General features: G+C 55.2%; 53 protein-coding genes and 1 tRNA gene (2 of these 54 running past the window's edge). 26 read left to right on the top strand and 28 right to left on the bottom strand.

The annotated features are described in order from the left end of the window. The 3 genes in view from DY252_RS19430 to DY252_RS19420 are tightly spaced (each overlapping or abutting the next) and all read right to left on the bottom strand, a layout consistent with a single transcriptional unit that may run on beyond the window. Nucleotides 1–1,540, bottom strand: partial view of a DUF4159 domain-containing protein gene (locus tag DY252_RS19430; protein WP_064788801.1) — the 5' portion only. Its footprint begins 1,172 nt before the window's first position; the window shows 1,540 of its 2,712 coding nt (coding positions 1–1,540); it begins with the start codon at nucleotides 1,538–1,540; the stop codon falls past the left edge of the window. Next, on the bottom strand, nucleotides 1,537–2,490 hold the full coding sequence (locus DY252_RS19425; protein WP_064788802.1) for a DUF58 domain-containing protein: 954 nt from the start codon (nucleotides 2,488–2,490) through the stop codon (nucleotides 1,537–1,539). The genes DY252_RS19430 and DY252_RS19425 overlap by 4 nt, the downstream gene beginning before the upstream one ends. Next, a complete protein-coding gene (locus tag DY252_RS19420; RefSeq protein WP_063089141.1) occupies nucleotides 2,491–3,531 on the bottom strand; it encodes an AAA family ATPase in 1,041 nt (346 codons plus the stop codon). A gap of 113 nt (nucleotides 3,532–3,644) precedes the next feature. On the opposite strand from DY252_RS19420, the gene DY252_RS19415 reads away from it, so the two are divergent. From DY252_RS19415 to DY252_RS19395, 5 genes are read left to right on the top strand one after another with little or no spacing between them, the layout of a single operon-like run. Beyond that, nucleotides 3,645–4,226: a DUF1285 domain-containing protein gene (locus DY252_RS19415; RefSeq protein WP_063089140.1), complete on the top strand. Its 582-nt coding sequence runs from the start codon at nucleotides 3,645–3,647 to the stop codon at nucleotides 4,224–4,226. Next, complete coding sequence (locus DY252_RS19410; RefSeq protein ID WP_064788803.1) at nucleotides 4,223–4,867, top strand: CoA pyrophosphatase; 645 nt, start codon at nucleotides 4,223–4,225, stop codon at nucleotides 4,865–4,867. The genes DY252_RS19415 and DY252_RS19410 overlap by 4 nt, the downstream gene beginning before the upstream one ends. Before the next feature lie 23 nt (nucleotides 4,868–4,890). Beyond that, entirely contained in the window at nucleotides 4,891–5,178 is a 288-nt protein-coding gene (locus DY252_RS19405) for a hypothetical protein (protein ID WP_008889887.1), read from the top strand. Nucleotides 5,179–5,208: 30 nt separating this feature from the next. Beyond that, nucleotides 5,209–6,567, top strand: coding sequence for a CCA tRNA nucleotidyltransferase (locus tag DY252_RS19400; protein WP_231959704.1), 1,359 nt, complete (start codon nucleotides 5,209–5,211; stop codon nucleotides 6,565–6,567). Next, nucleotides 6,564–7,223: a DUF459 domain-containing protein gene (locus DY252_RS19395; RefSeq protein WP_064788804.1), complete on the top strand. Its 660-nt coding sequence runs from the start codon at nucleotides 6,564–6,566 to the stop codon at nucleotides 7,221–7,223. Before DY252_RS19400 ends, DY252_RS19395 begins: the two co-directional genes overlap by 4 nt. Nucleotides 7,224–7,238: 15 nt before the next feature. On the opposite strand, the gene DY252_RS19390 is transcribed toward DY252_RS19395, so the two are convergent. From DY252_RS19390 to DY252_RS22210, 5 genes are all read right to left on the bottom strand, one after another. Next, on the bottom strand, nucleotides 7,239–7,592 hold the full coding sequence (locus tag DY252_RS19390; protein ID WP_064788805.1) for a hypothetical protein: 354 nt from the start codon (nucleotides 7,590–7,592) through the stop codon (nucleotides 7,239–7,241). A gap of 128 nt (nucleotides 7,593–7,720) precedes the next feature. Next, nucleotides 7,721–9,520 (bottom strand): EAL domain-containing protein, encoded by a 1,800-nt coding sequence (locus DY252_RS19385; RefSeq protein WP_231959705.1) that lies wholly within the window; start codon nucleotides 9,518–9,520, stop codon nucleotides 7,721–7,723. 258 nt (nucleotides 9,521–9,778) lie between these two features. After that, nucleotides 9,779–10,729 (bottom strand): site-specific tyrosine recombinase XerD, encoded by a 951-nt coding sequence (gene xerD / locus DY252_RS19380; RefSeq protein WP_064788806.1) that lies wholly within the window; start codon nucleotides 10,727–10,729, stop codon nucleotides 9,779–9,781. Nucleotides 10,730–10,756: 27 nt separating this feature from the next. Beyond that, entirely contained in the window at nucleotides 10,757–12,823 is a 2,067-nt protein-coding gene (locus DY252_RS19375; protein WP_064788807.1) for a hypothetical protein, read from the bottom strand. Nucleotide 12,824: 1 nt separating this feature from the next. Continuing rightward, complete coding sequence (locus tag DY252_RS22210; protein ID WP_165374927.1) at nucleotides 12,825–12,962, bottom strand: hypothetical protein; 138 nt, start codon at nucleotides 12,960–12,962, stop codon at nucleotides 12,825–12,827. A 387-nt stretch (nucleotides 12,963–13,349) separates the two neighbouring features. On the opposite strand from DY252_RS22210, the gene DY252_RS19370 reads away from it, so the two are divergent. The 6 genes from DY252_RS19370 (at nucleotide 13,350) to DY252_RS19345 (ending at nucleotide 19,467) form a co-directional block, all read left to right on the top strand. Next, the gene (locus DY252_RS19370; RefSeq protein ID WP_231959706.1) at nucleotides 13,350–13,961 is read left to right on the top strand and encodes a shikimate kinase; all 612 of its coding nucleotides are present in this window, start codon (nucleotides 13,350–13,352) and stop codon (nucleotides 13,959–13,961) included. Between the two features lie 4 nt (nucleotides 13,962–13,965). Continuing rightward, the gene (aroB, locus tag DY252_RS19365) at nucleotides 13,966–15,081 is read left to right on the top strand and encodes a 3-dehydroquinate synthase (protein ID WP_064788809.1); all 1,116 of its coding nucleotides are present in this window, start codon (nucleotides 13,966–13,968) and stop codon (nucleotides 15,079–15,081) included. 179 nt (nucleotides 15,082–15,260) lie between these two features. Continuing rightward, nucleotides 15,261–16,535 carry an HlyC/CorC family transporter gene (locus DY252_RS19360; RefSeq protein ID WP_008889896.1) on the top strand — a complete coding sequence of 425 codons (1,275 nt, stop codon included), beginning with the start codon at nucleotides 15,261–15,263 and terminating at the stop codon, nucleotides 16,533–16,535. Between the two features lie 252 nt (nucleotides 16,536–16,787). Next, nucleotides 16,788–17,237 (top strand): CBS domain-containing protein, encoded by a 450-nt coding sequence (locus DY252_RS19355; RefSeq protein ID WP_008889897.1) that lies wholly within the window; start codon nucleotides 16,788–16,790, stop codon nucleotides 17,235–17,237. A 212-nt stretch (nucleotides 17,238–17,449) separates the two neighbouring features. Beyond that, nucleotides 17,450–18,019 (top strand): DUF2889 domain-containing protein, encoded by a 570-nt coding sequence (locus tag DY252_RS19350; RefSeq protein ID WP_064788810.1) that lies wholly within the window; start codon nucleotides 17,450–17,452, stop codon nucleotides 18,017–18,019. A gap of 197 nt (nucleotides 18,020–18,216) precedes the next feature. Then, nucleotides 18,217–19,467 carry a transporter substrate-binding domain-containing protein gene (locus DY252_RS19345; RefSeq protein ID WP_245960862.1) on the top strand — a complete coding sequence of 417 codons (1,251 nt, stop codon included), beginning with the start codon at nucleotides 18,217–18,219 and terminating at the stop codon, nucleotides 19,465–19,467. Nucleotides 19,468–19,503: 36 nt separating this feature from the next. Here the strand turns inward: DY252_RS19345 and DY252_RS19340 are convergent, their stop codons facing one another. From DY252_RS19340 to DY252_RS19330, 3 genes are all read right to left on the bottom strand, one after another. Further along, nucleotides 19,504–20,115 carry a c-type cytochrome gene (locus DY252_RS19340; protein WP_064788812.1) on the bottom strand — a complete coding sequence of 204 codons (612 nt, stop codon included), beginning with the start codon at nucleotides 20,113–20,115 and terminating at the stop codon, nucleotides 19,504–19,506. After that, nucleotides 20,115–21,368 (bottom strand): PQQ-dependent sugar dehydrogenase, encoded by a 1,254-nt coding sequence (locus tag DY252_RS19335; protein WP_064788813.1) that lies wholly within the window; start codon nucleotides 21,366–21,368, stop codon nucleotides 20,115–20,117. The genes DY252_RS19340 and DY252_RS19335 overlap by 1 nt, the downstream gene beginning before the upstream one ends. Before the next feature lie 140 nt (nucleotides 21,369–21,508). Further along, complete coding sequence (locus DY252_RS19330; RefSeq protein WP_064788814.1) at nucleotides 21,509–21,805, bottom strand: BolA family protein; 297 nt, start codon at nucleotides 21,803–21,805, stop codon at nucleotides 21,509–21,511. Between the two features lie 160 nt (nucleotides 21,806–21,965). Here DY252_RS19330 and DY252_RS19325 point away from each other — a divergent pair, with 160 nt between their 5' ends. The 5 genes from DY252_RS19325 (at nucleotide 21,966) to DY252_RS19305 (ending at nucleotide 28,870) form a co-directional block, all read left to right on the top strand. Then, nucleotides 21,966–22,616 carry a DnaJ domain-containing protein gene (locus DY252_RS19325; protein WP_008889903.1) on the top strand — a complete coding sequence of 217 codons (651 nt, stop codon included), beginning with the start codon at nucleotides 21,966–21,968 and terminating at the stop codon, nucleotides 22,614–22,616. 212 nt (nucleotides 22,617–22,828) lie between these two features. Further along, the gene (gene cobS, locus DY252_RS19320) at nucleotides 22,829–23,836 is read left to right on the top strand and encodes a cobaltochelatase subunit CobS (protein ID WP_008889904.1); all 1,008 of its coding nucleotides are present in this window, start codon (nucleotides 22,829–22,831) and stop codon (nucleotides 23,834–23,836) included. Nucleotides 23,837–23,887: 51 nt separating this feature from the next. After that, on the top strand, nucleotides 23,888–25,813 hold the full coding sequence (gene cobT, locus DY252_RS19315) for a cobaltochelatase subunit CobT (protein ID WP_064781123.1): 1,926 nt from the start codon (nucleotides 23,888–23,890) through the stop codon (nucleotides 25,811–25,813). 19 nt (nucleotides 25,814–25,832) lie between these two features. Next, entirely contained in the window at nucleotides 25,833–26,672 is an 840-nt protein-coding gene (gene gluQRS / locus DY252_RS19310; RefSeq protein ID WP_064788815.1) for a tRNA glutamyl-Q(34) synthetase GluQRS, read from the top strand. Between the two features lie 131 nt (nucleotides 26,673–26,803). Further along, nucleotides 26,804–28,870 (top strand): putative bifunctional diguanylate cyclase/phosphodiesterase, encoded by a 2,067-nt coding sequence (locus DY252_RS19305; RefSeq protein WP_231959708.1) that lies wholly within the window; start codon nucleotides 26,804–26,806, stop codon nucleotides 28,868–28,870. An 88-nt stretch (nucleotides 28,871–28,958) separates the two neighbouring features. Here the strand turns inward: DY252_RS19305 and DY252_RS19300 are convergent, their stop codons facing one another. Continuing rightward, nucleotides 28,959–29,147, bottom strand: a complete 189-nt coding sequence (locus DY252_RS19300; RefSeq protein WP_008889908.1) for a hypothetical protein — start codon at nucleotides 29,145–29,147, stop codon at nucleotides 28,959–28,961. 448 nt (nucleotides 29,148–29,595) lie between these two features. Here DY252_RS19300 and rpmB point away from each other — a divergent pair, with 448 nt between their 5' ends. Together rpmB and DY252_RS19290 are read left to right on the top strand one after the other, a co-directional pair. Beyond that, the gene (gene rpmB / locus DY252_RS19295) at nucleotides 29,596–29,889 is read left to right on the top strand and encodes a 50S ribosomal protein L28 (RefSeq protein ID WP_008889909.1); all 294 of its coding nucleotides are present in this window, start codon (nucleotides 29,596–29,598) and stop codon (nucleotides 29,887–29,889) included. Between the two features lie 353 nt (nucleotides 29,890–30,242). Continuing rightward, nucleotides 30,243–30,809 (top strand): HNH endonuclease, encoded by a 567-nt coding sequence (locus DY252_RS19290; protein ID WP_008889910.1) that lies wholly within the window; start codon nucleotides 30,243–30,245, stop codon nucleotides 30,807–30,809. 102 nt (nucleotides 30,810–30,911) lie between these two features. Here the strand turns inward: DY252_RS19290 and DY252_RS19285 are convergent, their stop codons facing one another. From DY252_RS19285 to DY252_RS19270, 4 genes are all read right to left on the bottom strand, one after another. Further along, nucleotides 30,912–33,092 carry a TonB-dependent receptor gene (locus DY252_RS19285; RefSeq protein ID WP_064788817.1) on the bottom strand — a complete coding sequence of 727 codons (2,181 nt, stop codon included), beginning with the start codon at nucleotides 33,090–33,092 and terminating at the stop codon, nucleotides 30,912–30,914. A 147-nt stretch (nucleotides 33,093–33,239) separates the two neighbouring features. Then, entirely contained in the window at nucleotides 33,240–34,127 is an 888-nt protein-coding gene (locus DY252_RS19280) for a helix-turn-helix transcriptional regulator (RefSeq protein ID WP_064788818.1), read from the bottom strand. Between the two features lie 233 nt (nucleotides 34,128–34,360). Then, entirely contained in the window at nucleotides 34,361–34,867 is a 507-nt protein-coding gene (locus tag DY252_RS19275) for a disulfide bond formation protein B (RefSeq protein WP_064788819.1), read from the bottom strand. A gap of 43 nt (nucleotides 34,868–34,910) precedes the next feature. After that, nucleotides 34,911–35,498 carry a YqaA family protein gene (locus DY252_RS19270; protein WP_064788820.1) on the bottom strand — a complete coding sequence of 196 codons (588 nt, stop codon included), beginning with the start codon at nucleotides 35,496–35,498 and terminating at the stop codon, nucleotides 34,911–34,913. A 216-nt stretch (nucleotides 35,499–35,714) separates the two neighbouring features. Between DY252_RS19270 and DY252_RS19265 the strand changes: the two genes are divergently transcribed. After that, nucleotides 35,715–35,800: transfer RNA gene (locus DY252_RS19265), tRNA-Leu, on the top strand. A gap of 151 nt (nucleotides 35,801–35,951) precedes the next feature. Here DY252_RS19265 and DY252_RS19260 read toward each other — a convergent pair. Further along, a complete protein-coding gene (locus tag DY252_RS19260; protein WP_064788821.1) occupies nucleotides 35,952–36,992 on the bottom strand; it encodes a LacI family DNA-binding transcriptional regulator in 1,041 nt (346 codons plus the stop codon). 184 nt (nucleotides 36,993–37,176) lie between these two features. Between DY252_RS19260 and DY252_RS19255 the strand changes: the two genes are divergently transcribed. The 7 genes from DY252_RS19255 to DY252_RS19225 all read left to right on the top strand — a co-directional run bounded on the left by DY252_RS19255 (nucleotide 37,177) and on the right by DY252_RS19225 (nucleotide 44,788). Beyond that, nucleotides 37,177–38,199 (top strand): ABC transporter permease, encoded by a 1,023-nt coding sequence (locus tag DY252_RS19255; protein WP_008889916.1) that lies wholly within the window; start codon nucleotides 37,177–37,179, stop codon nucleotides 38,197–38,199. Between the two features lie 59 nt (nucleotides 38,200–38,258). Next, nucleotides 38,259–39,269, top strand: a complete 1,011-nt coding sequence (locus tag DY252_RS19250) for a substrate-binding domain-containing protein (RefSeq protein WP_008889917.1) — start codon at nucleotides 38,259–38,261, stop codon at nucleotides 39,267–39,269. Nucleotides 39,270–39,368: 99 nt separating this feature from the next. Then, on the top strand, nucleotides 39,369–40,916 hold the full coding sequence (locus DY252_RS19245) for a sugar ABC transporter ATP-binding protein (protein ID WP_064788822.1): 1,548 nt from the start codon (nucleotides 39,369–39,371) through the stop codon (nucleotides 40,914–40,916). Continuing rightward, complete coding sequence (locus tag DY252_RS19240) at nucleotides 40,913–41,977, top strand: ABC transporter permease (RefSeq protein WP_008889919.1); 1,065 nt, start codon at nucleotides 40,913–40,915, stop codon at nucleotides 41,975–41,977. Before DY252_RS19245 ends, DY252_RS19240 begins: the two co-directional genes overlap by 4 nt. A 10-nt stretch (nucleotides 41,978–41,987) precedes the next feature. Continuing rightward, nucleotides 41,988–42,989, top strand: coding sequence for a dihydroxyacetone kinase subunit DhaK (locus tag DY252_RS19235; RefSeq protein WP_008889920.1), 1,002 nt, complete (start codon nucleotides 41,988–41,990; stop codon nucleotides 42,987–42,989). 9 nt (nucleotides 42,990–42,998) lie between these two features. Next, the gene (locus DY252_RS19230) at nucleotides 42,999–43,637 is read left to right on the top strand and encodes a dihydroxyacetone kinase subunit L (RefSeq protein WP_245960861.1); all 639 of its coding nucleotides are present in this window, start codon (nucleotides 42,999–43,001) and stop codon (nucleotides 43,635–43,637) included. Between the two features lie 101 nt (nucleotides 43,638–43,738). Then, the gene (locus DY252_RS19225; RefSeq protein WP_064788823.1) at nucleotides 43,739–44,788 is read left to right on the top strand and encodes an aldo/keto reductase; all 1,050 of its coding nucleotides are present in this window, start codon (nucleotides 43,739–43,741) and stop codon (nucleotides 44,786–44,788) included. Nucleotides 44,789–44,868: 80 nt separating this feature from the next. Here the strand turns inward: DY252_RS19225 and DY252_RS19220 are convergent, their stop codons facing one another. From DY252_RS19220 to DY252_RS19170, 11 genes are all read right to left on the bottom strand, one after another. After that, nucleotides 44,869–46,023 (bottom strand): iron-containing alcohol dehydrogenase, encoded by a 1,155-nt coding sequence (locus DY252_RS19220; protein WP_064788824.1) that lies wholly within the window; start codon nucleotides 46,021–46,023, stop codon nucleotides 44,869–44,871. A gap of 21 nt (nucleotides 46,024–46,044) precedes the next feature. After that, nucleotides 46,045–47,520, bottom strand: coding sequence for an NAD-dependent succinate-semialdehyde dehydrogenase (locus tag DY252_RS19215; protein ID WP_165374926.1), 1,476 nt, complete (start codon nucleotides 47,518–47,520; stop codon nucleotides 46,045–46,047). Between the two features lie 18 nt (nucleotides 47,521–47,538). After that, nucleotides 47,539–48,693: an iron-containing alcohol dehydrogenase gene (locus DY252_RS19210; RefSeq protein WP_064788870.1), complete on the bottom strand. Its 1,155-nt coding sequence runs from the start codon at nucleotides 48,691–48,693 to the stop codon at nucleotides 47,539–47,541. Between the two features lie 47 nt (nucleotides 48,694–48,740). Continuing rightward, nucleotides 48,741–49,403 carry an ABC transporter ATP-binding protein gene (locus DY252_RS19205; RefSeq protein ID WP_008889927.1) on the bottom strand — a complete coding sequence of 221 codons (663 nt, stop codon included), beginning with the start codon at nucleotides 49,401–49,403 and terminating at the stop codon, nucleotides 48,741–48,743. After that, nucleotides 49,400–50,176 carry an ABC transporter ATP-binding protein gene (locus DY252_RS19200; RefSeq protein WP_063089115.1) on the bottom strand — a complete coding sequence of 259 codons (777 nt, stop codon included), beginning with the start codon at nucleotides 50,174–50,176 and terminating at the stop codon, nucleotides 49,400–49,402. The genes DY252_RS19205 and DY252_RS19200 overlap by 4 nt, the downstream gene beginning before the upstream one ends. After that, the gene (locus tag DY252_RS19195) at nucleotides 50,173–51,120 is read right to left on the bottom strand and encodes a branched-chain amino acid ABC transporter permease (protein WP_064788825.1); all 948 of its coding nucleotides are present in this window, start codon (nucleotides 51,118–51,120) and stop codon (nucleotides 50,173–50,175) included. The genes DY252_RS19200 and DY252_RS19195 overlap by 4 nt, the downstream gene beginning before the upstream one ends. Nucleotide 51,121: 1 nt before the next feature. Continuing rightward, nucleotides 51,122–52,021: a branched-chain amino acid ABC transporter permease gene (locus DY252_RS19190; protein WP_008889930.1), complete on the bottom strand. Its 900-nt coding sequence runs from the start codon at nucleotides 52,019–52,021 to the stop codon at nucleotides 51,122–51,124. 94 nt (nucleotides 52,022–52,115) lie between these two features. After that, nucleotides 52,116–53,429, bottom strand: coding sequence for an ABC transporter substrate-binding protein (locus tag DY252_RS19185; RefSeq protein ID WP_064788826.1), 1,314 nt, complete (start codon nucleotides 53,427–53,429; stop codon nucleotides 52,116–52,118). 21 nt (nucleotides 53,430–53,450) lie between these two features. Then, nucleotides 53,451–54,788 carry an ABC transporter substrate-binding protein gene (locus DY252_RS19180; RefSeq protein ID WP_064788827.1) on the bottom strand — a complete coding sequence of 446 codons (1,338 nt, stop codon included), beginning with the start codon at nucleotides 54,786–54,788 and terminating at the stop codon, nucleotides 53,451–53,453. Between the two features lie 244 nt (nucleotides 54,789–55,032). Then, nucleotides 55,033–56,403 carry a sigma-54-dependent transcriptional regulator gene (locus DY252_RS19175; protein ID WP_064788828.1) on the bottom strand — a complete coding sequence of 457 codons (1,371 nt, stop codon included), beginning with the start codon at nucleotides 56,401–56,403 and terminating at the stop codon, nucleotides 55,033–55,035. Continuing rightward, nucleotides 56,372–57,671 carry the 3' portion of a sensor histidine kinase gene (locus DY252_RS19170; RefSeq protein WP_064788829.1) on the bottom strand. 455 nt of this gene lie beyond the right edge of the window, so only the last 1,300 of its 1,755 coding nucleotides appear in the window; its start codon lies off the right edge, out of view; its stop codon occupies nucleotides 56,372–56,374. Before DY252_RS19170 ends, DY252_RS19175 begins: the two co-directional genes overlap by 32 nt.

Here is a 57,671-nt window from a genome sequence, read left to right as displayed (position 1 = left end):
GCTCGACAAACAGGCCCGACATCGGAAGGTTCGACCAATCTGCCCAAGGCGTCACATGGAAAAGCACAATACGCCCGGCATTACGCGGTGTGCTGGTGATCAGGGGCGTCCCATCGGTCAGACGTGCCCAAGTCTTGTTGACAATGTCGGGGTCGGGTTCGGCCAGCAATTGTCGGGTGACCGTGATGTCGTCAGGCACTTCGACCCCTTGGAACGGGCTGTTATCCGGAAAGTCGAGCAACCTTTTGGGCTTTTCCCAAGACATTGACCCACCAAAGTCCCGGTTGCCCAGTCTGAGTGTGACGGGCAGGAATTCGTTGCCGATCTGCGATGAACTGTCGCCCGCAAACCGCACCAGCATGCCGCCTTCATTGACCCAGCGTTCCAGCGCGTCAAACTGGCTGCCCAGACCTGAAATCGGACCAGCGGAGACCAGAACATCGACCTTGTCTTCAAGCAACGTTCCAAGCGGCGCATAGGTCACATCGGCATAGGGCGAAAGCGCCCGATCAAGGAAGAAATACTGATCAGACAAAACCCCTGGACCATCGCCGGAACTGACCACGACGCCAACCCGGCGTTGTTGCCAGCGCGCACCGGTCTGAAATACCGATGCGGCACTTTCCATCCCCTCAATGCCAACGGATTGAATGGCATTGGAAATGTCGCGCGGCAACAGAATGGCGACATCGCTTAGATCGCTGTCCGGCGTGATTTCCACCGTGTGACGCAGGATCACATTGCCGCGTTCGCCGCGGGCCAGAAGATTAATCTCGCGCGGTTGGTCATCGCGATTATGGGCCAATGTTGCCAACATGCGGGTACCTGACCGGCTAAGCGACCGGATCGCGATACGGTCGGTGATGGTTGGTGAAATCGTTGTGATTGGCGCGATATCAAGCAGTTCGGATGCGATTTTGGCCTTGCCGGGGCTGTCCATCTCGCTGGTTAGCCACAAGATGCTGCCGACAGCCCGGTTCATTTCCGGGCGTTCGGAAATCAAATCCGAAAGGGCGGCATAATCCGATGGCCAAGGACGTGGCTGCAAGCGATCAAACAGGTTTTTGGTATCGTTGGGCGATACCGGCCCGACAATGTCTGGAAGTTTCCATGTGGTCGCACCTGCGGCCTCGGGCGCGGTTTGGGCAATATAGACCGTTTGCAACTCGAACCGGGCCTGATTGGCGATCTGTTGCAATGCCGTGCGGTATTGCCGCCAGTTTGCTGCACTGTCCCAGCCATTATCGGCAATAATCAAAATCGCGCCATCGTTGGCGGCAAAATCATTGCGGTTCATCACCGGGCGGGCAGCGGCAATGATCAGAAGCGTCAGGATCAAACAGCGCAGAATGGTTTGCCAGATCGGCGAACGCTGAATATCGCGGCGTTTGCTTTTAAGGCCGCGCAAAATGCGCGCAGCCGGGAAGATAACGGTCTTGGGTGACCGTGGTGCCGATCTGATCAAAAGCCAGACAATCGGCAATGCCAGCAACCCGGCCAGCATCGCAGGATACAGGAATGTGATGGCCGACAGGCTCATGACATCTCCTGCGTGTTATGGCGATGCAGGTTAGGACGACCGCGCCCGTTCGATCCGCTTTGATTTTGCCGTTCGCTCAGATGCTGATACAGGGCCAGCAATGTCGGGCTGGCACTTTCGGATGTGACATGGCGGTCATAAAGCCAGTCATTCTGGCGCGCGGCATCGCGGACCAGTGCCCGCCATTTCTGTGCACGAAGTTTATAGCCCTCCGTGAGGTCTTCGAACTTTTCGCTGCGAAAGATCATCTGATCATCGGTATCAAACAGATCAACCCGCCCCTGAAACGGTGGGGCGATTTCCGCAGGATCAAGAATTTGCACCAGCGCACCGTCATTTTGATACTGGCCCAAACGCCGTACCGTGCGTGCCGATTGCTCGCTTTGATCCGAAAATTCAAGGAAGTCGCCAAGGATCAGCACCGAATGTTTGCGGCCGGGGTGAATGTTTGTCGCCTGGCCTGCGATGCTTTGCGGACTTGCCAGCATCGCGTGACCCAGTTTTTCAAGATGCTCTGCCGATGTGATGCGCGTACGTTCGCCATCAAAGGTGCCAACGGTTTCGCCGTTGCGGATCAAAAGGTCGGCCAACGCGACGGAAATGATCAGGGTGCGTTCGGCCTTTGACGGCAGCTTGTCACTTGATGCCCAATAGGTCGACGGCGAAAGTACCGGCCAGATCCAGTAATTATGGCTGGCCTGCCATTCTGTCTGGCGGATGAAGGTATGTTCGCTGCGCGCAGACCGCCGCCAGTCAATCTGGTTGGTTGGATCTCCGGGGACATAGGGGCGGAATTGCCAGAAATCACTGCCCGGTCCGACCTTGCGATTGCCATGCAGGCCGCTGCGCAGACTGACGGCCGTTCGGCGTGACTCATCAATCAGCTGTGGCAGTTTCGCCGCAAGGGCGCGGGCGGCGGCAACATGATCCTGCACGGGGGCGGTGACCAATTAGTTTTTCTCCTGCAGGTGGGCAAGCGCATCGGTAATCAGCCCCTTGGCGGTAAAGCCTTCGGCGCGTGCGCCGTAGGTCAGGCCAAAACGATGACGCAAAACAGGAACAGCAAGTTCTTCGATATCCTCGATCGATGGGGCAAAGCGCCCAAACAGCATCGCGCGTGCCCGACAAGCCAGTGACAAGGCCTGTGCCGCACGTGTACCGGGGCCCCAGGCGACGTTTTCACGAATATCGGCAAGCGATGTGCTTTCCGGGCGGCATTCGCGACACAGGGCAATGATGGTATCAAGAACGCGGTCCGGCATTGGCAGGCGGCGGACAAAGTCCTGTGCCTCAACCAGATCATCGGTTTGAAGAACCTGTCGTGGGCGGGCCGGATACCGGCCGGTGGTCTCGGTTACGATCTTGCGTTCTTCATCGGCATCGGGATATCCGAGCCGGACTTCAAGCAGGAAACGGTCAAGCTGTGCTTCGGGTAGGGGATAGGTGCCTTCCTGCTCCAACGGGTTCTGGGTCGCCAGAACATGGAACGGTTCGGGCAGTTTGTGGCTGTAACCGGCAACCGAAACCTCGCGTTCCTGCATCGCCTGCAACAGGGCGGACTGGGTGCGCGGGCTGGCACGGTTGATTTCATCAGCCAAAAGCAACTGGCAGAATACCGGTCCCTTGATAAAGCGAAACGCGCGTTTGCCGTCCGCCCCTTCTTCAAGAACTTCGGAACCCAGAATATCGGCAGGCATAAGATCGGGTGTGAACTGAACACGCTTGTCAAGCAGGCCAAGAACCTTGCCCAGCGTGTGCGCCAGAAGCGACTTGCCAAGGCCCGGCGCACCGACCATCAGCACATGTCCACCGGATAAAATGCCGATAAGTGTTTGCTCTACGGCATCATTCTGCCCAAATATAATACTGGAAATCATTTTGCGGGCTTCGGCCAACCGTGCGACACACTCGTCTAGACGGGCTGCATCGCGTTCAAGACTGCTTTCCTGGGAGAAACCCATTTCTTCGGGGAATTGTGGCGCGTTTGTCATGGCGGTTGACTGTGCTTCCTATGTTGCAGTGCAGGCGTTGGCAGGCCAGAGAACGCAGATGAAATCGCATAAGCATAACGGGAAAACGTCTGGTTCAGGATCAACTCTACAGCATGAATGAAAACCAAAAAACCATCGATCTCGCCGAGAAGTTGTGGACGCGCTTGCGCGGGCAGAAGCCCGACACCGGGCGGCACCCACAAATCTGTGGCGATATCCCTATGTCTATAGGTCGGGATGGAACCTGGTTCTATCAAGGTGGTCCGATTGGCCGAATTGAGCTGGTTAAGCTTTTTTCTTCCGTGTTGCAGCGTGATGAGGAAGGCGGGCACTGGTTGGTGACCCCGGCCGAGATGGCCCGGATCGAGGTCGAGGACGTCGCCTTTATCGCAGTTGAAATGCAAAACGAAGGCGAAGGCAAAGATCAGAACATCCGTTTTCGGACCAATATCGACCAGTGGGTGGAACTTGATGATGATCATCCCCTGCGCGTCGAACACGACCCCGAAACCGATGAACCATCGCCTTATGTCGGGTTGGAGCGCGGCCTTGAAGCGCGCCTGAACCGGGCGGTGTTCTATCAATTGGTCGAATTGGCCGAAGAAATTAGTGACCCTGACCACAACATGATACGTATCGGTGTTTACAGTCATGGGAAGTTTTTTGAGATCGGTCGGATGGAGGCCACGGAATGACACCCGATGACATCGTTGCCGCCTTGCGCGCGCCAGCTGGCGATGTTTTGCAGCGCCGTGGCGACCATGCGGTGGACTTTCCGGGTTCGAAATCGCGCGCACGGGCATTTGCTGACGGGGAACTGATTTCGCGTCCGGCAGCCGTTCTGGTGCCGCTGGTCAAACGCGATGCGGGTTTGCATGTGATCCTGACAAGGCGTACTGATCACCTCAGCGACCATGCAGGTCAGATTAGTTTTCCCGGCGGGCGGCAGGAAGAATTCGATGCGACCCTTGAAGAAACCGCGCTCCGCGAGACGGAGGAAGAAATTGGTCTTGCCCGCCGTCACATCGATCTGGTGGGTCGGATTGATGATTATTACACCGTGACCGGCTATCAGGTGACCCCGGTTGTCGGTCTGATTACACCGCCATTTGATCTTAAGCCCGATGACCACGAAGTGGCCGAAGTGTTTGAAGTGCCGCTCAGTTTCATTCTTGATCCACGAAATCAGAAACTGCAAACCGTAACGTTCGAGGGCACCCGCAGGCGGTATTTTGCGATTCCGTATCGCGAATATTACATTTGGGGCGCGACCGCTGGGATGCTGGTCAACTTCTCTGAAGTCATCCGGGCCAATGCGCCATCGCTTAACCGTTAATCCGAATATTAGGACAGAGCTTTATGTTGCGACAAATCATCCAGATCGGTCTTCCTCTGATCCTGCCCTTTGTGATTTACGGGCTGTGGCTGAAATGGGCCCGTGCCAAGGCCATCCGTGAAGGTCATGACATCATCCCGCCATGGAACAAGGGGCCGTGGCTGATGCTGTTTGGTTTGGGCGTGTTGCTGACCGCTGCAATCCTGATTTTCACTGCACTTGGGACTGGTGCGCCGCCCGATTCCATTTATCATGCGCCGGTATTGCGTGACGGCGTGGTCGAGCCGGGCTATTTCGAACCCAAGGAATAGAACAGCCCAGCCACCGTCGTGGCACTTGTTATGACAGGTGGCAACAAGGCAACGATGACAGCACTCGAAGTAACCGGCAGATTGCGGCCATACGGGATCATGGTCGCCGATGATACCGCCCGCGTGTTTGATGCCATTGCGCAGCAAGGTGGCTGTGCGCGCTTTGTTGGCGGCGTCGTGCGCGATGCGTTGCTTAAACGTGATCTGGTCGATGTCGATATCGCCTGTGATCTCGCACCTGAGGAAACGCAGGCCGCGCTGGAAAAGGCGGGTATCCGGGTCATCCCCACTGGCCTTAAGCACGGAACTGTCACGGCAATTACCGATGCCGGGGCGTATGAAATTACGACGCTTCGTGTCGATGTCCTGACCGATGGCCGCCATGCGGAGGTCGCCTTTACCGACAGCTGGCTTGAAGATGCCAAGCGCCGTGATTTTACCTTCAACGCCATTTACTGCGACCTTGATGGCACGATCTATGACCCGTTTGATGGCGAAACCGATTTGCGCGACGGGCGCGTGCGGTTCATCGGGGTGGCCGAAAACCGGATTGCCGAGGATTTCCTGCGCATCTTGCGGTTTTTCCGCTTTCAGGCGTGGTTTGGACGCCCGCCGATTGATCCCGTCGGGGCGGAAGCCTGTCGCAAGGCGGTAAACGGTCTTCATGATATTTCGGTCGAACGTATTCGCGACGAGATGTTCAAGCTTCTGCGCTCGCGCAGTCCTGCTGGTACGATCAACGACATGATCGGTTTTGGCATTTTACCTGCCATTCTGCCCAAACTGATCCACACCGATTGCCTGCGCATCATGCAGTGGCTTGATAGCACCGCCCTTGCCGATCCGGCGATCCAGCCTGATCCGCTGCGCCGCCTTGCGGCACTGTTTGCGCCGGGGGGCGATAGACGCAACAGCGATGATGACGAAGACAATCTGGCCGCAGCCGAACGCTTTGCGCGCGATTTGCGACTGTCGAACGAGGAAACCGACCGTTTTGCCGAAATGGTCGCGCATGCGCCGCTGATTGATCCGAAATTGCGGCCGGAAATCGTGCGCCGCGATCTTTACCGGATGGGGGCCGCCGCATTTCGTGATGCGGTGCTCTTGGCGTGGAGTGCGCGCGCCGCGGTGCCACCACGTTGCACACGCGCAGAAAATGACGAATGGAAAGCCCTGATTGAGGCCGCAGCAAACTGGCAACCGGTGAAATTGCCGATACAAGGCCGTGATATTCTGAAAGCTGGCCTTGCACCTGCAGGGCCGCGTGTCGGGGCGCTTTTAAGACAGGCCGAGGAATACTGGATCGATCGCGACTTCCAACCCGGTCGGGATGAATTGATGGACTATATTGCCCGCCAGATCACGGCAGGCGATGAGGAGAACGAATGACGACAGGCGCAATTGGACATCGGATTTGCTGTTTTGGTGACAGTCTGGTTCATGGTGTTCGCGACGGTGAAAAGGGCGGCTGGCCGATGCGTTTGGCGCGGCGTCTTCTGGACGAGGCCGGGCGTGACGTCACGATCTATAACCTTGGTATTCGCGCTGAAACGTCCGAGGGGCTCAAGGCCCGCTGGCAGGATGAAGCCAACCTTCGCATGGTTGAAGAATTCCCGACGGTCCTGATTTTCAGTTTTGGGGTGAATGACGCCAACCACGCCGAAGACCGGGGCGAGGAAACCACCATGCGGGTGTCCCCGGCAAAGTCGGCCACCAATGCCGCCGAGATTATCGGGGCGGCTTCCAAATTGGCACCGACCCTTTGGGTCGGGCCGCAGGCCGTGATTAACGGCAGCAAATCCAGCCAGGAAATCAACCAGCGCCTCGAAGGCCTGAACCAGATTTATCTCGAAACGGCGCGCGGGTTTGATGTGCCCTATCTCGATCTGCTTGCCACGACGCTTGTAGACGATACTTGGCAACGCGCATTACGGCGCGGCGATGGCTATCACCCCGACAAGTTCGGCTATGACCGGCTGGCAGATTTGATCTGGGAATGGGGTGCTGTGCAAAAGACTATCGGTCTTTCGGCGTCAGACGACTAAGGGGCGGACAAGCGATCAGGTCAGAATATCGAAATACTGGCCACGTCCGCCGGCACCGGCGGTCAGATTATTCAACGGATCGCCAGATGCACTGTATGTCGGTGATGAGATCTTTTCGACATAGCTGTCTGAAATTGTTTTCTGTTCGCCGTCTTTCAGGAACTGCTTTTGTTCATTGCGGTCGCGCTGATAGGACTGAACAGCGCGCTCGATCTCCTGATCCGATGTCAGGACAGAGGCGCGTGTCCCATCGATAATCCGGTTTTGCTCGGCAAAACGTTGCTCATCGCCACGTTGCTGGGCGATGGGGCTGGTCTGGCGGACGGGATTGGACAGCGAAAGATCAGAAAAAGGCGCGATATTTACCATTGACGGAACTGCTCGTTTGAACCGATTGGTGTTTTTAATTCGGCCGGAATATTACTCAGAGTGACTCGGATTTGAAGCCCTAATTTGCGCTTCAGAGCGACAAAAATGACAAGTCTTTGAAAAAGCGATCAAAGAAGTTTTGGTTCGCTGGCGTTGTTGCTGTCCGGGTCGTAAATACCCGCCGCGAATCGGCGTGGACTGGTCTTTGCTAGCGCCTTGAGTTTCGCCGCTTCGACCGAAATATGATCAAGGGTGATGTCGGTGCGTTCTGCCGGAATCCGGATCAGTGCGGCACTGACACTCATTAGATCAAACCGTGCGGGTTGGCCATCGCGTCCCTTGCCCGTCAGGTATCCACTTTCACGCGTTTCCGGGTCATAGAAGCTTTTGATCTGGGCATCAAACATGGCCTGAACCCGTTGGACAGCCGCGACCGCATCCTCAAAATCAATCGATTGCACATAGGCAAAGAAATCATCACCGCCGATATGGCCAACAAACCAGTCATTCTGGCTCAGGACCTTGCCCAGGATATCCTTGAAAAGCAGGATCGCGCGGTCACCCTGGCGGAACCCGTATTGGTCATTGAACGGTTTGAAATTGTCGAAATCGAAATAGACGGCAAAACGTCGTCGGCGCGGCTCCGCCAGGGCACGGGCGGCATAGCGATAAATCGCACTATTGCCCGGCAGGCGTGTCAGCGGGTTTTCATCGCGCGCATTTAGCGTATTTCGTTCATTGACCGCCCGCAAAAGCGCACTTTGATCCAGAACCCCCAGATACTGGTCGTTTTCCGTCAGGATCACCCCGTCCAGCGCTTCGGTCGCGACAAAGGTTTCCAGAAGCTCCGACAGGCTGGTGCGGATATCGGCAACCGGGCAGCGGCGTAAAAAGCGTTTGATATTTGCCCGGTTGGCCGGGTTTTGCAGCAATTCACGGCCAAACGGCGTGTAGATAAACGCCTTGAATTCTGAATCCCGGACAATGCCCAATGGCTTTCCATCATGGTCGACCACCGGCACCAGCGAGATATCCGGATTTTGTTGGAAGTAACTCAGGATATCGACCGGATTGATATCAATCGGCAGGGCCGGTGTTTCCAGCAGGTAGGATCTGACAACATCATCATCGCGATCCGACTGGCGGCGCGAATCTGCGGCAATGTCGGCTGCTGACGACACAATATCGGTCTGTTCAGGAATATCGAGTGACGGTCGCGCGATAAAGAAACCCTGCACTAGATCACAGCCCAAACGCCGACAACACAGGAACTCCTCACGGGTTTCCACACCTTCGGCGACGACCTGTGCCGCAATCATGTGGGCGAACGCCGTGATTTGCGTGACAAACAGTTCCTTGCGGCGGTCACGGTCGATGCCATCGATAAAGAACCGGTCGATCTTGATGATGTCTGGTTCGCATTCATAAAGGGCGCGCAACTGGGCAAAGCCGCTGCCGTAATCATCAATGGCAATTTTGAAGCCCTGACTGCGGTACCGCACCAGAATGTCTTTGAGGTATCCGGCATTGCTGATGTCGTGGCGTTCGGAAATCTCAAGGAAGATGGTATCGCGTTCAAGTCCGGCTTCGCTCAGCAGGGCGGCAGTCTGACCGGGTTGGTAATCCTCGGTCTTAACGACGCGATTGTCGAAATTGTAAAAAAGCTTGAGCCGCTTGGCGCCGGGAAAGCGCGCGAATTTCTCAATCGCCTTGGCGCGCAGCATCATATCGACACTGTGCAGGTTGCCAGTATCCCATGCGGTATCAAACAGCGCCTGAATAGATGTAAATCCGGCTTCTTCCCAGCGCCGCAAAAGCGCCTCATAGCCGAAAACATGACCGGTGTGCGGACTAACAATGGGCTGGAAGGCGAAGTCGACTTTTTCGACGACCTGCTGCCAGTTACGGAGCATGACCGGTTGGGTCATGGGTCGGTCGGATATCCACTGTTCATCTGCATCAAAGGTCAAATGCAGTACCCCGATCTTCAAAATGGTCGGCTTTCCCGGAAGTTGTGAGAATTAGAAGTTCCGAGGTTTGCTGTTATCCCAGATATGACAACAAGTTCATGACAGTGGGGTTACGAATATGTGACATCCGCAGAAAACATCCGCTTTTTCATCAAGAAACGGCTGGATCTCTATACAAAGGGGTTAGACAAATCGGCGAACCCGATACTGCCTCGACTAACCAATTGCCCGTGTGGCCAGCGGATGATGTTCCTGAACCAGTCCGCGCAGCCGTGACTCGAGAACATGGGTATAAATCTGGGTGGTCGAGATATCTGAATGGCCCAGCATCTTTTGCAGGCTGCGCAAATCAGCCCCATTGGCCAGAAGGTGACTGGCAAAGGAATGGCGCAAGACGTGCGGCGATACCTTTGATGGCGGGACACCGGCCTCAATCGCCAGATCCTTGATCATTTTCAGAAACATCTGACGGGTCAAATGCCCGGTTTTCCCGCGTGACGGGAAAAGGTATGAGGATTGCCCGGGGCGGTCGGCATGGCCGTTTGATTTGTCTGATGGAATGAAGGCATCACGCACTTCAAGATAATCACGCAGCGCATCACGGGCCGGATCGGAAAGCGGCACCAGCCGTTCCTTGCTGCCCTTGCCGCGCACAATCAGCATCTGCGGATCACGCGCGGCTGCGGCAAAGGGGAGCTCGACCAGCTCCGAAACGCGCATGCCGGTGGCATACATCAGCTCTATCATCGCAAGTAAGCGCTTGCCCTTGATGCCCGGATGATTGGTGGCGGCGATGATCAGACGATCAATTTCTTCAATCGACAGGAATTTTGGCAGGGTCTGCCCCTGTTGCGGGCTGTCGATATTCGATGACGGGTCATCATCGCGATACCCATCGGAATAAAGGAACTTGTGAAACTGCCGCAAGGCCGACAGGCGTCGCGCCTGTGTCCGCGGGGCGAGCCCGGCAGACCCCAGTTCGGCCATATAGCGTCGGACATCCGCATCACTTGCCGATACCGGATCGGCTTTGCCCGCAGTCAGCGATGACGCATAATCTTCAAGATCACGCCGATAGGCGTCAAGCGTGTGCACACTGGCCCCGCGTTCTGCGGCCATCATTTCCAGAAAGGCCGATATCAACGAGCTTGTCAGTGCCTTGGCCATGACCGGTCCTGCCAGTGATTAAAGAGCCTACTGATTAAACGACATCAGCAGTTCTGTCGCCAGACGCCGTGCGTCATTTTCCTGCCCGATGATCAGAAGCGACGTAACGGTATCGCTAAGGACTTTGGGGTCGGCATTATCAACGGCTGCGACCTGCTGGGCCTGAATGGCCAATGCCGCGGTTTTCGCCTTTTGTCGCGCCGCCGCAGCTGCGTTGAGTTGATGCGAAACCGCACTGCTGGTTGTCATGCGTTGTTCGGCATAGGGTGCGGTCAGAATGCTGTCCCACAACGTATTGGGGACTTCGATGCCGAAACCTTCAAACAGGTTGAAGATCAGTTCGCTATAACGTCGTGCAGCGGCCTGATCACCGCGCGCAGCCTGCATTTCCTGCCATTCGACCATGCGGGCACGATGGCGGGCAAGGGCGGCTGCGCGATCAGATGCGCTTTGCACATCCTCGGCCGAGGCCGAGTTGGGCATCACGGTTGCCGATGCCATGCCGCCACTTGATGTCGGTGCGCCCGGCACGACTGCACCGCCAAGACCGAAGTTTTGCGTTGGGCCGGATTGTGGATCAGACCCAAAACTCTGCGAAGAGCTTCCATCCGATGCCATGGCCATCGGTCGAACGGCACCTGTTTCTTCAAGACCGGAAATCGCCAGAACCGGATAAAGCAGGCTCAGGCGTGATGAAATGTCATTCGATGCATTGGCCGATGATTTTGCAACCTGAAGCCAGTTCTCGGCCCGCTCGAAATTGTTTGCGGCAATTGATGCCCGAAGGGCGGGAACAGCAAACCACGAAAAGTCGCCATTCACCGGAATGTCGGTCATCAGCGGCGCTGCCAGCCTTGCGGCCTGCATGAAATCGCCTTCAAAATCGGCGGCTTCAAACAGGGCGGCCAGAATTTCGGCCCGTGCGGCGGCAACATCACTTTGCGCTGCGGCCTGATAAAGCTTGGCATACTGTCGCGCCTGAATGCCTTCGCTGGCATCATCAAGAACGCTTTCCAATGCCGCCGGTTCGAAACTCACCGACTGATACACATCAGCCAGCTTTTCCGGGCTGATCAGGCCAAGATTTTCAGCCTTGCGGGCGGCCTCAAGGCGAACGTCGGTCGCAGTCGCATTGGCAGTGGTAATGCCAATGATGGCGGCTGGATTGTCGGTTTCAAGCTGGCTGGTTGGGATCGATTGTTTGGCAATCGCCAGAAGTGCCAGATCGATCGGGCGCAAGTCATTTAGCAAGTCGGCATCGGCAGTACTGCCACTGCGGATTGCGGAAACCAGACCAAAGAACGTGGCATCGCCTTCGCCACCCATTTCACGCACAAGGTCGACGGTGAAGGCCGCCGAAGTCGGATCGTTGGCGTAAAACGCGCACATCGCCGCCGCCTTGAGCCAGAAAAGCTCCTCGTAACTTGCGCCGTAACCTTCAATCGCGTCACACGCCGCATCAATTCTGGAGCCAATCAGAAGGGCATTGACCTCTGCCTGCGCCAGCATCGAGCCGCGCGATCCTTGCGGGGCGGCGCGAACAAGTTCTATGGCGTCATCAAGCGCACCCATCTCGATCAGCTTTGCAACACGTGCTTCAAGCAGGCTGATATCGGCCGACCCCTGTGGCAGGGCTGCTGCGGACAGAAGCAGGCGTTTTTGCAAGTCACGCGCAGCATGGGTCGCCGGGGTCGCGGGCAATTCTGAAATCAGTTGTGCAGCAGACCGGCGGGTGGTGCCGTTCCACATATCGGTGCCAAGGCCGCCACGCGATTGATCAATGGTCCCGACGGCCTCGGCGTCGACCGCGCCAAGCGACAGCGATTGCACCGCGTTCGGATCCGACGGGAATGTATCAGTCTCGGTGGTGCCAGATGACGTATTGCCAAAGCCGCCTGATCGCGGGGCCGATGTGGCCCCCGGATTGGTCGGGCTTGGGGCAACCTGGCGTTCCGCGTCCTGTTCTGCTTCCTGTTTTAAAAACAACGGCACGGGGGCCGAGTTTTGCGCGTTTGCAGGGGCGGAACCAAGTCCCGTTCCCGTCATCATGGCCAGTACACAGGTCTGCATTAACAGGCGGGAACGCAATGTCATCTTAGTTAAACCTCGAATTCGGGATGGTTTCTTCGATTTGGGCGGTCGGGGCAGGAATGTCCCAGGTCACCAGGAAAGTGGCACCGCCGGCAATCACGGCGATAACCAGCAACAGGATGATGCGCGATAAAATTCTCATTTTAATCCAGACTTCGAAGCGTTTAAGCGATGGACGCGAATACCAGTATGCGGACGAAAATCAAAGATGCAAGAACCGCAACCGCCAATCATTCTGGCCATCCGTCCAAGTTTCTTGAACCCGTCATCGCATTGGGTTGGTCGCACTCCAATTCGGCAACTTAAAGGCAGTATAAGTGCCTGTTACTCACAGAGAGTTAATGCCATCGCGCAGAACAACATTGGGCAAAACGATGCACACGCATGCCTAAAGTGACTGAAAGGGGCAATTTGGCGCAGTATTTTTGTCGTGTTTTCTGTCCGGTTTGCTTGCGTTCGGGGGCAAGCTGGCCTAAAGATTTGGGTAATTTGTATCTCAATGATTGAACCACAGGACTGCAAACCGAACATGGACAGCAACATTGCCGAGTCGGGTTTGCACGAAGACGTGATCGCCAAAATTCGGGACGGCCTGAAAGGCCGGACATTGGTGTTCATTGGACTAATGGGTGCAGGAAAAAGCTGCATCGGCCGTATGGTCGCCAAGGAACTCAAGCTGGATTTTGTCGATGCCGACCGCGAAATTGAAGAAGCCGCTGGCTGCTCGATCGCCGATATCTTCAAGCTGTATGGCGAAGAGGCGTTTCGCGACGGCGAGGAACGTGTAATTGCCCGTTTGCTTGATGGCGAACAGATCGTGTTGGCCACTGGCGGTGGTGCGTTTATTCGCGAACGTACCCGACAATTAATCCTCGAAAAATCCGTATCGGTCTGGCTGCGTGCCGACCTTGATCTGCTGATGCACCGCACCAGCGGGCGGACCCATCGTCCGTTACTCAATAACGGTGATCCCAGACAAATTCTCGCGGATTTGATCGAGACGCGTTACCCGGTCTATGCTGGGGCAGACATTATTTTCGACTGTGATGAATCCTCAAAGGAAGCCACCCGCGATGCGGTTCTTGAACTGCTTGCCAATTCCTTTGATGACGATGGTCAGTTGATCAAGACAGGAACCTGACAGAGTGAGCAATCACGACACCCTTCGCGTCGACCTTGGCGCGCGCAGCTATGACATCCTTGTTGGCAGCAACCTTTTGGCCGATACCGCCAAATATATTGCCCCGTTCGTCAAGAAGGCCGGTGTGGTCGTGATCAGCGATGCGGCACTGTCGGACAATCATTTGCCGACCGTTCTGGCATCGCTTGACGGGGCGGGCATTCCTCACCGTGAAGTCGTTGTGCCGTCTGGTGAAAAGTCCAAAAGCTTTGCCATGTTCGAAAACGTTGTCGAACAGATTTTGGCGATGGGGATCGAACGGTCCACCCTGATCATTGCCCTGGGTGGCGGGGTTGTCGGCGATCTTGCCGGGTTTGTTGCGGCGTCTTTGTTGCGCGGTCTTGATTTCGTTCAGATCCCGACCACTTTGCTGTCGCAAGTCGATAGCTCCGTTGGCGGCAAGACCGGGATCAATTCCAAGTCGGGCAAGAACCTGATTGGTGCGTTTCACCAACCGCGTCTGGTCCTGGCCGATACATCCGTTCTTGATACCTTGCCTGCACGTGAATTGCGGTCTGGTTATGCCGAGATTGCGAAATACGGCCTGATCGATGATCCGGAATTCTTTGCCTGGCTTGAAGAAAACGGGCAGGCGGTTCTTGATAAAGACGGGCCTGAGCGCCGTCAGGCCGTGATCAAAAGCTGTGCGGCGAAGGCCCGCATTGTGTCCGAAGATGAACGCGAAGGCGGCAAGCGCGCACTTTTGAACCTTGGTCACACCTTTGGCCACGCGCTGGAAGCCGAAACCGGATATGGCGAAAAGCTTTTGCATGGCGAAGCCGTTGCCATGGGGATGGTCATTGCCCATGACGTTTGTGGTGCCATGGGTATGGCGCCTGCGGGCGAGAAAGACCGAATTGTTGCCCATCTGAAATCGGTTGGTCTTCCGGTGACGGCGTCCGAGGTCACGGGCATGCATTGGGATATCGACAAGGTGATCAGTCACATGTCGCGCGACAAAAAAGTCCGCGACGGCGAGATCACCTTTGTGATGACCCGCGGGATCGGCAAGGTATTTACATCCAAGGCAATGGATGTTGAAAAAATGCGTGCGGCGATCACCCGATCCTGTCGCGGTTGATCAATTTTATTCTGATCCACAATGCGTGTGGGTCGACGGACGTGCATGGTGGCGATCACTTCGCGGTGGTGACTTTGCCGCCAATGTGTTGTTGTTAACTTATTTAACGGCATTTGACCTTATAGATGAACACAGAACAAACTTGCTCTGTTGCAATCACCGCTTGGAGACGGCCCTGAATGACGATCACGATTGTCGTGATTTTTTTGCTGCTGATGCTTTCGGCATTCTTTTCTGGCTCGGAAACCGCGCTGACGGCGGCGTCGCGTCCGGTCATGCATCACAAGGAACAGGATGGTGACATTCGGGCCGCAATCGTCAACAGGTTGCGGCGGTATCAGGAACGGTTGCTGGGCGCGATCCTGCTTGGCAACAACATGGTCAACATTCTGGCCTCTGCCCTTGCAACATCGGTGATGATCGAACTGTTTGGTGAAAACGGTGTCGTGTATGCAACGGCCGTGATGACCGCGCTTGTTCTGATTTTCTCGGAAATTCTGCCAAAGACCTACGCGCTTCAGCATGCCGATACCATGGCGCTGCGGGTCGCGCGCCCGATGAGCATCCTTGTCGTGCTGTTCGCGCCGATCACCCAGACCATTCAGGTCCTGGTGCAGGCCACCCTGCGCCTGTTTGGCAGTGGCGAGGGCCCCGGGCTTGATAGCGAACGTGAATTGCGTGGTGCCATCGAACTGCATGCCGATGACGTGGTTGTCGGTAACCATCATGCCGAACGCACCATGTTGCACGGGGTGCTTGATCTCGAAGATGTCGGCGTTTGGGAAATCATGGTGCACCGTCGCAAGGTGCAGATGATCGACATTTCCCGCCCGATGGAAGAAATCCTTGATACGGTTCTGGCAAGTCCGCACACCCGCATTCCGATCTACGAAAAGGACCCGGACAACATTGTCGGCGTCCTGCATGCGCGTGAAGTTCTCAAGGCGATTGTGCGCGGGGCCAAGCCCGCCAGTGCCGAGGATGTCCGCGAACTGAGTTCCGAACCCTGGTTTATTCCGGATTCAACCACCCTTGCCGACCAGCTCAAGGCGTTCAAGGAACGGCACGAACATTTTGCCATCGTTGTTGACGAATATGGCGCGTTCGAAGGCGTTGTGTCGCTTGAAGACATTCTGGAAGAAATCGTTGGCGATATTGCCGATGAAACCGACGTCGAAGTGGTTGGTGTCCAGCCACAGGCTGACGGATCGGTCATTGTGCGCGGTGATGTTACCATTCGCGATTTGAACCGTCGCTTCGGATGGCGTCTTCCGGATGAAGAAGCCGCCACCGTGGCCGGCCTTTTGCTGTATGAAACCCGCCGTATTCCCGATGTCGGGCAACAGTTCCGTTTCCATGGCTTTGAGTTTGAAGTGCTGCGGCGTATTCGCAACCAGATCACCCGTGTACGTCTGCGTGCGGTGACCGATCCGGCCGGGGAAGAGCAGGAATAAACCTTCTTGCCCGCTTTACCGGTGTGTTGCCGACAAACCACTATAGCGTAAAAAATTTCAGCTTTATCTACTTATGGGTTAAACTCTTGTTTCAGGGTCTTGACCCACAGGATTGCAGGGCCACTTGCAAATAAGGGCCCGTCACACTGTGTCATCCAGTGACGTCATTTCTATATGACATCACTCAGTGTGAAACCAGATGATCTGATCGGGTTTGGGCATGTGGCAATAGCAACCTGCAGAGAGAGATGCATGGATACGAAAATTGTACCGGGTGTGGTCCAGGAACAATCCATCGCGACACTCAACCCCGCCGATTCCGTGATGGATGCCGTCACCATGATGGCCGAGCGTAAGATTGGCGCTGTCATCATCGTTGATAACAACGCCAGACTGGCTGGAATTTTTACCGAGCGTGATCTTGTCAACCGCGTGGTGGCAAAGGGGCTGGATGCGGCATCTGTGCCGCTTTCCAAAGTCATGACCGCTGATCCCGATACGCTTGGCCCGAATGATTCCGCCATGAGTGCACTTGATCTGATGAGTGCACGTCGATACCGCCACCTGCCGGTTGTCGATGGCGACAAGGTTGTTGGCATGGTGTCGATCCGTGACCTGTTTAACGTGGTCAAACGCCAACTCGAAGAAGATGTTCGGGAACGCGAAAAGTTCATCTTCGGTTCGGACTACGGCGTGGCCTGAAGTCACCGGTTTTTCGGATAAGGCATATGGCATCGGCCTGACGGGGAGTTCCCGTCAGACCTTTGCACTGTGATGAATTCGGATGAATTTCCCGAAATTCCGGTGACCGTCTTTCGCTGCCAGGTTTGGGCGGCGGGAATGACGGAAAATGCGTTTGCGACTTGACAGCGTGCAGGTGAACGTCTTTACGTTTACGTAAAGGAGAAATTCCGATGCCACTGTCCCGCCCCGCAGAACGCGAACACATCCATACACGCACGGTGACCTGTCAGGGGTTCCGGCGCAAAGACGGCCTTTGGGATATCGAAGGCCACATCACCGATGTTAAAACCTATGGTTTTTCCAATCATGATCGGGGTGAAATCCCCGCTGGCGAGCCGGTCCACGGGATGTGGATACGCGTTACCATTGGCGATGATCTTGTGATCCGCGAGGTCGAGGCCGTAACCGACTATGCCCCGTTTTCGGCCTGTGATGCGATTGCCCCGAATTACGAAAAGCTGGTCGGTTTGAAGCTTGGCCCGGGCCTGCGCAAACAGATCCGCGACCGGGTGGGGGGCGTTCATGGCTGTACGCATCTGAATGAATTGATGGGCCCGGTTGCGACCACGGCGTTTCAGACAGTTTTCCCGATCCTTGCAAAGGAATCCCTGCAGGCACGCGATGAAACCGATGACAAACCGCCACGACGCAATCCCTTGATCAATACCTGCCATGGCTGGCGCAGTGACGGGCCCGCCGTCAAACGGATATCCCCGGAACTCTATACCGGTGACGATTAACCGGGGCGTCTTGCAAGTGCATCTTTGCGGTCCAATATCCAAATGGTCCGTAACGTGTAATTGTCAGGTGGCGTGTGTTCATGTTGCGCCGGTGTGGAAACGCCAATAACAAGAAAGATTGCAAAGGCTTCTTGCATCCGTTTGAAATGACGGTGTTCTGTTGTTGCGTGACCGCCATTTTGCTTCTGATATCATCCTTGGCGACCGCGCATGATCTTGCATCGCCACAGGCAGAAGCCGGACAAGCCAATCTTGACGAACAGGATGGCTTCCTGATCTTGCAGACCAACCTGCACCCCCCCTATCAGGAACTTCAAAACGGCATACTCAGCGGATATTCGGTTTCGATCCTGAACTGTGTGTTTGATCGGCTTGATATTGGCTATGGGCTGGCGATTGCACCCCGCCAACGTAACCGCGAAATGGTGCGCACCGGCAAGGCCGACGGGTTCTTTTTGGCCCGCATCAGCGACGCGATGGACGAATACGCCGTGGCGTCAAATCCGTTGGCGCTTGAAAAATGGGTGTGGGTGTCGCCCGCAATCAAATCGGATGATCCCCGTGTCAGTCGGCGTCCAAAGCCTGGTGATTTTTCAACTGTCGGGGCAATACTGGGATCGAACGAGGCCGAATGGCTGCTCGAACAGGGTTACACGGATGTGATGCGCGTACCTTCGATTGCATCACTGGTCGCGCAAGTAGCAGCAGGTCGGGTCGAATATGCCCTTGTGGATAAGCACAGTTTTGAATTCGCCCGCAAGGAACTGCAACTGACAGCCGATAAGTTCCGGATGCAGTTCGAACGCTATGTTCCGCTGGTTGTGTATTTTTCCAAACATTACGTTGCGACTTTCCCGCGGCTGCTTGATGACCTCAATGCCGTTTTGGAATTTTGTGAAACCCGCCCGATGCATTTGGAAGCCTGGGAACGCGAAGCAATCCAGAATGTTCAACTGCCCGGTATTCGCCAGTTTGCAAGTTCCCCGGAACTTTTGGGCCATGTTTTTAACCAGTTGGATGGGACTGAAATACAGAGTTCCGATCAAAAACGTCTGACTGATCAAGAATGGATCACGCTGGCGCGCGAAGGTGCCGCCAGTGCAATCGCGACGGAAATCCTTGGCAATGATTTGTCAAAATACCTTCGCACGTTTCAGGCCAGCATCGGCGAGCAAGTGGCAGAGGCATTCGTTTTTGACACCCATGGTCAGATCATCGGCATGAGCCGCCTGACATCGGATTTTGATCAGAGTGACGAAGCCCAGTTTCAGATGATCGATAGCCTTAATCGTGAAAAGGCACTGATCACTGATATTTGGTATGACGCCTCGACCCGTGCGTTCCTGTCGCAAATCACGGTGCCGATCATTGACCCGGATAGTGGTCAGACACTTGCCGCCCTGACCGTAGGCCTGAACGTTTCCGCAGCACTGCGTCCGGAAAGCTGAGATCAGGCATCGGTAGGCATCGGCAAATCGCCCGGATTACTTGCCGGGCGGCTCGGAAATTTCAATCGCGATATTGCTGTACCAGTCTGCCGCGGCCTGCATCTCCGCATCCGTCAGGTCCTTGGCAATCGGTGTCATGACGTCATGAACCCGCTTGCCTGTGCGAAAAGCCTTAAGTTGCGTTTCGATATATATATTGGTCTCGCCCGCCAGATTGGGGGCGTCTTCCAGTGTTGAAATGCCATTCGCACTATGACAGCCAACGCAAAGTTCAGGTGCGTCATCCTCGGATGTGTCGGCGGGCAAGGTGCCTGATACCTCGAAATGGCTGAACCAAAGCGCAACCTTGCTGATCTGATCATCAGACAGGCCGCTTGCCACCACGGTCATCATTTCATGCTCGCGTTTGCCGGTCTTGAAGGCGTTTAGCTGGGCGATCAGATAATCGACCGGCTCGCCCCCGATATGCGGCGCAATCGGAATGCGTGCCAGCCCATCAAGCCCGTGACAGGTGCGACACATTCCGGCAACCTTGCGGCCATCCTGAAGGGCGTCGGCATCTGGTGTGGGCGTATCTTGGGCCGCCACATTGGACACGCCCCCGGCGGACAAAAGCCCGCCGAGGAGTGCGATCATAAATCTGCGCATCAATTGCCCTCATACCAGATGCGATACAACGCACCGGCCAGATCATCGGAAACAAGGATCGAGCCATCACGTAATTGGGCAACATCAACCGGACGTCCAAGGTATTCCTCGTTCTCGTCAATCCAGCCTTCGGCAAACGGTTCGATGGTGGCGTTACCTTCATCGTCAATGAAGGTGACCATCACCCGCGCGCCCACCGGGGTTGTGCGGTTCCACGACCCATGCTGGGCCGAAAAGATCGTGTTCTTGTATTTGGCCGGGAACATGTTGCCGGTATAGAAGCTCATGCCAAGGTCGGCGGCATGCGCCACGGTTTCAACCGCAGGCATGACCACATCATAGGGCACTTCCTGACCGGCATATTCATTGGTGCGGACATCACCGCCGCCATACCACGGATGGCCAAAATGTTGGCCTGCGGCGGTTTGATGGTTGATCTCGCCGGGCGGGATATCATCGCCCATGCCATCGACCTGGTTATCGGTCCACCACAGCTCACCTGTGACCGGATGGAAGTCATGACCAACGGAGTTGCGCACCCCGTATGTGTATACTTCGCGATCAGAACCATCGGTATTGATGCGGATGATGCCACCAATTCCCCACTCGCGATAAAGATCCAGCTTGTCTTCCGGCGCCACGTTGAATGGCTGACCAAGCGAGATATAAAGTTTCCCGTCCGGGCCGATTTTGCAGACACGCGCGGTGTGGTTATAGCTTTCCTCGGCCGGTGGGATCAGATCACCCTGTTTGACAACGTTGAACGCGGCAACGTCCGGGCTTTCATAGAAGAACTCGGCCGCCGGGAATACCAGAACACGGTTCTGTTCGGCGATATAAAGGAATCCGTCCGACGAGAAACACGGACCGTTCGGGATGCTAAATCGAAGCGACGGGGCGAAGTCCTTGACCTCATCGGCGACACGGTCCTTGTTGCGGTCTGTGACCGACCACACCTTGTCCTTGCGCGTGCCGACAAAGGTCACAACCCCCTGTGGCCCGACGGCAATATGGCGGGCATCGGGGACAATAGCATAAAGGCCGATCTTGAAACCATCAGGAAGCTTGATGCGCTCAAGGGTCTTTTTGATCCCTTCGGCGTAATCACCACCCTGTTCGATGACGGTGAATTCTGTCGTTCCGGTTGATTGGAAGTTGGAGAGTTTTTCAAGATTGTCCGGCGCAGGTGCTTGCGCATAGGCGGTTCCGGACATGGCAAGCGCAATGCTCGCCATTAGAAGGCGTTTCGTCATTACGTAGTCCTCCCGATTGTAGCGGATGCCATTGACCGGCACCCGTGCCGCGCGAACTTCACCATTCGCACGGCTTGTGTATAAGCATTGCGCCTAATCGGGATGAACGTCTAGGTTGATTTCACTATGTGGAATTATTCTTAATTGTTTTTGTTGGCCAGGGCGTTTTCGTATTCCGCTGGTGTCATGGTTTTGAGTGCCAGCGCGTGCACGCGATCCTTCAGCAAAGCATCAAGCGCGCCATATACAAGGCGCTGGCGATTGACGCGGTTCTCGCCTTCGAATTTTTCGGAAACCACAAGAACGGAGAAATGGGACTCGCCACGCGGGTCTGCACCGGCATGACCGGCATGTTTGGACGAATCATCATTGATCTGTAGTTCGACCGGGCTGAATTGTTCGGTCAGGATGTCACGGATCTGGTTGGCGACCTGCATGGTAAGGGCCTCTGTTTTCTGGTGATGTTTGCAGATTGCTGCAAAAACGGTTCTTTACGTCACGTTCTGTCATGCGGTGACCGTTTTTCAAGCCTTTTATCGCATTTAAAGCACCCGTATGATATTGCGCGCATCGAATTTTCAGAACATATAGACGCAAATGAACCGAGGACACCGCAACAAGCGCAAGACGCTTTACCATGAAGAACCCGTTCTGCCGGAATGTGACTGGCCGGAATGTGACGGGCATGGGGAATTCCGTGCGCCCAAGGATCGCAAGTTGCGTGACTATTACAAGTTCTGTCTGGAACATGTCCGTGAATACAACAAGTCGTGGAACTATTATGCAGGCATGAAGGCCGAGGATATCGAAAACGACATGCGTCGCGATACCCACTGGCAGCGCCCGACATGGCAGTTCGGTCATATCCGCGGATCAAAAAAACCGTTCAACTTCAAATTCAAGGACGGGTTCGGCTTCTTTAACGAAGACGGCGACCAGACCCATCACGGCCCCGGTGCCGAAGCCAGGGCCAATGCCGAACGCAAACGCAAAAGCGAAGAAGCCCAGCGTCGCGCTGGCGCCATGGGCATGCCTGCCGAACAGCAAGAGGCCATGGCGACCCTCGATTTGGGATGGCCGTTCACCCGCGATGAACTCAAGACGAAATACAAGGCACTTTCCAAAAAGTACCACCCTGATGCCAATGGCGGCGACAAGGCGGCCGAGGAACGGTTCAAGCGGATCAGTGCGGCCTATACATCACTCACGCGCTATATCCGCGATCTTGAAGCGCGCGTGACACTTTAGCTTTCTGGCTAATTTTCTGCGAAATTTGATCAAAACCGGTCTATCTGGTTGCAGTTTGCGTATCTGGAAGGTCTTATCGACCAAACCTTTTGCGATAATAGATATTTTTTGCGCATCTTCCCTTTGTGTGATGCGTCATAACCGCTATTAATGAGCAAGTTTAACGAAACGACCGCGTCACCAGCGCCGGTCCGAAAAACGCGCGAGTACTTATGAGCCAAGGTTACGAAGCGAGCGGTGCAGCGGCAGAACATCCGCTTGATACACCCGACATCACCATTTCCGTCCGTGAAACGTTCGGGATCGATATCGATATGGAAGTCCCGGCATTCAGTCAGGGCAGCGAACATGTGCCGGCGATTGATCCGACCTATCGTTTTGATCGCGATACCACGATGGCGATCCTGGCGGGCTTTGCCCATAACCGCCGCGTGATGATCCAGGGTTATCACGGCACCGGTAAATCGACCCATATCGAGCAGGTGGCAGCGCGTCTGAACTGGCCGTGCGTGCGTGTAAACCTTGATAGCCACATCAGCCGTATCGACCTGATCGGTAAGGACGCGATTGTTCTGCGTGATGGCAAACAGATCACCGAATTCCGCGAGGGCATTTTGCCTTGGGCGCTCAAACGCCCTGTCGCGATGGTCTTTGATGAATATGATGCCGGTCGCCCGGATGTGATGTTCGTGATCCAGCGTGTGCTTGAAGTCGATGGCAAGCTGACCCTTCTTGATCAGAACAAGGTCATCCACCCGCATTCGCATTTCCGCCTGTTTGCGACCTCGAACACGGTCGGTCTTGGCGATACAACGGGCCTGTATCACGGCACCCAGCAGATTAACCAGGCGCAGATGGACCGTTGGTCGATCATTGCGACGCTGAATTATCTGTCGGTCGAAGACGAAACCAACATCGTCACCGCCAAGGTTCCGGCGTTTGATACTGCCGAAGGCCGCCAGAAGATCGAGGCAATGGTTGCCCTTGCCAACCTGACGCGTCAGGGCTTTGTGGCCGGTGATATCTCAACCGTCATGAGTCCGCGTACCGTGATCACGCTTGCCGAAAACGCCAAGATTTTTGGCGACGTTTCCTATGCCTTCCGCGTAACGTTCCTTAACCGTTGCGACGAAGTCGAACGTCCGATTTTGGCGGAATATTATCAGCGTTGCTTTGGTGAAGAACTGCCCGAGGAAGCCATTAATGTAATGGTTCGCTAAGGCGTGGCTCTTAAGCAGATTGGCGAACTGGTTCCACAAGCGAGTAGTGCGATGAAGAATGATGAGGCTCTTTCCGGCTTCTTGCGCGGTACGGCAGCGACGTTTCGTGCGCTTGCCGGGCGCAATGATCTGGAAGTCGGCTTTGTCAAAGGCGGGCGTCCGGGCGGCTATGGTGAACATGTGCGTTTGCCGATGCCCAAACAGTCCATGCCCAAGGATGAAGTCGCCGATCTGCGCGGTGTTGCCGATGGCTGGGCGCTTAAGATGCGTCACCATGATGCCACCCTGCACGCCAAACGCATGCCCGAAACCGCCGAGGCTCAGGCTGTTTACGATGCGCTTGAAACTGCACGTGTCGAAGCAGTGGGTTCGCGGTATTTCCCCGGTGTGCGCAAAAACCTTCGCGAACATGCCGAGCAGGACTGCCATGCCAAGAATTATCACCGTGTGACATCACGCGACGATGCCCCCTTTGCTGATGCTATCGGCATGCTGGCGCGTGAAGTCTTTACCGGTGAAAAGGCCCCGGAATCTGCCGGTCCGCTGATTGATCTGTGGCGTTCACATATCGAAGAAAATGCCGGCTCAGACCTGAGTAACCTGCGCGATCTGCTCGATGATCAGGATGCCTTTGCGCGCGGCATGCGCAAATTGCTCGATCACCTTTCGCTTGAAGACGACCTCGACGATGCCCCGCCCGAACAGGAGGGCGAGGATGACGAGCAAAAAGACGGCGAAAATGATCCCGATCAGGAAGACATGGAAAGTCAAGGCGGCCAGCAGGGCCAGAATGACGATTCCGAACCTGATGGCAGCGATGATCAAACCGATGCCGGTTCCGAAGAAGCCGAAGCCGGTGAAGGCGATATTGACGACCAGCAGCTTGAAGCCATGTCGCAGGAAGAAAAGCCTGCCGGACCGGGCGAGCAGCCGGAATTCGATGGCCGCAACGAGCCTGTTGAACGTGGCTATGAGCCGTTTACCCGCGAATTTGACGAGGTCGTCACCGCAGATGATCTGTGTGAAAACCTCGAACTGTCGCGCCTGCGCGCGATGCTTGATAAGCAGCTGGCCAACCTTCAGAACGTGGTTTCCAAGCTTGCCAACCGTCTGCAACGCCGCCTGATGGCGCAGCAGAACCGTGGCTGGGACTTCGACCTTGAAGAAGGCATTCTTGATGCCGCCAAGCTGGCCCGGATCGTCTCGACCCCGTCGACGTCGCTATCGTTCAAGCAGGAACAGGATACCGATTTTCGCGATACGGTTGTCACCCTTCTGATCGATAATTCCGGCTCCATGCGCGGCCGTCCGATTACGATTGCCGCCCTGTCGGCTGATATTCTGGCCCGTACACTGGAACGCTGTGGCGTTAAGGTCGAAATCCTTGGTTTCACCACCCGTCAGTGGAAAGGTGGCCAGTCGCGCGAAAGCTGGGTCGAGGCCGGGAAACCGCCGAAACCCGGTCGTCTGAACGATCTGCGTCACATCATCTACAAGGCTGCCGACACGCCTTGGCGTCGGGCACGCAAGAACCTTGGTCTGATGCTGCGCGAGGGGCTGCTAAAGGAAAACATCGACGGCGAAGCACTGCTTTGGGCGCATGAACGTCTTCTGGGTCGCACCGAACAACGCCGGATCATGATGGTGATTTCCGATGGTGCGCCGGTGGATGACTCGACCCTTTCGGTCAATTCCGGAAACTATCTGGAACGTCATCTGCGCGAAGTGATCGAATGGATCGAAACCAGATCACCGGTCGAACTTCTGGCGATCGGGATCGGTCATGACGTCACGCGCTATTATCGCCGTGCGGTGACGATCAACGATCCGGAAGAACTCGGTGGCACCATGTTGCGCGAATTGTCCGATCTGTTTGATGAACAAGGCGCGCGCCAGCCAAAACGCCCGATGCGCCATGTGCCAGCCGATAATGCGCAAGCCCGCGATCACGCCACAGGCGATCGCGACCGCTGGTAAGGGCAGGGGTGCTTAAAGGATGACCGTGATCACCCGCTTTGCACCAAGCCCGACCGGATATCTTCATCTCGGCCATGCGGCCTCAGCCTTGTTTTCTGCAAAACAGGCCGGGCCGGATGGCCGTTTTCTTTTGCGGATCGAAGATATCGACCAGACCCGGTGCCGCCCGGAATATCTGGATGCGATCTATGAAGATCTCACCTGGCTTGGCCTTGAATGGGAAGTGCCGGTTCGGGTGCAGTCCGATCACATCGCCGATTATCAGGCGGTGCTGGATCACTTGGCGGACATGGAATTGCTTTATCCGTGCTTTTGCACTCGCAAGGACATTCAGGCAGAAATCGCGCGCATTGGCAACGCACCGCATGGCCCGGATGGCGCGCTTTATCCCGGTACCTGCCGGCAGTGTTCGCCAACCGAACGCAAGGACCGCATCGCGGCCGGTGAAAGTTATGCACTTCGTCTTGATATGGCTGCGGCGATTAAACAGGTCGGCCGCGAACTGACGTGGTTTGATCGTGCTGCGGGCAAACAGATCGCTACCCCGGAAATCTTTGGCGATGTGGTTCTGGCACGCAAGGATACCCCGACCAGCTATCATATCTCGGTGACCCATGATGATGATCTGCAGGGCATAACCCTCGTCACTCGTGGTGAGGACTTGTTTTTTGCCAGCCACCTGCATCGCTTGTTGCAGAAATTGCTGGGCTATGACGTGCCTGAATACCACCATCACGGGCTTTTGACCGGGCCGGATGGCAAACGCTTTGCCAAGCGTGACAAATCCAGGACGCTCAGATCCATGCGCGAAGAGGGGCTTTCGCCTGCTGACGTGACCAAACTGGCCGATCAATTCTGATTGACTGGGGCGGGGCGGTGATCCCTTAGTAAGCCGTAATATTTTGTGTTTTTCATATTCCCGTTGTCGTTGATTATTACCTCCGTATAGGATGTTTTGATCGAACGATGATGTCGGGGGCACAAGACCAGATGAAAAAAGATGCTGGCTTGGTTAGGGGAATTGCGAAACGCATTCTCGACCCGGGCATAGAAATGAGTGCCGGGGAAGAGTTGAACGGAAAGGTTCAGCGCGACCTTCTTGATCTGGCCTATCGCAACAATTGGGCAAACATCCTGGTTAACCTTGCTGCGGGCGGCAGTTTGGTTGTGATGCTCTGGCTGCTGGGCGATTTGCGCGCCGAAACCGTTATCTGGCTTCTGGCCGTCACCTTGATTTGCAGCATTCGGCTTTGGGGTGGGTATCTCTATCATCTGACGCGTGAAAACAGTACGGAGCTCTCCTCTGATCTGCTTCGAAAATGGCGCTTTCGCTATCAGATCGGGGTGATTGTCACCGGACTGCTATGGTCCATGGTTGGTGCGATTGAACTTCCCGCTGTTCAGGGCGAAAGCCAGTTTCTGACCATGATCATCATTGCCGGTATGGCAGGGGGTGCCACGGGTATTCTTGCTCCCGTCTTCCTCGTCGGGCGCTTTTATCTGTGTGCGCTGCTATTGCCGCCAGCCGTGATCCTGTCGGCGATGGGGGATGCGAACTATATCCTGTCCGCCTTGGCGCTGGTGTTCCTGCTGGTGATGCTTGTGACGCATCGCAACAATCACGCGGTTCTTTTCAGATCTTTTGTCCTCAAACATCAAAATCAGGGGCTGGTCGAAGACCTCCGGCAGAAAAACCGGATTACCGAAAACTGGAATGCTACCCTTGAAGCGCGGGTCGAGCAGCGCACAGAGGAGCTGCGCAATCTGGTCGAACACGATGCCCTGACCGGCATCCTTAACCGTGACGGGATTGTCGCGTGGTTCGAACATAAAAAGAGATCGGACGCGCTTCTGGATTATGCCGTGCTGTTTATTGATCTCGACCGGTTCAAACAGATCAATGATGGCCTCAGTCACGCGATTGGTGATGAAGTTCTGCGTGCTGTCAGCATGCGGCTTAGGGAATGTGTTGAAGACCGCCATGCATTGGGGCGTTGGGGCGGGGATGAGTTTCTGATCGTTCTGGCCGCCCCGCATGAAGAGCTTCACCCACTGGTCGAAACCACGGTTGAACTGGCCCAGCGCGCGGTTAATCAGCCGATCAATATTGTCGGTCATACATTGCATGTCGGGTTCAGTACCGGCGTTGCCTTTTCGTCCGGACGTAATCCGTCGATATCGGAACTGATCCACTGGGCGGATCTGGCCGCGGCCGAGGTCAAACGATCCGGCCGGGGCAGTGTGCATAACTACGACAAGATGCTGCTGACGGAACAGGAACGTCGCCTGAGTGTGACACAGGCGCTGCGCCGGGCGCTGAGTGCCGATGAATTTTATATCGAGTACCAGCCGGTCATTGATGCAACCAATGGCGATATTATCGCCTACGAGGCCCTTTTGCGCTGGAACAGCGCGGTGCTTGGCACTGTACCACCCGATGAATTCATTCCGATTGCCGAGGAAAGTGCGCTCATCGTTGATATCGGGGAATGGTGCATGCGGCGCGCCTGCCAGACCCTCCATGACAATACCGAGATTCCGGTCACCACGAAAATCGCCATCAATGTCTCGATCCGTCAGATCGTGATGCCGAATTTTCCCGATATGGTTTCACGCATCCTGACGGAAACCGGTCTTGCATCCAATCGGTTGGTTTTGGAAGTCACGGAATCGATCTTTGAAAAACGCCAGACCTCCCAGATTTCCGCTGTGCTTGATCATCTGCACGCGATGGAAGTCGGCATTCATATTGATGATTTCGGGACCGGGTATTCATCCTTGTCGCGCCTGCATGAAATTCATGTCGATGCGGTCAAGATCGACAAGTCATTTGTCTTGTCGATGGATGAAAATGCCCGCGTGGTGATTGAGGCCGCAATTCTGATCGCCCATCGCTTTGGTCTTAAGGTCATTGCCGAGGGGATCGAGACGCCGCAACACCGTGCGGAACTCCGCGCGATGGGGGTAGATGCCTATCAAGGGTATTTCTTTGCCCGTCCGGGGCAACTCCCGTGTCGCTATATTCATTGGCAAACCGATCCGGATTTTCCCGCCTGACGGTGTTTCTTTGAAACTGGCGCAAAAAAAAACGGCCTGCCGCAAGTGTGGCAAGCCGTTCACAGTCCTGTTCTGCTGGGGGACAGAATCAGCGGCTAAAATCAATCAGAACAAGGAAGCTGACCGGCACAAGCGCCAGCGCGACATAAATCCAGAAGGACGCGATCGGAACGCCGAACGCGGCAAGAACATAACCGGCAAGATAAAGCGCCAAGCCTATTACAGCGACCAGCAGAATGCCCAAAAGCGGCAGAGAAACTTTGCTATCTGATTTCATGTCCCGTCATGCTCCCGAAACGGATTTCTTAACTCATGGTGTCGAACCTACCATGCTGTGCGCGTAGGCGTTTTGATCCGTATCAATAAACGCGACAGATTGACCCCAAGGCCTTTGCAGGCATGAAGCCGGGTGCTCTTATTATATTAAAGACAGAGAATCGATTGTTTGCATCGTGTCGGGATGGCGCAATTGCCTGTAAATGGGGTCTTTGTTATTGTCGCCCCGGTTTGGAAAACATCAGATTCCGTGCGGTTGAGTTGGGCAAATACCGGCACAAACTAAGGATTATCGTCAAAACAGCTCTGATAAGCGTTTTTGTCGCGGTTTTCGGTTGATGAAGGCTTGACGGCATGGGTTAGAGGCGGTAATAACCCGCTTCCAAGCGCGGGCCTGCATGTTCAGGCCAAGCGTCCTTTTGCGAATTTATAGACCAGGAGATCAGGTCATGGCACGTCGCTGCCCGGTATCCGGCAAAGGCGTTTTGGTCGGCATGAATGTGAGCCACGCCCACAATCGTACCAAACGTCGTTTCCTCCCGAACCTGCAGCCGACCTCGCTGCTTAGTGAGTCGCTCGGTCGTTCGGTGCGTCTGCGTCTGACCACCAATGCTGTCCGCACCATCGAAAAACGTGGTGGTCTGGATGCGTATCTGCTCAGCACTGCAAATGCAAAGCTGCCGGCAGATTTGGTGAAAATCAAACGCCAGGTCGCCAAAGCTGTTGAAGCAAAAGCTGCCTAATTAAGGCTTCTGCTTTACAGACAGAATTTACGAAGGCTCGCTTTTTAGCGGGCCTTTCGTTTTTTCGGCTCCAGACAGGCTGCCAGATATCGTCGGGCGGCTTTTTTTGCGCCGTGCCGTACTGCAGTTCTCCAAGGGTTCCTTGGGCTACGCAAGGGTACTGTCTCAATAAACGCGACTCGGCAGAACACGAGCTTTGCGCTTTTGGAAATTTGCTCTATACTTTGCTCTATCAGTGGTTTACGTCGCCGTGTCGCCCGGTTTGGTGAAACGTCATGATATGTTCATCAACAGCGATTCCCGGACCTGCTAAATAAGGCAAGCGACTCGGTAAACACGGTGGAGCGGATGGTATGCATTTATCGCCCAATGCGTGTCCGGCACTTGTTCTTAACGCCGATTTTCGGCCGTTGAGCTACTTCCCGCTATCTCTTTGGTCATGGCAGGATACGCTCAAGGCAGTCTTTCTTGAACGCGTCGATGTTCTGTCCGAATACGACCGCGAAGTACGTTCTCCTTCCTTTAAAATGCGCCTGCCGAGTGTCATCTCGCTCAAGGAGTATGTCCCGCTCAAAAGCAGCCCGGCCTTCACCCGGTTTAACGTCTTTTTGCGTGATGAATTTTCCTGTCAGTATTGCGGTGACCGCCTGCCGACAAATGAACTGACCTTTGATCATGTGATCCCGCGCGCACGCGGTGGGCGCACCAATTGGGAAAACATCGTCACAGCCTGTTCGGACTGCAACCTGTTTAAGGGCAGTCGATCGGTGCGCGAGGCGGGCCTGCGACTGCGCAGGACGCCGGGACAGCCCTCGATGCACGAACTCCAGACCACAGGACGCCGTTTCCCGCCAAACTATCTTCACGAAAGTTGGCGGGATTTTTTATACTGGGATACCGAACTGGAATACGATTTCTAAGCAGCTGGTTTCAGCCCGCTATAGAGCCAATAAAAAAGCCGACGGCGATATCACCGTCGGCTTTTTGTTTTTGGTCTTCTCAGTGCGAGAAACCTCAGAGGATCAGAAATCTGCCGTAAGCGAGAATATCGCTGTAAGCGGCTTGCCTACGGTCATATAGCTGGTTTCCGTGCTGGCAGTTTCCCAATAGTCATTATCGGTCAGGTTTTCGACATTTGCACGGAAGGTGACCGGATAGTCATAAAGCTCGGTCACGTAACGCGCGCTCACGTCAAATCGCGTCCAGGACGGGATTTCAACCGTGTTGGCGGTGTTAACGTATTGCGCGGCGGTATGGATCAGGCGTCCACCAACTGTCGCACCATCAAGGAACGGCAAATCATATTCCGCACCAAGGGTTGCCTGATATTCCGGAACGCCGGGTGCCGTATTGCCGTTATTGGTGCCATTCTCGGTTTTGGTCAGTTCGGCGTCGATAAAGGTGATGCCACCCAGAATGCGGGTGCCAATAATTGGTTCACCAAAGGCCGTCAGCTCAAGACCACGGTTTCGCTGCTCACCATCGGTGGTATAGAGGTTGCTGCTATTAAGAAACGCCGATGGTTTCTCAGCCTGGAACACGGCAATGCCGCCTCCAAAGGTGCCGAAGTCAAACTTCGCGCCGACCTCCATTTGCTCAGTCGTGTACGGTGCTAACGTTTCACCTCGGTTGGTTGCAGTCGCCTCCGTCACGGTTTTTCCGGCCTCCAGACCTTCGATATAATTGGCATAAACCGTGATCTGATCGGTCACATTGCCAACGAAGCCGAGCATCGGTGAATTGGTCGAGGAGTCATAGTTGGAGTTCTTGGCGCCGGTTAGTCTGTCGTAACCACGCGATTTGACGTTCTGACGACGAACACCACCGGTCAGGTGGATGTTGTCATCAAAGAAGCTCACCGTATCGGCCAGGAAATAGCTTGTCAGGATTGTATGTGAGCTGAGATTGGCGTCCCCGGGGTCGCCAAATACGATGTTGGATGGGCCGCTGTTATAGATGTTACCGGCAACAGATGTGCCGAAATCCCAGTTTGTCCTTGCTTCCTGCCACATTGCGGTGGTTCCGGCATTGAGTTCGTGCTTAACCGGTCCGGTTTCAAACTCCTGACGGATGCCTGCAACACCACTGACATCTTCGCGTTCATAAACTGTCGCGAATCTGCCAAAATCGCCCGATCCATCCGTGCTGGTTAAGGTGACGGATGAAAAATCACTGTCTTCGTCAGTGGTATGTGCGCCAATGGCGGTATAAAGCATCGTGCTTTCGGTTGCGTCATACTCGAAGCGCACCTGTGCGAACTTGTCCTCAAGATCACTATAAGTGCCAGCGGCGGCAAAGTTATGCGAACCGGACGGTGCATCAAGCATTGAGGTCAGATTGTTTGCCCTAACTGTTGGGCGGCCTTCTTCAACACTCAGCTTGTTAATCGCTGCATCGAACGTGACCCGAGTGTCATCGCCGCGGTAATCGAGCGCGATTGAACCAAGCGACGTCTCACGATCTTCATTTTCGATGGATGCTTCGCCTGCCCGGTGCAAGACGTTTGTGCGGACCCCGAACTGATCGTCGGAACCAAAGCGACGGCCAAAATCAAAATGCCCCCCAACCTCACTGGTTGCGCCATAGCTGCCGGTGAAGCTGGTGACCGGATCGTCACCGGCACGTTTCGGGACAAGGTTGATGTTGCCGCCCAAGCCACCAGAAGAAGGTGCCATGCCATTCAAGAAGCCAGATGCGCCTTTGACCACTTCGACACGGTCGAACATTTCAAGGGCAACCGACTGACGCGGTGCGGTGCCGTAAAGCCCATCAATTGAGACGTCATCGGCTGTCAGGTCAAAGCCGCGAATGGTAAAACGGTTGGCGAAGGTACCGAACCCGTTGGTATTGATCACCGATGGGTCGTTATCCATCACATCGGAAATATCGCGTGCCTGCTGGTTCTTGATCAGCTCACTGGTGTAACCAGTGGCTGCAATCGGTGTATCCATCGTGTCCTTGTTGCCAAAGGCACCAAGTCGGGTACCCGTGGCAACCTGTCCGCCGACATAAACCGGTGGGGTCGGGTCGCCGGCCTCGACCGTTGCTTCGCCTTCGATGATCAATGCTTCGGTGGTTTCGCCTTCGCTCGCTGTCGCGTCATCTGCGGACTGCGCCAGTGCATAATTCGGGGCGGCAAAAACCAGCGCCAGTGCCGTACCCAGCAAAAGGGTTGAAGACAATTTCTGTCCTGTAAAACGCATTTGGGATTCCCTGTATCGGTTGTCTTTGACGACGACCTGTCGGGCGGGAACCGGCGGGCCATCTATGATGATGGCCACTCGATATCACGCGGTGGGGGATGGAATATTGAACCGGATTTCGGCGTATTGAACGGAATTTGGCTTAAGTTACGCGAACTGTTCCTTGCGCCAGGCGCCGGGCGTGGTGCCAACGATCTTGCGGAATACGCGCGTCAGGTGCGCCTGATCGGCAAAGCCGACCCGAAGGGCGACCGAGGCAAGTGGGGTATCGGCATCTTTTAGCAGGTTCTTGGCACGTTCTACCCGCGCTTTCATTTGCCACTGTTGCGGCGGCATGCCCGTACTTTCGCGAAAGGCTGAACAGAAATAGGACTGCGACAAGCCCGTCAGCTGTGCCAGTTCATCAAGGCGGATGGTGCGTCCACAATTCTGTTCGATATAGTCGACCGACTTGCGCAAATGGTACGGTGCCAGTTTGCCGCGTTTGCGTTGCGGTTCATTGGCTTGGCGCGGTTGCAGCAGGGCTGCGGTCAGCGCGCTGATCAAACCTTCGCCATAGATCTGCGGGCTTGGGTGATCGCTTTGCAGGTCGTCGGCCAGCAACCGGACCAGCGTATTGATGCGCGGATCGCAAAAACCGATGCGCGGTGTTTCCAGGGTCGCGCGGTCAATCGGAGCGCCCATACTGTTTTCAAGTGCGTCGACATCAAGATGGATATCAAGATGACGCAGGCGACACGCGCCGAAAACCTCGGATGAGACCTCCATCCCGGCCGGGATATAGGACAGGCATCCTTTGCCGCGACGTTGCTGACCTGCTGCGTCATCTGAGGAACGGACGTTGATACGCCCATCGCCCACGCAATCAAGGATCGCCACCAGACGGGGGGCTTGCGAAATGTAGGTTCCCCCAGCCTCAGCTTCACATTCCACATGCCATAAATCGGAAATGGCAGTGTTCCAGCGACGGAACCGCAGGTCATCAAGAAGCGAAATACCTTCGATGTGGCTGTTCATATGCGGATGGAATGCCATGGCGCTCACGACAATCGGGTCCTTTGTACAGTCGGAACTTATGGTGCGAATGGGTCTCAATATAACCGGGAATTTTCTGCAAACAATAACAATTCTCATTATCATGCGAAGAATTGTCACATTTCTGAGCAATTGTTCGCGCAAAAGGCGACCTTTGGAAATGCAAAAACCCGCCTGACGTGTCAGACGGGTTTTGTGAGGCTTGGCTTCAGCAGCGTCGAAGGTGTTCGCGGTTATTTCTTCATCCAGCGCGACGGTGCGATCAGGCAGAAAACAGTGAGTGCTGCCGAGAAGAACACATTGACAGTTGGCATGGTGATGCCAAACAGGGTCCAGTCGATCTTGTCACAGCGAATGATCGGTTGCGCCATAAGTTGTGCCTTGAGATCTGCCACGGATGCGGCACCGCTTTGCACCCCTCCACACATGGCAGGGCCTTCCCACCACAATTCCTGAACACCAACGTGGTAAAACGCGATCGCCGTTCCGACAGCAAAGGTCGCAGCACAAAGATAAACCACTGCCCGTGCGGCGGCAGGAAAGCGGATCAGCAACAGCGCAATGATCGAAAGACCGGCAACCACATAAAACGGCACACGCTGATACAGACACAGCACGCAGGGAAGCAGCTTCTGGACATATTGCGCGTAAAACGCAAAGCCGATGCTGCCTGCTGAAACCAGCAGCAGGGCAAGGGGCGGAAAGGCCGGGATAAAGCGTGGGCGCAGCAAATTGAACATCAGTTGGTCCGTTTATTGGCGTGCATAAGAATTTGGTGTCGGGTCACCCATGCGGGATCAGTTTGATCGCGGCAAATCCACCGACAAGAACCACGATAAATATGGTGAAAACGAGGCCCAGTCGACGTTCGATGAAGTCGCGGATGACAGGGCCGAATTTCCAGATCAGGGCGGCAATGACAAAGAATCGCAATCCGCGCGCCAAGATCGATGCGAGCGTAAAGACAACCGGGTCAAGTGCGGTCACACCCGACAGGATGGTGATCACCTTGTAGGGGAATGGCGTGACACCGGCAATGAACACCGCCCAGGCACCCCAATCATTATAATAGTCGCGGAACTGATCAAACTTGTCGGCATAGCCATAAAGCTCCAACACAGGCTGTCCGACCGTTTCAAACAGGAAGAAGCCGATACCGTATCCCACAAGTCCGCCAAGGACCGACCCAACCAAGCAAATCAGCGCATAGCGCCAGGCGCGCGTGGGGGCGGCAATGATCATCGGGATCAGCAGAATGTCAGGCGGAATCGGAAAGACAGAGCTTTCAATCGCTGCAATGAAAAACAGGGCCAAGCCGGCATGGCGGTGGCCGGCAAGGTTCATGGTCCAGTCATAGAGGCTGCGGATCACGGCAATAGCGCCTTGTCATGTTGTCTGCGATTTGGGGAGCGGCGCTTGGCCTTGAAAACAGGCCAGATCAAACCGCATTTTGCCGGCAATCGCAATGGCGCAGTTTGTCCGTATCTACGCAGACGTATTTTTGCACAAAGCCCCATTGACCCGGCGAAATTTACGGCTATTATCCCGCCCGTTGATGGAGGGTGCGCACACGCACCCGAATTGCCTGCCCCTGTGGCGGAATTGGTAGACGCGGCAGACTCAAAATCTGTTTCACTTTGTGAGTGGGAGTTCGATTCTCCCCGGGGGCACCATCGCTTTTCCAAACCCAGCCATAATCGGTTGGGTTTTGTTCTTTTAGCTTCCCATATCTTTTCCAGACGCTGCGTATTAATCGATATGTGCCACGTCGAGGTACGGGGTGCTTAAAGGCAGTGTTGGCAATGGCGGTCAAGCATTGCGTTATCAGCCGGTTTTCTTTGAGGCTGTGCTTGCGCGGACAACAAGCTCTGCGCCGACCTGAACCTTGACCGCAGGCAGGGAGCCCTCTGCGTTTAAGAGTTCATCAAGTACCGTAACAGCCATGCTTCCGATTTTGCGTTTCGAAACATCTATCGTCGTTAAGGACGGGTCGAGTGTGGCGCTCATTGGAAGGTTATCAAACCCGACGATCGAGATGTCCTGTGGGATCTTATATCCTTTTTCTTTTAGGGCTTTGGTAAAGCCATATGCCATGATGTCGTTCGCGCAAAAATAAGCTTCGGCAACGCTGCCGTGATTGGAAAGCGCCTTGAAGCTATCTTCATATGCCGAGGAGATGGTGGACCCGATTGACAGGATGTGACTGCTGTTCACTGTCAGTCCGAGATGGTGCATGTTTTTCAGGAAGGCTTTCTTACGCAGAGCAAAGTTTCGGGTCTGCGTTTCACTGCCGACAAAGCCAATTTTACTAAAACCAAGATCTTTTAAGTGCGAAAGCACGGTGTAAACCGCATCGCCATTGTTCATGTCGACGAAATTTGCATCAATGAGATCATAAAAAGAATCAATAAAAACAGTTGGTAATCTGAAGTCCTGGATTTTCTGAATATCTTCACGCGTTAGCTCGGTGCCAAGTATGATGGCGGCCGTTGCATCCGAATTTGCCAGGATGTCTGTGATGTCACTTGCTGTGACATTTTCATAGCTTAAAACCTGCAGCTTATAACCACGACTGGTTGCCTCTGATGACATGCCGTCAATGTAATCAGAAATGAAATGGCTATGGTCACGGTTCACAGTATGACCGTGTTTGGCGATCTTGAGAAACTTGATGGTTTTCGCCGGTTTTTCGCGATTTTTGGGGGAGCGCGGCAGGTAGTTCAACGAAGAAACAACTTCAAGGACCCGTGAACGGGTAACGCCGGAAATTTCACCCTTGCCATTCAGAACAAGCGACACCGTCGAAGGGGAGACGCCCGCCTGTTCGGCAATCTGTTTGATGGTCGGTTTGTTATTTTTTTTCATGTACTTAACCTTGGTGCTCTTCCCTGATTCTTCATTGTTTATGTTCTTTAGTAAACATCCTGCCGGATATCAATGCAACTGTGATGTAACAGTTTGTGTCAAACAGATGCTTGCCAACATAAAAATGAATTGATAGTTTTTAGTCAATAAACATAAAAATTTACTAAAAGTATGGGGAGGATCCATGCGCTTTTTTGACGGGCACCTGACCGTTCTAATCGGGCTGATCATCACGTTGATGACGGCGGGCGCGATTGTTTCTGATGGAAACTATCTTTCGCTGTTTAATCTTCAGTCGATGGCGGGCCAAGTGCCTGAAATCGGGTTGTTGGCGATCGGTGTTTTGCTGGCGATGTGTGTCGGGAATGGCGGCATCGAATTGTCGGGGATCGCGTTGGCCAATCTTTCGGGCGTCGTCGCTGCGACCATTGCTGTAAGTTTTTTCTCTGCCTCTCAGGACCCGGAGATTTTCTCGCTCATCTTTATCGTGGTGGCATTGGCAACCGGGTTTCTTGGCGGTTTGCTGAACGGCCTGTTGATTGCCTATCTTAAAATCACGGCGATCCTTTGCACGCTGGGCACGCAAATGCTGTTTATCGGGCTTGCCGTTGCGATTTCCGATGGTCGTTCGGTAAGGGTTGGTGCTCCGGGCCCGCTTTATGAAATCGGCAACGGATTGTTGTTTGAAATCCCGATCAGTTTCCTTTTGTTCATCGGGGTTGCCTGCATCATCGGTTTTGTTCTGCGCTATACGCCGTTTGGCATGTGGCTGATGCTCAATGGGTCAAACCCCAAGGCCGCTGAGTATGCCGGGTTTCCAAAAAACAAAGTGATCATTTCGACCTATACCGTAAGCGGCATCCTGTCGTCGCTTGCCGGGATCATAATTGCCGCGCGGACCATCAACGTGAAGTGGGATTACGGCACATCCTACCTTCTGGTGGCAATCCTGATTGCGGTGATGGCCGGTGTTAAACCCGAAGGCGGTTATGGGCGGGTGATCTGTGTTGTTCTGTCGGCAATCACGCTGCAGATGATGTCGAGCATGCTCAACTTCATGGGCCTTTCAAACTTTATTCGCGATTTCGCTTGGGGGGCTCTGTTGCTTGGATTCCTCGCGATCGGGCGGTTCAGATTGCTTGATCTGATTAACCTGCAAAAGCATGCGATCTCTGCCTCTGTGCGCAGCCCTCACGCACAGAAGTAATCAAAAATCAGAGGGAAACATCTGGCCAAACAGAATATTTCCAATTGGGAGGAAACATTATGAAAATTGCCAACCTTATGAAAACCACAGCTTTCGCACTGGCTGCGATGTCTGTTCTTGGTTTTGCTGCTCCGTCCTCGGCGCAGGACACAAAATCCATTACGACTGTCGTTAAAATTAGCGGTATTCCATGGTTTGATCGTATGGAAACCGGTGTTACCAAGTTTGCCGAACAAAACCCCGAAATGGATATTCGTCAGGTCGGTCCGGCAACGGCGGATTCCGCCCAGCAGCTTCAGATCGTCAATGATCTTGTGGCAACTGGCGTAGACGCACTGGCTGTTGTGCCGATGGATCCAGATATTCTCGAAGGTATCCTTGGCCGCGCGATGGATCGCGGCACAATCGTTGTGACGCACGAAGCCGATAACCAGACCAACACCCATGCCGATATCGAAGCATTCGATAACAGCGATTATGGTGCGGCCCTGAACGAACGTTTGGCGCAGTGCATGGGCGAAAAAGGCAAGTGGACAACGTTTGTTGGATCGCTGGGAAGCCGTACGCACATGCAGTGGGTTGGTGCCGGCGAAGAAAATGCCAAAAAATATCCGGGTATGGAATTGGTCGACCCGAACAATGAATCGTTCGATGATGCGAATGGTACCTATGAAAAAGCCAAGGAAATCCTCCGCAAACATCCTGACATCAAGGGCTTCCAGACTTCGGCTGGCAACGATGTTCTTGGTGTCGGACGTGCGATCGAAGAAGCTGGTCTTGCTGGCAAGGTCTGCCTGGTTGGTACCGGTCTTCCGAACCCGTCAACGGCCTATCTGGAATCTGGTGCGATCACCGCAATTGGTTTCTGGGATCCGCAGAAAGCTGGCATGGCAATGAATGCCGTTGCCAAGCTGATGCTTGAAGGCAAAGAAGTTACCGATGGCATGGACCTTGGTGTTGAAGGCTACGAAAGCGTGACCGTCACACCAGGCGCAGGCAAAGGTCTTCTGATTGTTGGTAATGGCATGGTCCTTGTCGATAAGGAAACCTACAAAGATTACCTTTTCTAAGCGAACCCGGTTGAGGCAGCCCGGAATGTGTCTTGGCATGTTTCGGGCCGCCCGGCCTCGTCAAAGGCCGGGACATGTCAGCAGGAAAGGGTCTGACTGGTGACGCAAAACACGCAGAAAAATCGCTGTTTTCTTGAACTAAGAAACATTCACAAACGTTTTGGCGGTGTCCATGCCCTGCGCGGTGTTGACCTGTCACTTGAAGCCGGGGAGGTATACCACCTGCTGGGCGAAAACGGTTGTGGCAAAAGCACCGTGATCAAGATCATGGCCGGGGCGCATCCGCCCAGCGAAGGCCAGATTGTTCTTGATGGCAAGGTGTTTAACGAACTTACCCCCATTCAATCTCTCGATTTCGGGATTGAGACCGTCTATCAGGACCTGTCTTTGATCCCCAATCTGAGCGTAATGGAAAATGTTGCCCTTGGGGAGCAACTGGTCGAAGGCCACGGCAGGCTTCTGCGCCGTATTGACCGGGCGCGGATGCAGCAAACGGCGACCAAAGCCCTGTCGCAAGTGGGCCTGGACGTAACACCCGAACTGATGTCGACGATTGTCTCGGAACTGCCTTTGGCAACACGTCAGCTTGTGGCAATTGCCCGAGCGATTGCCTGTGAAGCACGCCTTGTCATCATGGATGAACCGACGACGTCGCTGACCCGTCGCGAGGTGGAAAACCTTATTGATGTGGTCTCACGTCTGCGGTCGCAAAATGTCGCGGTGCTGTTTGTCACCCACAAACTCGAAGAATGCTATCGTATTGGCGGGCATGCGATCGTGTTTCGTGACGGGCAATGCGTGGCACAAGGACCGATTGAAAGTTATAGCAGGGCCGATTTGGCCGAACTGATGACAGGTCGTCAAATCAGCGAAAAGCGATACCGCGAAGGTAGCCCTTCGGAAGATACGCTGATGTCGCTTTCGAACTTCAGCATGCCGGGCCGTTTCAACGATTTCGGATTTGATCTTCGCAAAGGCGAGGTACTTGGCATTACCGGGCTGTCGGATTCCGGGCGAAATGAACTTGCTTTGGCAATAGCCGGTATCCGGCCTGCGGCAAGTGGCACGATCTCCATCAATGACAAGAACATCCGCATTGTAACAGCATCGGATTCAATTGATGCCGGCATTGCCTATGTCCCGGAAGATCGTCTGTCCGAAGGCCTGTTTTTAAGCAAATCTATCTATCAGAACGAAGTGGCTCTGATCCTGCGTAAACTTGCGGGGTTCATGGGCATTCTCGACATGAAGAAGGGTAAGGAAATTGCCCGCGAAATTTCGGCCGACATGCGTCTGAACACCGCAGATATCGAATTGCCGGTTTCATCGCTTTCGGGTGGGAACCAGCAACGCGTTCTGATTGGTCGCTGGTTAAGCATCAATCCGGAAATTCTCGTGCTGCATGGTCCAACTGTTGGTGTCGATGTCGGGTCAAAGGACGCGATCTATCAGACAATTCAGAAAATGGCTGAAGACGGTATGGGGCTGATCATCGTCAGCGACGATTTGCCTGAACTTCTTCAAAACTGTGACCGCATACTTGTGATGAATGCCGGCGAGGTCGTCTCAGACCTCAATGGGGCATCCGCAAGTGAAGACGATATTTACCAGGCGATGCTTGGTTCAGTACAGGAAGGTGCAGCATGAGTTCGGCTGGAACCTCAAACAAACCTGCTCCGGGCCATGTATCGGCATCCGGGCAATTGCAGCAGCGCCGGGGATTGGGTGATCTGATTGCCAAGAAACCGGAATTGGTGACCTTGGGTCTTCTTATTGCCATTTGTATCGCTGTCGCCATTGCAAACCCGGCCTTTTTGCAGCCATCCACCCTGATTGATATTGGTCGTGCCAGTGTCGTGACCGGCCTGTTTGCATTGGGTGTTTTTGTGATCCTGGCGGCAGGCGGCATTGATGTGTCATTTACGGCCATCGCAGCACTGACGATGTATTCGATCACACTTCTGGCAATCAACCATGCACCGAACATGCCGATCTATGTCGTGTTCCTGATCGCGGTTGCCGGTGGCATTGCACTGGGCGTTCTCAATGGCTTTCTGGTTTATACGCTGCGTGTGCCGTCTCTGATTGTCACGATTGGGACGCAGTACCTGTTTCGGGGCGGCTTGCTGGCTTTTGTCGGCACGACCTGGATCATGGAGTTGCCCGGTCAGATGGGCACGTTCGGGCGTATTTCCCTGCTAGAATTTGAAACGGCAAATGGCGCAACGGTCAGTTTGCCTGTTTACTTCCTCATCCTGCCAGCAGCAGCGATCCTGACCTGGTGGATCATGCGCCGTACCCTGATGGGACGCGCCATCTTCTCGCTTGGTGGAAGTCCGGATGTCACCGCCCGTCTGGGGTACAACGTCAAGATCGTCCATCTTTTCGTGTTTGGTTATGCCGGTGCTTTGGCCGGCCTGGCAGGCATCGTTCATGTGACGGCCAACCGTTTGGCGAACCCGTTTGATCTTGTCGGAACTGAAATTGCGGTGATTGCAGCGGTTGTTCTGGGCGGGGCCCGGATCACCGGCGGAACCGGGTCGGTCATTGGCACCATGCTGGGCGTTTTGCTTGTCGTTGTGGTCGATAATGTTCTTGTGATGGTTGGAATTCCAAGCACATGGCAACGGGTGTTCGTCGGCGCGTTCATTCTGCTTGCCGCGGCGTTCTTCGTAACCCGTCAGCGCAAATTCAAACCTGCGAAATAAAGAGAAAATCATGAAAAAATTTATGAATGATCCGAAGAATTTCGTCGATGAAATGCTTGAAGGCATCTATCTGGCGAACAAAGAGGTCACCTATGTTGCCGATGACAAGCGCTGCTATGTCAAGGCCGAGCCGGTCAAAGGCAAGGTTGGCATTGCCACCGGTGGTGGTTCGGGGCATTTGCCGCTGTTTCTGGGTTATGTCGGCAAAGGCATGCTCGATGGTGCGGCTGTTGGCGGCGTGTTTCAGTCACCCAGTGCCGAACAGATGCTTGAAGTGACCAAGCATATCGATCAGGGGGCGGGTGTCCTTTACATTTACGGCAATTATACCGGGGATATCATCAATTTCGATATGGCGACCGAGCTGGCCGACCTTGAAGACATCAAGGTGATGTCGGTTGTCGGCAATGATGATGTGGCGTCCTCTGTTGTTGGTGAAGAACACAAGCGCCGTGGCGTTGCCGGGATATTCTTCCTTTATAAAGCTGCCGGTGCGGCCGCACAGGAAGGCATGTCACTTGAAGAGGTCGTTCGCGTTGCCGAAAAGGCCAAAGATCGCACACGCACCATCGGTGTCGCGCTGAGCAGCTGCATCATTCCCGAAGTTGGCAAGCCATCCTTTGAAATCGGCGATGACGAGATGGAAATCGGCATGGGGATCCATGGCGAAAACGGTATTACCCGTAAAAAACTGACTGCTGCTGATCCGCTCGTCGACGAGATGATGGCGAAAATCTTCGCCGAGCAGGATTACAAGAAAGGCGACGATGTTGCCATTCTGGTTAACGGTCTTGGCGCGACACCGCTTGAAGAACTTTACATCATGTTCCGTCGTGTTTCCCAATTGATGAGCGAGCGCGACATCAACGTGAAGCATGTTTGGGTCGGTGAATTTGCGACTTCGATGGAAATGGCCGGTGCATCTGTTTCGGTTCTGCATCTTGACGAAGAACTTGATCGCCTGATGGCTGCCAAAGCCGACACGCCATTCTTCAAACATTTCGCGCAGTAATCGGAGGCCATGATGGACACAATTAATACCGGCAATATTGCCGCCCTGTTCGAGGCCTTTCATGCCACATTTCGCGACAAGCGTGATGAGCTGATCGCCCTTGATGCCAAGGTCGGTGACAGTGATCTTGGCATCACTATGAATTCTGCGTTTGAGGCTGCCACTAAAACGGTCTCTGACATGGACGGTGAACCGCTGGGCAAGCAGTTCAAAATGGCTGGTGCGGCAATGGCAAAGGCAGCGCCCTCGACAATGGGGACGTTGACAGCAACCGGATTTATGCGCGGAGGCAAGGCTGTTGATGATGCTGACGCGATTGGCACCAAGGAAATGACGGCCTTCTGGCGGGCGTATGCCGACGGGATTGCCGAACGCGGCAAAGCCAAACTTGGCGATAAAACTGTCTTGGATGTGCTTGAGCCCATCGCCCAAAGCCTTGAACAATCTGCCGACCAACACGCCCCGTTGGTCGATGCGGTTGCAGACGCCGCACGTGCCGGACAGGCAGCGCTGGTAGCAACCAAGGATATGGTCGCCCAGCACGGCAAGGCTGCGGCGTTTGCCGATAAAAGCAAAGGTCTTCAGGATGCGGGGGGCACGGTTGCCTTCCTGTTGATTGAAACGCTCGCACGCTTTGTAAAAGGCTGACTTTCTAAGTCTCAGCATGATTGCGCCGTGCTTGGGCGGCATGCTGAGACCTTTTCCTCCTTGCGCCACACCGCAATGACTTGCATCGAAAGGACCGGGTTATGGAGTATAGAACACTAGGCAGATCAGGGTTGAAAGTCTCAGCCCTTTCGATGGGAACATTTACTTTTGGCGGCGACGGACCGTTCGCAATGGTCGGTTCGCAACAAGTGCCCGAAGCACGCCGTCTTGTCGATTGCTGCATTGATCACGGTGTGAACCTGTTTGACACTGCCAATATGTACTCGACGGGCCTGTCCGAGCAAATCCTTGGCGAAGTCCTTGACGGCCGACGTGATCAGGTTCTTGTCACATCCAAGGCCCGCATGCGGATTGGCGATGGCCCGAATGATGAGGGGGTAAGTCGCTATCACCTGATCCGGGAATGCGAAAAGACGCTCAAGAATCTGCGCACCGACCACATCGACATCTATTACATGCACGAATGGGATGGCGTCACCCCGGTCGAAGAAAAGATGGCCGCTCTTGATGCTTTGGTCACACAGGGCAAGGTGCGCTATGTCGGCTGCTCAAACTATTCGGGCTGGCACATCATGAAATCTTTGCAGGCATCCGAACAGGATCGCCGTGTGCGGTTCGTCACACAGCAAATTCATTACACCCTTGAAGCCCGCGAAGCAGAATATGAACTTCTGCCGATTTCGGTGGACCAAGGGCTTGGAGTTTTGGTCTGGAGCCCCTTGGCGGCGGGATTGCTTTCGGGCAAGCATCGTCGCAGTCAGCCTGTTGCGGAAGGGTCTCGGCAGGCTGCGGGCTGGACCGAACCACCCGTCCGGGATCAGGATCGTTTGTGGGACATAGTTGACGTCCTGATCTCGGTGGGTGAAAAACATGGCGTTGAAGCTGCGCAGATTGCATTGGCATGGCTGCTTACGCGGCCTGCTGTTTCGTCACTGGTTGTCGGCGGAAGCAACGTCGATCAGTTTAAGGCCAACTTCCGGGCACTTGATGTGAAGCTTGATCAGGACGATCTCAAACGCCTTGATGACGTCAGCGCCCCTCCGATGATTTATCCCTATTGGCATCAGAGGCAGTTTGCCCGTGATCGCTTTGCGGAAGGTGACTGGGCATTGCATTCATGCCTGGATTGACCGCAGGTGAAAAGCCACCAGGTTAAAAAAACGGTGCCCCGATTGAGCACCGTTTTTTTGTTCGGCATATCTGATCCTGGTCAATAGACCTCGCGATAGATCGTCTCGATTTCCTTGACGGTCATGTCACGCGGGTTGCTGTCGATCAGGCGATGGATCTTGGTAAAGACTTCCTCGGCCATTTCGGGCAGGGAGTCTTCGGTGATGCCAAGATCGCGCAGGCGGGTTTCAAGGCCGCTGGCAGGAACCATTTCCTCGATCCGTTTGACGAACGCCTCGGCGGCGGCGTCTTCGCTGTCGAAATCGACCCCTTCGATCAGGCACGGGGCGAGTTCGGCATACAGCTTTTTCGCGGCTGGCAGGTTAAAGCGGATCACCTGCGCCATGACCAGTGCATTGGCATGACCATGCGGAATGTGGAAACGTGCGCCCAGCGGATAGGCCAATCCATGAATGGCGGCAACCGATGCATTGGCAAAGGCCATCCCGGCAATCAGCGATCCCTGCAACATGGCAGAGCGTGCTTCCTTGTCACCCGGATTTTCAATCACCTTCATCAGGTTCTTGCCGAGCAGCGAAAGGGCGGTGACCGCCATGCCATCGGCAATCGGGTTTTTGCGTGTGCGGCTGGTATAGCCTTCGATCGCATGGACCATGGCATCAAGGCCCGTGGCCGCTGTGACCTTTTGCGGCAGGCCATAGGTCAGTTCCGCATCAAGAAGGGCGATATCGGGCATCAGTTGCGGGGTGTAGACAACCTGTTTGAGGTGGTCGTTATCGGTAATCACCGACACCCATGTAACTTCCGATCCGGTCCCGGCGGTGGTCGGGATCTGGATCAACGGCAGTCGATCACCGGTTGCCTTGTCCACCCCATAGATCTCTTCGATGGTCTGATCGCTGTTGGCAAGCAATGCAACCAGCTTGGCACTATCAAGCGAGCTGCCGCCGCCAAGACCGATTACGCCATCCGCCTTCCAGTCACGTACACCCGCAATGGCGGCTTCGACGATTTCCTGGGGAGGGTCGGCTTCGACCTCCGAAAAGACCTGAACCGCGATACCGGCGGCCTCAAGCGCATCTTGCGCCTTTTGCGCAAAGCCCAGTTTGACGATGCCCGGATCGCAGACAATGGTGACACGGCTGGCGCCGAGTTCCTTCATCAGGATACCGGTCTTGGCAATGCCACCGGCTTCGCAGACGATGCGCGGCACGCTTCGGAACATGAAACTCATGATGTGTCTCCTTATCCGGGATCAGTTGGCATTCCCGGCGAGACCGCCGAGGCACATATATTTGATCTCGACGAAATCATCGACACCGTATTTCGACCCTTCGCGGCCGATGCCGGATTCCTTGACCCCACCAAACGGTGCTGCCTCGGTCGAAATGATGCCTTCGTTGATGCCAACGATGCCGTATTCAAGCGCCTCGCCAACCCGCCAGATGCGGCCGATATCACGGGCATAGAAATAGGCCGCCAGACCAAATGGCGTGTCATTGGCCATGCGAATGGCGTCGTCTTCGCTGCTGAATTTGAACAGCGGTGCAACCGGACCAAAGATTTCCTCGGAGAAAATCCGCATATCCGACGTAACCCCGGTCAGAATGGTCGGGGTAAAGAAATTGCTGTCGGGCTTGGCGCGATCACCACCCAGAACAGCCTTTGCCCCACGAGAAACGGCGTCTTCGACAAGTGCTTCGACTTTTTCAATCGCCTTGGCATTGATCAGCGGGCCCTGGGTGATGCCTTCTTCGGTGCCCAAACCGACACGTAATTTGCCAACGGCCTCGGCCAGTTTGGCGGCAAAGGCGTCATAGACACCTTCCTGAACCAGAATGCGGTTGGCACAAACACAGGTCTGACCGGCATTGCGGTATTTCGAGGCAATCGCGCCTGCAACGGCCGCACCCAGATCAGCGTCGTCAAAGACAATAAACGGCGCATTGCCGCCAAGCTCCAGGCTGACTTTCTTGACGGTATCAGAACACTGACGCATCAAAAGTTTGCCGACCTGGGTAGAGCCGGTGAAGGACAACTTGCGCACGATCGGGTTGGCAGTCAGTTCACCACCGATTTCCGCCCCGTGTGATGCCGTGACGATATTGATTACGCCATCGGGGAACCCGGCACGTTTGGCCAGTTCGACCAGTGCAAGCGCGGTCAGCGGGGTATCTTCCGCAGGTTTGATGACGACCGTGCAACCGGCGGCAAGGGCCGGGGCACATTTGCGCGTGATCATTGCCATCGGGAAGTTCCATGGCGTAATTGCGGCAACAACACCAATCGGTTGTTTGACGGTGATGATGCGTTTGTCCGCCCCATGCGACGGGATAACATCGCCATAAATGCGTTTGCCTTCTTCGGCAAACCATTCAAGGAAGGACGCGCCATAGGCCACTTCGCCGGATGCCTCGGCCAGGGGTTTGCCCTGTTCGCGGGTCATCAGCAATGCAAGGTCGGCCTGTGCCGCCATGCAGAGGTCAAACCATTTACGCAACACATTTGCGCGTTCCTTGGCGGTTTTGGCCCGCCAAGTTGGAAGGGCGGCATTGGCGGCATCAATCGCACGATTGGTTTCGGCCGCGCCCATATCGGGCACATCGGCAAGATGTTCGCCGGTGGCCGGGTCAACAACCGCAAAGGTCTTGCCGCTGTCTGATGCGACCCATTTGCCGTCGATATGCCCCTGGGTTTGCCAAAGGCCAGTATCATTTAGCTGGATGGTCATGGTGGCTATTCCTTTTCGTTACAGCACGGCGGCATAGATCGCGCGTGCGGCGTCGAACGTCATTTCACGCGGATTGTTGATCAAAAGGCGTTCCACCTTCATTGCATCGGTCGCCAGCATGTCGAGATCGTTTTCCGCCACGCCGACTTCGCGCAAGGTGCGGCTGAACGGCATGCGTTCGACCATGTCGGTCATGAAAGCAATGAAGCGATCACAGGCCGCATCGTCATTAGCGAACTTTTCATCCGGCAGAATGGCGCGGGCGAGTTCGGCATATTGCGATACGGCCGCATCCCGGTTGAATTTCAAAACCTCGATCAGGACTAGCGCATTGCTGTGTCCATGCGGGACATGGAAATGTCCGCCCAGTGGATAGGCAAGGGCATGAACCGCCGCGACCGGGGCATTGGCAAAGGCCATTCCGGCCAGCATGGACCCCTGAAGCATGGCTTCACGGGCTTCGCGTGACGGGCTGGCAGAAACCGCATCATCGATATGGGCGGTCATCAGCTGCATCGCGCGGATGGAAAGTCCGTCCGACAGGGCATTTTTCTTGTGCTTGGTGGTGTAGGCCTCGATGGCGTGCACCATGGCATCAATGCCGGTCATGCCCGTGATCGGGGCCGGAAGGCCCATGGTCAGTTTGGCATCAAGCAGTGCGACATCGGGATAAAGCAGGCTGGACACCACGCCCTTTTTCTCGTGCGTCGGCGTGGTGACGATCGAAATCGGCGTGACTTCTGAACCGGTGCCCGCCGTGGTCGGCACCTGAATAAGCGGCAGGCGCGGGCCCGTTGCCAGACCGATGCCATAGATCTCGTCAAGTTTCTGATCCTTGCCACACAGAAGGGCGACCAGTTTTGCGGTATCAAGCGATGAACCGCCGCCAAGGCCGATGACGATATCGGCCTTGAAGTCACGGGCACCTTTGACCGCGGCAAGAATGCTTTCCTCGGGCGGGTCTGCCTGAACATCGGTCCAGAGCAGGGTTTCAATCCCGGCTTCCTTAAGGGCTGCATAAGGGGCGTCGATCAGGCCAACCTTCTGCAAACCCGGGTCGGACAGAAGAACGGCGCGTTTCGCGCCGAACTCCTTGCACAGGGTGCCGAGTTGCAAGGCACCGTCGAACTCGCAGATGACGCGAGGGGTGGTTTCAAACACAAAGTCTGACATGGGGACCTCGTCTTTTGACATGTCTGTTGTCGGGGCTGTCGTCGGGATCAGGCGGTTTCCAGTTCAGCCTTGGAAACGGTGCCACGTTCGATGCGATAACTGCCCGCCACCAGATCGGCGGAGTGGCTGTCATCAGATTCAGAGATCAGAACGCACAGCCCACTGCTGCCAAGATCGGAAATGACTTCCGACAGGCGGCGTGACAGGACCGGTGCGACCCCTTCGAACGGTTCATCGAGCAACAAAAGATTGCGACCGGGCATCAATGCACGCCCGAGCGAGACCAGTTTCTGCTGACCACCGGAAAGCTGCAGCGCACGGCGATCCCGGAACTGGGCGATTTCCGGCAACAGGTCATAGACCCATTTCAACCGTTCCTCGGCGTCCGCAATACCGTTGGTCCAGGCCGGAAGAAGAATGTTTTCCTCGACCGTCAGGGACGGGATCAGACGGCGATCTTCCGGCATATAGCTGATGCCGGCTTTGGCACGGGCAAAGTCAGCCATCTTGCGCAGGTCCTGCCCATCAAAGGTGATGGTGCCCTGATCTGCGTCCAGAAGGCCCATGATGGCGCGCATCAGCGTGGTCTTGCCCGCCCCGTTATGGCCAATCAGGCCAAACATCTTGCCGGACGGCACCGAAAGCGAGACATCGCGCAGGATCGGAATATTGCCGATCGATACATCGAGATTACTGATTTCCAGGGTCATGATGCGCCATTCCCTTGTTTGGTGGTGGGACGATGGCCGGTCACAAGATCGCGGACCTGCTGATCGGCCAGAACAGCCGCAGGTTCGCCATCAGCAATGATTTCGCCGCTATAGAATGCCAGAACGCGCGAGACATAGCGTTCGACCACATCCATGTCATGTTCGACAAACAGCACGGTTACGCCATGCTGACGCACGGCATTCATGACCGTATCCATCAGGTCGGTTTTTTCATCCACGCTGACACCACTGGTCGGTTCATCAAGCAGCAGCATCTGAGGATTGCCGATCAATGCCATGGCGATATCAACCAGTTTACGCGCACCCTGCGGAACGGCGGTTACCAGTGAATCGCGATAGTTTTCGACACCGAATTCCTTAAGGATTTCCTCAGCCCTGGCGATGCGGGCATCGCTGCGAAGGGGACTTAGGAAACTCGGACGGGCGCTTTCGGCCGCAGCCAGCGCGACAATCAGGTTATCGAGGACGGTCATTTCCGGGAACAGCTGCGCAACCTGGAAGGAACGCGCCATGCCGGCCCGCGTGATCGCACGCGGGGAATGGCCCATGATGGACTTGCCGTTAAACAGGATCTCGCCGCGCGTCGGCTTGAGATAGCCCGTTACCATGTTGATGAAGGTCGTTTTGCCAGCCCCGTTGGAGCCAATCACACCAACCACTTCACCCTTGTTGATCTGAACGTTCAAATCCTTTGCGGCGATGACCGCGCCGAATTCCTTGTTCAGCGAACGTGTTTCAAGAATGCAGGTCATGCCCGTTCTCCTGTTTTTTCACGGCTGACCAGGCTCCACAGCCCTTTGGGCAGGAAGATAATGACCGCAAGCAGCGTGAAACCGAGGATCATCTGCCAGGTATGGGGAACGAATTCGATGGCGTAGGTCCGCACGAACGAGAACACGATGGCCGCAATAAACGGTGCCGCCACGTGGCCCAAACCACCCAAAAGCGCGATAAAGACAAATTCGCCCGATGTGGTCCAATAGGCCATCTCCGGATCAACGTGGCCGGTGGCCAACGCCGTCAGACCGCCGCCAAGGGCCGATACCGCCGCCGCAGCAACATAGTTGCCATAAAGCAACCAGCGCGGTGACAGACCAAGATATTCAACACGGACTTCATTTTCGCGAACAGCCTCGCAAATGACGCCAACACCGGCCTTGGTGTAACGATGGATCAGAACAGCAACGATCAGACCAGAGACCACAGTCATGGTAAAGACGGTGTGCTGGCTGCCAGCGCCTGCTTCGGGGGCCCAGCCAAACAGGGTCCAGTCATGAACGTTAAAGCCGTCCGTGCTGCCCAGTTCCTGACTTTTGACAAGGATGCCAAACAGGATCATCGAAAATGCCAGCGACAGCATGGCAAAGAAGATTTCGCGATAGCGCGTCAGCAACAGACCCAACAGCATGGCAACAACGATTGCGACAAACATGCCAAGTGACAGGGCGGCAATCGCATCATGAATGCCAAAGAACTGGCCGCCCATGCCAACGGTGTAACCACCGATGCAATAGAACAGGCCCTGGCCAAAGGATACGAGGCCGGAACGCATCTGCATGACGACGCCCTGGACGACAAGTGCCTTGGCCAGTGCGATGGTCAAAAGAAAGATCAGCCAACCCGGCGAAACGAAGCCGAACAGAACGCAGGCAAGCGCGATCAGTCCGAGCGAGATTTCAGTTTTATCAAGACGCATGTCAGATTTTCCTCGCCAAAGTACGGCCAAACAGGCCTTCGGGACGGAACGCCAGAACCAGTGACATCACGCCATAAATGACGAACAGTTCGAATTCAGGGGCATAGTGAACGGCGGCTGCACGGCTTAGCCCGACCAAAAGGGCACCAACAGCGGCCCCCCCGATGCTGCCAAGGCCACCGATAACCACCACGGCAAAGGCCAGAACGATCACTTCGATGCCGATCCCCGGCACGACAGAGATCGCAGGCGCAGTCAGCGCACCGGCAAGTGCACCCAGTGTGGTGCCCAGAACGAAGGTGATGGTGAACATCAGTTTCACGTTCACGCCCATGGCAACCGCGATTTCGCGGTCATGGATCACTGCACGCAGGACCTTGCCCTGGTTGGTGCGTTCAAGCCACGCCCACAGGCCAAGCCCGAGCAATGCGGATACCCCGACCAGGGCGACGTCGTAATTGGAAACCTTAAGCAAGCCGAGCGACGTTCGCCCAAGCTCGGAATAAGGCTGATAGGCGAAATACGGGCTGACACCCCAGACGATTTTCATACCGTCTTCAAGGATCAGAAGAAGGGCATAGGTAATGATCACCATCAGGATTTCGTCGCGGCCATACATGAGGCGCAGCAATCCGCGTTCGACGATCACACCGACAATCAGACCGGCAACCAGTGCGGCACCAACCAGCAACAAATAGCTGACCCATGCCGGGCCCATGCCGTTGTTGAAATACCAGCCAACCAGTGACGCTGCCGAATAGGCGCCGATGGCATAAAAGCTGCCATGCGCCATGTTCAGGATGCGCATCACCCCGTAAATCACGGTCAGGCCGGCAGCCACAAGAAACAGCCACGATGCATAGATCGAGCCATCAATCAGGACGGCAAGAAGACTTGTCATCACAAATATCCAGTGTGGAGGGAAAGGGGCGGACATCCCAAGGGAGACGGGATGTCCGCAGGATCAGGAAGCTCTGTAAAACAGAGCGGGCAACTTAGTTACATTTAGCGCCCGGGAAGCCGTCTGCGATCCAGTCCGCAGCAGCAACACCTTCCGGGGGTGTTACGCATTCGCCATCAAACGAAACAGCGTTCTTGATCGAGGCAACGCCGTCTTCGTAGTGGTATTCACCATAGGTGATACCCTGCATGGCCTGATGACCATTGCCGCGTGCCATTTCAACCGTGCCCGAAACCGACTCAAAGGTTGCACCTTTCATGGCAGCAGCAAGTTGCTCTGCCGACGGGATTTCCTTATCGGCGACACCGGCATTCTCGGCGGCATACTTCAGACCTAGTATCGCCTGGGCCATCTTGGTTGCCGGATAGACTGGCTCAAGGTCATAGGCGTTCTGATAGACACCCTCAAACCAGGTGTTCAGTTCGTTGTCCGGGGCAAACTGGCCAAACGGGCCACGTGCACCGATGATCATGCCGTTCGGGGCCTGATCCTTGTAGGTGGCAAAGGATGCTTCGCCGCAGGTCAGAAGGCCGGTTGCATCTTCGAGCAGGCCACGGGCATTTGCCTGCAGAACCAGGGCTTCCATGTCACCACCCCAGAAGGAGCTGTGAACGATTTCCGGGCGTTTCACGGACAGGGCAGAGATTTCAGCACCGTACTGGCCCTGATAGATTTTCGGGAACTGTTCTTCGACAACTTCTGCTTCAGGGAGGAGTGCCGATGCAGCGGCGGTGAAGTCAGCCCAACTGTCCTGACCCCAGGAATAGTTCTGCTGGATGCCGGCAAGACGTGTAACGTCCGGGCGGGTCGCGGCAAGGTAACGAACAGCACCGATGTTGTCGACCGATGCGTCAAGACCGGTACGGAACATATATTGCGCATCCGGGTTATCCGCAAACAGGCGGGGAGTACCGCAATCATATGCGATGGTGAAGGTTTTCAGTTCTTCGGCAACCGGCGCAATCGCTAGGCAGTCGCCCGAAGAAACATAGCCGATGACAGCATCGACGTTCTGACGCTGAACAAGGTTGCGGTATTCTTCAACCTGCTTGGTTGCACCACCGGCTTCGTCGATGACCACGGCTTCGATTTCCAAGCCGTTGATGCCGACCTTATCGTAAGGTGCAGGCAGGTTGCCCTTGTTCAGTTCATCAACAAGAACCTTGGCGGCATTTGCCGACGGAACACCGAACGGACCCGCTGCCGGACCTGACAGGAAGGTCACGATCCCGACACGGAATTTACCGTTTTCAGCCGCCGATGCAGAACCGGCTGCGCCAGCTGCAAGGGCAAGCGCTGCGACGCCCGAAACAAGGTATTTGCTGAATTTTGATTTATTGTTCTTCACTATTTCCTCCCTTGGGAAAGGTCATGGAGTTGGCGGTGGAACTGCCTCCGACCCGCCGGCCACGGCATCGCGGCGACGTTTGACCATCTCTTTTGATGGTTTGAGGTCTTCGGCATCGTAGATCGCCCAGTTCCCCACCATCAGTTTCGATGGCGGAAAGTCTTCGTTGTGGACGACCGTGCCCACGGCTTGCGCCTGGACAATCTGGTGAGTTTCGGGATCGATATAGGATGCAAAGCCCGGCGGATCTTCGGGCAGGGCCAGTTGCAATCCCTCAAGTGCGGTGATGAGCGCGCGGTCATCGTCAACGCCGCCAGCCTTTTCGATGGCGCGTGCAATGGCGATGATCCCGGTATAGGCGCCTTCGGCCGCATAGGTCGGATAGCGCCCGGTCATGTCGTGAAACTGTTTGACGAACCGCTTGTTGCGGCCGGTTTCGGGCCAGTTATTGTGATGGCGCGCCGACAGGATCAAACCCGGATAGGGCTGATCACCAAGGGCCATCATCACATCGTAATTAGCACCGGTATCGAAATTGGCCAGACGGGTGGTTTCAAAGAAACGGGTTGATGCCGCCTGTTTGATAAAGGCGATGAAGTCCCCGCCCCAAAGGGCGGTTACGACCACGTCGGCCTTCGCCGATTGCAGGGCGTTGATATAGATCGAATAATCCGGCTCATAAAGCTTCGGCCACAGATCGCCGACGGTCTCATATTCGACACCCAGTTCATCAAGGGCAAGTTGCAGATCCGTCCAGGAAACATGGCCGTAATCATAATCCGGTCCGACAAAGGCAAGGCGTTTCCAGCCGGTTTCCTTTTGCAGATCGCGTAAATAACGCGCACCGGCGGCCATCGACGTCCAGCTGTCATTGGTGACGCGGAAGTAATAATCGTGACCGGCCTCGATGCTGAGCCGCGATGATGCATGATCGGTACCGACCATGATGATCTTTTCGTTCTTGGCGAGATCGCTCACGGCGTGGGCCACACCTGATGACACGATGCCACAGAAGAACTTGGCATTGTCATTGGTGATGAAATCCTGTGCCAGACGGACCGCGTAGGATGCCTTTGATCGCGGGTCATCGGCGATGACGCGCAGATTGGGCACATCCAGGCCGGATTTTGCTTCGGCTTCGAGGTCCTGAAGGGCGATCTTGATGCCGGAAATACTGTCGCGGCCATAGGTGGCCGACCGTCCGGTCATCGGGTACAAACAGCCGATGACAGCATCTGCGTTCTGTGCAGATGCGCCCAGCTCAAAACGTTCTGCCTGTGCGGCATGGGCCGCAAACAGTGCGAACGTGGCAGCAATAATGGTGATGCACCCGGAAACCGGGCGTTTGAACATCTCCATGACTTTCCTCCCTGCGAATGGTTGTTCCATCCGCGTTTGTACCTTTGTCTCGCTATTCCGCAAAGGCTGTGCCAGTTGCGAAATTTCGGCGCAAAGTCAGGAAAGCCGCGCGATTGACCGTTTTGGGCCAAAATCATGGAGCGGTCTTGAGCGCGAATTTGAGCGTTAGGCGCTCAAACAGCAAAACACCCTTGAGCGGAAACCGCTCAAGGGTGCATCGCAAATGCTTCGGGTTGGGGATAGGTTATTGCAGGCCCAGCCTTTGTAGTCGGCGTTTCAGGGCATGACGTGAAATACCAAGTATTTCTGCCGCACGGCCTTTGTGACCGTCGGCCTGATCAAGCGCATCTTGCACCAGATGACGCTCGGTGTTGTCCATGCGGTCCTGCAATTGCGCATTACCATCGGAAAATCCGCCATGCAGATCATCCGGGTTATCATCCGTGACGTGGAATTCAGCTGGCAGCAGGTCCGGCGAAATCTGTTTGGACGGATAAAGAATGGTCAAACGTTCAATCAGGTTTTTAAGCTCGCGCACATTGCCGCGCCAGCGATGATGGCGCAGTAGATCAAGGGTTGCCTCGTCAAAATGGATCGGATGGCATCCTTCGGCCTTGGCCTGATGATCGGCGAAATGGTCGACCAGTTTGATGATATCCTCACCGCGGTGGCGCAGGGCCGGGATATCAATGGTGATGACGTTCAGGCGGTAAAACAGGTCTTCACGGAAATTGCCCAGACGGACTTCCTCGGCAAGGTCGCGGTTGGTTGCGGCAATTACGCGGACATCGGCCGATGCGGAATGTTCGCTTCCGACCGGGCGATAGTCGCCGTTTTCAAGGAAGTGCAAAAACTTCGCCTGCAGCGCCAGCGGCAATTCGCCGATTTCATCCAGAAACAGACTGCCACCATCGGCAAGGCGGACAAGGCCTGTGCGTTTCTGATGCGCACCGGTGTAGGAGCCCTTTTCGGCGCCAAACAGTTCGCTTTCAATAAGCTGTTCTGGCAGGGCGGCACAGTTCACTTCGATAAAGGCGTTTGAAGCACGCGGGCTTTCGCCGTGAATGGCACGCGCAACCAGCGCCTTGCCGGTTCCGGACTCCCCTTGCAGCAGGATGCGGCTGGCACTGCTTTGTGCGACACGGTCGATCGTTGTGCGCAATTCGCGCATCGGCGCGCATTCGCCAATCAGACCGTTGGTCGGGACATTGCGCTTGCGGTGGTAATCAAGCTCAAGCGCGGTGCGGTTCTGATCAAGTGTGGTGTTGATTGTGTGGATCAGCTCATCAAGTTCGAACGGCTTGCTAAGGTAATCGGCGGCACCAAGTTTGACGGCCTTCACCGCCGCACGGGTATCGCCATGGGCCGAAATCATGATGACGGGCACGTCGATATCAAGTTTGCGGATGCTATCAAGGACCTCCATACCATTGGCACCGGGCAGGCGCAGATCAAGCAGGATGATATCGAACTTGTTTTTACGGACTTGCAAAAACGCATCTTCACCGGAATGGACGCCGGTGACATCCATGCCTTCGGTACGAAGCGCAAAGCTTAGTGATCGGACGAACGATTCCTCATCATCAACGATCAGAATCCTGATCTGGCGGGGCATTTTTTGATGTTTCCTCCTTTGAAGTTTCCGATTTCGTTGCCGGGAACTTCAATGTGATGGTCGTGCCCTCTTGCGGGGCACTTTCAATATTGATTGAACCGTTATTTGACTCGACCAGTTGTTGGCTGATTGTCAGGCCAAGTCCGGTTCCTTTGCTTTTCATGGTAAAAAATGGCTGCACGACGTCAAGCAAATGCTCTTTGGGGATACCCGAACCATCATCGGTGACGCGGATTTCGACCTGATCCTGATGGCGCTCTGCGCGCAGGCTCACTGTGCCGCCGGGCTGACAGGCCTGAATGGCATTGATCCCGATATTCAGCAGGATCTGCAGCATCTGGTCCGGGTCGACAAAGATCGTCAGGCGGGAATCGCCGCTGGTGTAAAACCGCACCTGGGCCTCTTCGGCGACCGGGGTCAGGACGCGCGATGACTGTCGGAACAGATCCCGTATTTCGGTTTCTTGCGGGCAGGCTTCACCGGGTCGGCCATAGGCCAAAAGATCATTCACCACGCGTGACAGACGATCAATCTGGTGGCCCATATCATCCAAAAGTGTTTTGCGTTCGCCATCGGGTTCCTTGCGCACAAGGGCCTGAACGGTGGTTTTCATCGTGGCCAGCGGATTGCGGACCTCATGCGCCACACCGGTGGCAAACTGGCCCAGAACGGCAAGCTTTTCAGCGCGCACTGTCCGATCAATCAGGTCTTTAAGCTGCCAGGCCATGGTATTGAAGGCCTTGGCGACCGTGCTGATTTCATCGCGACGGCGACCTTCTGGCAGGCGGTAATACAGATCGCCTGATGCAATACTGTGTGCCCCCTGAACAAGTGTATCGACCCGTCGGCGCAGGCTGCGCGACAGGGCAAAAAAGATCGCCAGAATAATCACAATGATGACGGCGGCTGTCACCGCTAGCCAAAAGCGCGTTTCATCAATCGGCTGCAGGATGGTACCCGGTCGAACACTCATCACAAGGTTCCATCCCGGAAGGATGCTGGGGCCTTCGATCAGCTCGCCAGTGACCTCGGTCGGGCGCCCGGTGGCATCAAGAACAATACCGCCCGGCGTACGCAAAAGCGGATCAATCACGCCCGACACCCCGGCACTCGCCAGAAGCTCGGTCAGGGACGCTAGACGCACATGCAGGGCGACAGACGTGTTCTGCCCCAAGCCGGTATCGCGGATATGGGCCCGCATCAAGATCCAGCCCGAATTGCCATTTTCAGGCAATTTGGGGCCGATAAACTCAATGCCTTCATGTTCG

This window comes from Thalassospira indica, from assembly GCF_003403095.1.
GTDB lineage: Bacteria > Pseudomonadota > Alphaproteobacteria > Rhodospirillales > Thalassospiraceae > Thalassospira > Thalassospira indica.
The sequence above is the reverse complement of the archived record's forward strand: the minus strand, read 5'-3'. Positions and strand labels throughout refer to the sequence as shown.

Excerpts from the sequence above, each read along its gene's own strand:
- gluQRS (WP_064788815.1), top strand. The coding sequence starts at position 25,833 with ATGACCGTGATCACCCGCTTTGCACCAAGCCCGACCGGATATCTTCAT.
- DY252_RS19260 (WP_064788821.1), bottom strand. The coding sequence starts at position 36,992 with ATGAAAAAAAATAACAAACCGACCATCAAACAGATTGCCGAACAGGCG.
- DY252_RS19180 (WP_064788827.1), bottom strand. The coding sequence starts at position 54,788 with ATGGAGATGTTCAAACGCCCGGTTTCCGGGTGCATCACCATTATTGCT.
- DY252_RS19285 (WP_064788817.1), bottom strand. The coding sequence starts at position 33,092 with ATGCGTTTTACAGGACAGAAATTGTCTTCAACCCTTTTGCTGGGTACG.
- DY252_RS19360 (WP_008889896.1), top strand. The coding sequence starts at position 15,261 with ATGACGATCACGATTGTCGTGATTTTTTTGCTGCTGATGCTTTCGGCA.
- xerD (WP_064788806.1), bottom strand. The coding sequence starts at position 10,729 with ATGGCCAAGGCACTGACAAGCTCGTTGATATCGGCCTTTCTGGAAATG.
- DY252_RS19290 (WP_008889910.1), top strand. The coding sequence starts at position 30,243 with ATGCATTTATCGCCCAATGCGTGTCCGGCACTTGTTCTTAACGCCGAT.
- DY252_RS19405 (WP_008889887.1), top strand. The coding sequence starts at position 4,891 with ATGTTGCGACAAATCATCCAGATCGGTCTTCCTCTGATCCTGCCCTTT.
- DY252_RS19420 (WP_063089141.1), bottom strand. The coding sequence starts at position 3,531 with ATGACAAACGCGCCACAATTCCCCGAAGAAATGGGTTTCTCCCAGGAA.
- DY252_RS19175 (WP_064788828.1), bottom strand. The coding sequence starts at position 56,403 with ATGCCCCGCCAGATCAGGATTCTGATCGTTGATGATGAGGAATCGTTC.
- DY252_RS19220 (WP_064788824.1), bottom strand. The coding sequence starts at position 46,023 with ATGAGTTTCATGTTCCGAAGCGTGCCGCGCATCGTCTGCGAAGCCGGT.
- DY252_RS19385 (WP_231959705.1), bottom strand. The coding sequence starts at position 9,520 with ATGACCCAACCGGTCATGCTCCGTAACTGGCAGCAGGTCGTCGAAAAA.
- DY252_RS19350 (WP_064788810.1), top strand. The coding sequence starts at position 17,450 with ATGCCACTGTCCCGCCCCGCAGAACGCGAACACATCCATACACGCACG.
- DY252_RS19210 (WP_064788870.1), bottom strand. The coding sequence starts at position 48,693 with ATGTCAGACTTTGTGTTTGAAACCACCCCTCGCGTCATCTGCGAGTTC.
- DY252_RS22210 (WP_165374927.1), bottom strand. The coding sequence starts at position 12,962 with ATGAGAATTTTATCGCGCATCATCCTGTTGCTGGTTATCGCCGTGATT.
- DY252_RS19370 (WP_231959706.1), top strand. The coding sequence starts at position 13,350 with ATGGACAGCAACATTGCCGAGTCGGGTTTGCACGAAGACGTGATCGCC.
- DY252_RS19410 (WP_064788803.1), top strand. The coding sequence starts at position 4,223 with ATGACACCCGATGACATCGTTGCCGCCTTGCGCGCGCCAGCTGGCGAT.
- DY252_RS19335 (WP_064788813.1), bottom strand. The coding sequence starts at position 21,368 with ATGACGAAACGCCTTCTAATGGCGAGCATTGCGCTTGCCATGTCCGGA.
- DY252_RS19235 (WP_008889920.1), top strand. The coding sequence starts at position 41,988 with ATGAAAAAATTTATGAATGATCCGAAGAATTTCGTCGATGAAATGCTT.
- DY252_RS19215 (WP_165374926.1), bottom strand. The coding sequence starts at position 47,520 with ATGACCATCCAGCTAAATGATACTGGCCTTTGGCAAACCCAGGGGCAT.
- DY252_RS19325 (WP_008889903.1), top strand. The coding sequence starts at position 21,966 with ATGAACCGAGGACACCGCAACAAGCGCAAGACGCTTTACCATGAAGAA.
- DY252_RS19300 (WP_008889908.1), bottom strand. The coding sequence starts at position 29,147 with ATGAAATCAGATAGCAAAGTTTCTCTGCCGCTTTTGGGCATTCTGCTG.
- DY252_RS19195 (WP_064788825.1), bottom strand. The coding sequence starts at position 51,120 with ATGCGTCTTGATAAAACTGAAATCTCGCTCGGACTGATCGCGCTTGCC.
- cobS (WP_008889904.1), top strand. The coding sequence starts at position 22,829 with ATGAGCCAAGGTTACGAAGCGAGCGGTGCAGCGGCAGAACATCCGCTT.
- DY252_RS19200 (WP_063089115.1), bottom strand. The coding sequence starts at position 50,176 with ATGACCTGCATTCTTGAAACACGTTCGCTGAACAAGGAATTCGGCGCG.
- DY252_RS19205 (WP_008889927.1), bottom strand. The coding sequence starts at position 49,403 with ATGACCCTGGAAATCAGTAATCTCGATGTATCGATCGGCAATATTCCG.
- cobT (WP_064781123.1), top strand. The coding sequence starts at position 23,888 with ATGAAGAATGATGAGGCTCTTTCCGGCTTCTTGCGCGGTACGGCAGCG.
- DY252_RS19240 (WP_008889919.1), top strand. The coding sequence starts at position 40,913 with ATGAGTTCGGCTGGAACCTCAAACAAACCTGCTCCGGGCCATGTATCG.
- DY252_RS19230 (WP_245960861.1), top strand. The coding sequence starts at position 42,999 with ATGATGGACACAATTAATACCGGCAATATTGCCGCCCTGTTCGAGGCC.
- DY252_RS19280 (WP_064788818.1), bottom strand. The coding sequence starts at position 34,127 with ATGGCATTCCATCCGCATATGAACAGCCACATCGAAGGTATTTCGCTT.
- DY252_RS19305 (WP_231959708.1), top strand. The coding sequence starts at position 26,804 with ATGAAAAAAGATGCTGGCTTGGTTAGGGGAATTGCGAAACGCATTCTC.
- DY252_RS19375 (WP_064788807.1), bottom strand. The coding sequence starts at position 12,823 with ATGACATTGCGTTCCCGCCTGTTAATGCAGACCTGTGTACTGGCCATG.
- DY252_RS19190 (WP_008889930.1), bottom strand. The coding sequence starts at position 52,021 with ATGACAAGTCTTCTTGCCGTCCTGATTGATGGCTCGATCTATGCATCG.
- DY252_RS19255 (WP_008889916.1), top strand. The coding sequence starts at position 37,177 with ATGCGCTTTTTTGACGGGCACCTGACCGTTCTAATCGGGCTGATCATC.
- DY252_RS19400 (WP_231959704.1), top strand. The coding sequence starts at position 5,209 with ATGACAGGTGGCAACAAGGCAACGATGACAGCACTCGAAGTAACCGGC.
- DY252_RS19395 (WP_064788804.1), top strand. The coding sequence starts at position 6,564 with ATGACGACAGGCGCAATTGGACATCGGATTTGCTGTTTTGGTGACAGT.
- DY252_RS19355 (WP_008889897.1), top strand. The coding sequence starts at position 16,788 with ATGGATACGAAAATTGTACCGGGTGTGGTCCAGGAACAATCCATCGCG.
- rpmB (WP_008889909.1), top strand. The coding sequence starts at position 29,596 with ATGGCACGTCGCTGCCCGGTATCCGGCAAAGGCGTTTTGGTCGGCATG.
- DY252_RS19275 (WP_064788819.1), bottom strand. The coding sequence starts at position 34,867 with ATGTTCAATTTGCTGCGCCCACGCTTTATCCCGGCCTTTCCGCCCCTT.
- DY252_RS19250 (WP_008889917.1), top strand. The coding sequence starts at position 38,259 with ATGAAAATTGCCAACCTTATGAAAACCACAGCTTTCGCACTGGCTGCG.
- DY252_RS19225 (WP_064788823.1), top strand. The coding sequence starts at position 43,739 with ATGGAGTATAGAACACTAGGCAGATCAGGGTTGAAAGTCTCAGCCCTT.
- DY252_RS19330 (WP_064788814.1), bottom strand. The coding sequence starts at position 21,805 with ATGCAGGTCGCCAACCAGATCCGTGACATCCTGACCGAACAATTCAGC.
- DY252_RS19415 (WP_063089140.1), top strand. The coding sequence starts at position 3,645 with ATGAATGAAAACCAAAAAACCATCGATCTCGCCGAGAAGTTGTGGACG.
- DY252_RS19340 (WP_064788812.1), bottom strand. The coding sequence starts at position 20,115 with ATGCGCAGATTTATGATCGCACTCCTCGGCGGGCTTTTGTCCGCCGGG.
- DY252_RS19390 (WP_064788805.1), bottom strand. The coding sequence starts at position 7,592 with ATGGTAAATATCGCGCCTTTTTCTGATCTTTCGCTGTCCAATCCCGTC.